49 protein-coding genes, 4 tRNA genes and 1 pseudogene (2 of these 54 cut by a window edge) are annotated in these 56,848 nt (G+C 59.5%); 16 read left to right on the top strand and 38 right to left on the bottom strand.

From position 1 onward, the window contains the following. Positions 1-348: the 5' portion of a 3'-5' exonuclease gene (locus RBR41_RS06925; RefSeq protein WP_320351848.1), read on the bottom strand. It extends 285 nt beyond the left edge of the window; only the first 348 of its 633 coding nucleotides appear in the window; the start codon lies at positions 346-348; its stop codon lies beyond the left edge, outside the window. Position 349: 1 nt separating this feature from the next. After that, complete coding sequence (locus RBR41_RS06920; protein WP_320351847.1) at positions 350-2,164, bottom strand: DUF294 nucleotidyltransferase-like domain-containing protein; 1,815 nt, start codon at positions 2,162-2,164, stop codon at positions 350-352. A 781-nt stretch (positions 2,165-2,945) separates the two neighbouring features. Here RBR41_RS06920 and RBR41_RS06915 point away from each other — a divergent pair. Further along, positions 2,946-3,365 carry a tyrosine-type recombinase/integrase gene (locus tag RBR41_RS06915; RefSeq protein ID WP_320351846.1) on the top strand — a complete coding sequence of 140 codons (420 nt, stop codon included), beginning with the start codon at positions 2,946-2,948 and terminating at the stop codon, positions 3,363-3,365. A 16-nt stretch (positions 3,366-3,381) separates the two neighbouring features. Here RBR41_RS06915 and RBR41_RS06910 read toward each other — a convergent pair. The 5 genes from RBR41_RS06910 to RBR41_RS06890 all read right to left on the bottom strand — a co-directional run bounded on the left by RBR41_RS06910 (position 3,382) and on the right by RBR41_RS06890 (position 5,631). Next, positions 3,382-3,456, bottom strand: a tRNA-Gly gene (locus RBR41_RS06910). A gap of 5 nt (positions 3,457-3,461) precedes the next feature. Next, positions 3,462-3,536: transfer RNA gene (locus RBR41_RS06905), tRNA-Gly, on the bottom strand. A gap of 36 nt (positions 3,537-3,572) precedes the next feature. Beyond that, a tRNA-Cys gene (locus tag RBR41_RS06900) sits at positions 3,573-3,646 on the bottom strand. Positions 3,647-3,657: 11 nt separating this feature from the next. Continuing rightward, positions 3,658-3,732, bottom strand: a tRNA-Gly gene (locus RBR41_RS06895). Positions 3,733-4,326: 594 nt separating this feature from the next. Then, positions 4,327-5,631, bottom strand: coding sequence for a phenylacetate--CoA ligase (locus RBR41_RS06890; protein ID WP_320351845.1), 1,305 nt, complete (start codon positions 5,629-5,631; stop codon positions 4,327-4,329). A gap of 332 nt (positions 5,632-5,963) precedes the next feature. Here RBR41_RS06890 and rsfS point away from each other — a divergent pair, with 332 nt between their 5' ends. The 4 genes from rsfS to RBR41_RS06870 all read left to right on the top strand — a co-directional run bounded on the left by rsfS (position 5,964) and on the right by RBR41_RS06870 (position 9,998). Next, positions 5,964-6,389 carry a ribosome silencing factor gene (rsfS, locus tag RBR41_RS06885; protein WP_320351844.1) on the top strand — a complete coding sequence of 142 codons (426 nt, stop codon included), beginning with the start codon at positions 5,964-5,966 and terminating at the stop codon, positions 6,387-6,389. A gap of 3 nt (positions 6,390-6,392) precedes the next feature. Further along, entirely contained in the window at positions 6,393-7,961 is a 1,569-nt protein-coding gene (gpmI, locus tag RBR41_RS06880; RefSeq protein ID WP_320351843.1) for a 2,3-bisphosphoglycerate-independent phosphoglycerate mutase, read from the top strand. After that, entirely contained in the window at positions 7,954-8,196 is a 243-nt protein-coding gene (locus RBR41_RS06875) for a hypothetical protein (RefSeq protein ID WP_320351842.1), read from the top strand. Before gpmI ends, RBR41_RS06875 begins: the two co-directional genes overlap by 8 nt. A gap of 266 nt (positions 8,197-8,462) precedes the next feature. Further along, positions 8,463-9,998 carry an outer membrane homotrimeric porin gene (locus tag RBR41_RS06870; RefSeq protein WP_320351841.1) on the top strand — a complete coding sequence of 512 codons (1,536 nt, stop codon included), beginning with the start codon at positions 8,463-8,465 and terminating at the stop codon, positions 9,996-9,998. Between the two features lie 143 nt (positions 9,999-10,141). Here RBR41_RS06870 and RBR41_RS06865 read toward each other — a convergent pair whose 3' ends face one another. The 4 genes from RBR41_RS06865 to RBR41_RS06850 all read right to left on the bottom strand — a co-directional run bounded on the left by RBR41_RS06865 (position 10,142) and on the right by RBR41_RS06850 (position 16,219). Continuing rightward, positions 10,142-12,502 carry a glycosyltransferase gene (locus RBR41_RS06865; protein WP_320351840.1) on the bottom strand — a complete coding sequence of 787 codons (2,361 nt, stop codon included), beginning with the start codon at positions 12,500-12,502 and terminating at the stop codon, positions 10,142-10,144. A 528-nt stretch (positions 12,503-13,030) separates the two neighbouring features. Continuing rightward, positions 13,031-13,849 (bottom strand): phosphate ABC transporter permease PstA, encoded by an 819-nt coding sequence (gene pstA / locus RBR41_RS06860; protein ID WP_320351868.1) that lies wholly within the window; start codon positions 13,847-13,849, stop codon positions 13,031-13,033. Between the two features lie 365 nt (positions 13,850-14,214). Beyond that, complete coding sequence (pstC, locus tag RBR41_RS06855; RefSeq protein WP_320351839.1) at positions 14,215-15,105, bottom strand: phosphate ABC transporter permease subunit PstC; 891 nt, start codon at positions 15,103-15,105, stop codon at positions 14,215-14,217. Between the two features lie 265 nt (positions 15,106-15,370). Next, positions 15,371-16,219 carry a PstS family phosphate ABC transporter substrate-binding protein gene (locus tag RBR41_RS06850; protein WP_320351838.1) on the bottom strand — a complete coding sequence of 283 codons (849 nt, stop codon included), beginning with the start codon at positions 16,217-16,219 and terminating at the stop codon, positions 15,371-15,373. 259 nt (positions 16,220-16,478) lie between these two features. On the opposite strand from RBR41_RS06850, the gene RBR41_RS06845 reads away from it, so the two are divergent. The 6 genes from RBR41_RS06845 (at position 16,479) to RBR41_RS06820 (ending at position 23,047) form a co-directional block, all read left to right on the top strand. Further along, entirely contained in the window at positions 16,479-17,156 is a 678-nt protein-coding gene (locus RBR41_RS06845) for a response regulator (RefSeq protein WP_179980920.1), read from the top strand. A 71-nt stretch (positions 17,157-17,227) separates the two neighbouring features. After that, positions 17,228-19,279 (top strand): ATP-binding protein, encoded by a 2,052-nt coding sequence (locus tag RBR41_RS06840; RefSeq protein WP_320351837.1) that lies wholly within the window; start codon positions 17,228-17,230, stop codon positions 19,277-19,279. Positions 19,280-19,281: 2 nt separating this feature from the next. Continuing rightward, positions 19,282-20,037 (top strand): phosphate ABC transporter ATP-binding protein PstB, encoded by a 756-nt coding sequence (gene pstB / locus RBR41_RS06835; protein ID WP_320351836.1) that lies wholly within the window; start codon positions 19,282-19,284, stop codon positions 20,035-20,037. A gap of 110 nt (positions 20,038-20,147) precedes the next feature. Next, the gene (gene phoU / locus RBR41_RS06830; RefSeq protein ID WP_320351835.1) at positions 20,148-21,056 is read left to right on the top strand and encodes a phosphate signaling complex protein PhoU; all 909 of its coding nucleotides are present in this window, start codon (positions 20,148-20,150) and stop codon (positions 21,054-21,056) included. 24 nt (positions 21,057-21,080) lie between these two features. Then, complete coding sequence (locus RBR41_RS06825) at positions 21,081-21,707, top strand: YkgJ family cysteine cluster protein (protein ID WP_320351834.1); 627 nt, start codon at positions 21,081-21,083, stop codon at positions 21,705-21,707. A 272-nt stretch (positions 21,708-21,979) separates the two neighbouring features. Further along, positions 21,980-23,047 (top strand): hypothetical protein, encoded by a 1,068-nt coding sequence (locus RBR41_RS06820; RefSeq protein ID WP_320351833.1) that lies wholly within the window; start codon positions 21,980-21,982, stop codon positions 23,045-23,047. Positions 23,048-23,315: 268 nt separating this feature from the next. Here the strand turns inward: RBR41_RS06820 and clpB are convergent, their stop codons facing one another. The 9 genes from clpB to thiD form a co-directional block, all read right to left on the bottom strand. After that, positions 23,316-25,925, bottom strand: a complete 2,610-nt coding sequence (gene clpB, locus RBR41_RS06815) for an ATP-dependent chaperone ClpB (RefSeq protein WP_320351832.1) — start codon at positions 25,923-25,925, stop codon at positions 23,316-23,318. A 239-nt stretch (positions 25,926-26,164) separates the two neighbouring features. Then, positions 26,165-26,479, bottom strand: coding sequence for a chaperone modulator CbpM (locus RBR41_RS06810; protein WP_320351831.1), 315 nt, complete (start codon positions 26,477-26,479; stop codon positions 26,165-26,167). A gap of 21 nt (positions 26,480-26,500) precedes the next feature. Then, complete coding sequence (locus tag RBR41_RS06805; protein WP_320351830.1) at positions 26,501-27,493, bottom strand: J domain-containing protein; 993 nt, start codon at positions 27,491-27,493, stop codon at positions 26,501-26,503. A gap of 518 nt (positions 27,494-28,011) precedes the next feature. Further along, positions 28,012-30,192, bottom strand: a complete 2,181-nt coding sequence (gene uvrC / locus RBR41_RS06800) for an excinuclease ABC subunit UvrC (protein ID WP_320351867.1) — start codon at positions 30,190-30,192, stop codon at positions 28,012-28,014. 496 nt (positions 30,193-30,688) lie between these two features. Further along, positions 30,689-32,242 carry an outer membrane homotrimeric porin gene (locus RBR41_RS06795; protein WP_320351829.1) on the bottom strand — a complete coding sequence of 518 codons (1,554 nt, stop codon included), beginning with the start codon at positions 32,240-32,242 and terminating at the stop codon, positions 30,689-30,691. 602 nt (positions 32,243-32,844) lie between these two features. Further along, on the bottom strand, positions 32,845-33,627 hold the full coding sequence (gene truA, locus RBR41_RS06790) for a tRNA pseudouridine(38-40) synthase TruA (protein WP_320351828.1): 783 nt from the start codon (positions 33,625-33,627) through the stop codon (positions 32,845-32,847). After that, positions 33,627-35,042, bottom strand: coding sequence for a hypothetical protein (locus RBR41_RS06785; RefSeq protein ID WP_320351827.1), 1,416 nt, complete (start codon positions 35,040-35,042; stop codon positions 33,627-33,629). Before RBR41_RS06785 ends, truA begins: the two co-directional genes overlap by 1 nt. Then, on the bottom strand, positions 34,999-35,442 hold the full coding sequence (gene fliJ, locus RBR41_RS06780; RefSeq protein WP_320351866.1) for a flagellar export protein FliJ: 444 nt from the start codon (positions 35,440-35,442) through the stop codon (positions 34,999-35,001). Before fliJ ends, RBR41_RS06785 begins: the two co-directional genes overlap by 44 nt. A gap of 594 nt (positions 35,443-36,036) precedes the next feature. Continuing rightward, positions 36,037-36,837 (bottom strand): bifunctional hydroxymethylpyrimidine kinase/phosphomethylpyrimidine kinase, encoded by an 801-nt coding sequence (gene thiD, locus RBR41_RS06775; protein WP_320351826.1) that lies wholly within the window; start codon positions 36,835-36,837, stop codon positions 36,037-36,039. Between the two features lie 284 nt (positions 36,838-37,121). Here thiD and RBR41_RS06770 point away from each other — a divergent pair, with 284 nt between their 5' ends. The 5 genes from RBR41_RS06770 (at position 37,122) to RBR41_RS06750 (ending at position 41,295) form a co-directional block, all read left to right on the top strand. Continuing rightward, positions 37,122-38,669, top strand: coding sequence for a hypothetical protein (locus tag RBR41_RS06770; protein ID WP_320351825.1), 1,548 nt, complete (start codon positions 37,122-37,124; stop codon positions 38,667-38,669). Beyond that, entirely contained in the window at positions 38,666-39,379 is a 714-nt protein-coding gene (locus RBR41_RS06765; protein ID WP_320351824.1) for a bifunctional adenosylcobinamide kinase/adenosylcobinamide-phosphate guanylyltransferase, read from the top strand. Before RBR41_RS06770 ends, RBR41_RS06765 begins: the two co-directional genes overlap by 4 nt. Beyond that, positions 39,373-40,065 carry a hypothetical protein gene (locus tag RBR41_RS06760; protein ID WP_320351823.1) on the top strand — a complete coding sequence of 231 codons (693 nt, stop codon included), beginning with the start codon at positions 39,373-39,375 and terminating at the stop codon, positions 40,063-40,065. Before RBR41_RS06765 ends, RBR41_RS06760 begins: the two co-directional genes overlap by 7 nt. A gap of 166 nt (positions 40,066-40,231) precedes the next feature. Further along, the gene (locus RBR41_RS06755) at positions 40,232-40,672 is read left to right on the top strand and encodes a hypothetical protein (protein WP_320351822.1); all 441 of its coding nucleotides are present in this window, start codon (positions 40,232-40,234) and stop codon (positions 40,670-40,672) included. Between the two features lie 179 nt (positions 40,673-40,851). Continuing rightward, positions 40,852-41,295 (top strand): hypothetical protein, encoded by a 444-nt coding sequence (locus tag RBR41_RS06750; protein WP_320351821.1) that lies wholly within the window; start codon positions 40,852-40,854, stop codon positions 41,293-41,295. 45 nt (positions 41,296-41,340) lie between these two features. Here the strand turns inward: RBR41_RS06750 and RBR41_RS06745 are convergent, their stop codons facing one another. The 18 genes and pseudogenes from RBR41_RS06745 to RBR41_RS06660 form a co-directional block, all read right to left on the bottom strand. Then, positions 41,341-41,697 (bottom strand): hypothetical protein, encoded by a 357-nt coding sequence (locus tag RBR41_RS06745; RefSeq protein WP_320351820.1) that lies wholly within the window; start codon positions 41,695-41,697, stop codon positions 41,341-41,343. Next, a pseudogene (locus RBR41_RS06740) lies at positions 41,697-41,933 on the bottom strand (DUF4417 domain-containing protein); the annotation flags it as partial. The gene RBR41_RS06745 and the pseudogene RBR41_RS06740, both read right to left, overlap by 1 nt. Before the next feature lie 160 nt (positions 41,934-42,093). Next, a complete protein-coding gene (locus tag RBR41_RS06735; RefSeq protein ID WP_320351819.1) occupies positions 42,094-42,669 on the bottom strand; it encodes a hypothetical protein in 576 nt (191 codons plus the stop codon). Further along, entirely contained in the window at positions 42,669-43,127 is a 459-nt protein-coding gene (locus RBR41_RS06730) for a GNAT family N-acetyltransferase (RefSeq protein ID WP_320351818.1), read from the bottom strand. Before RBR41_RS06730 ends, RBR41_RS06735 begins: the two co-directional genes overlap by 1 nt. A 249-nt stretch (positions 43,128-43,376) precedes the next feature. After that, a complete protein-coding gene (locus RBR41_RS06725; protein WP_320351817.1) occupies positions 43,377-45,494 on the bottom strand; it encodes a hypothetical protein in 2,118 nt (705 codons plus the stop codon). A 12-nt stretch (positions 45,495-45,506) separates the two neighbouring features. Further along, positions 45,507-46,025: a tail fiber assembly protein gene (locus RBR41_RS06720; protein WP_320351816.1), complete on the bottom strand. Its 519-nt coding sequence runs from the start codon at positions 46,023-46,025 to the stop codon at positions 45,507-45,509. 9 nt (positions 46,026-46,034) lie between these two features. Continuing rightward, positions 46,035-47,468: a hypothetical protein gene (locus RBR41_RS06715; protein ID WP_320351815.1), complete on the bottom strand. Its 1,434-nt coding sequence runs from the start codon at positions 47,466-47,468 to the stop codon at positions 46,035-46,037. Between the two features lie 93 nt (positions 47,469-47,561). Beyond that, entirely contained in the window at positions 47,562-48,152 is a 591-nt protein-coding gene (locus tag RBR41_RS06710) for a hypothetical protein (RefSeq protein ID WP_320351814.1), read from the bottom strand. A 256-nt stretch (positions 48,153-48,408) separates the two neighbouring features. Continuing rightward, positions 48,409-48,852: a hypothetical protein gene (locus tag RBR41_RS06705; protein ID WP_320351813.1), complete on the bottom strand. Its 444-nt coding sequence runs from the start codon at positions 48,850-48,852 to the stop codon at positions 48,409-48,411. A 231-nt stretch (positions 48,853-49,083) separates the two neighbouring features. Beyond that, the gene (locus tag RBR41_RS06700; RefSeq protein ID WP_320351812.1) at positions 49,084-50,073 is read right to left on the bottom strand and encodes a major capsid protein; all 990 of its coding nucleotides are present in this window, start codon (positions 50,071-50,073) and stop codon (positions 49,084-49,086) included. Positions 50,074-50,458: 385 nt separating this feature from the next. Next, a complete protein-coding gene (locus tag RBR41_RS06695) occupies positions 50,459-51,184 on the bottom strand; it encodes a hypothetical protein (RefSeq protein ID WP_320351811.1) in 726 nt (241 codons plus the stop codon). Continuing rightward, complete coding sequence (locus RBR41_RS06690; RefSeq protein WP_320351810.1) at positions 51,174-51,518, bottom strand: hypothetical protein; 345 nt, start codon at positions 51,516-51,518, stop codon at positions 51,174-51,176. The genes RBR41_RS06695 and RBR41_RS06690 overlap by 11 nt, the downstream gene beginning before the upstream one ends. After that, on the bottom strand, positions 51,518-53,401 hold the full coding sequence (locus tag RBR41_RS06685) for a portal protein (protein ID WP_320351809.1): 1,884 nt from the start codon (positions 53,399-53,401) through the stop codon (positions 51,518-51,520). Before RBR41_RS06685 ends, RBR41_RS06690 begins: the two co-directional genes overlap by 1 nt. Before the next feature lie 2 nt (positions 53,402-53,403). Then, entirely contained in the window at positions 53,404-54,399 is a 996-nt protein-coding gene (locus tag RBR41_RS06680; protein ID WP_320351808.1) for an N-acetyltransferase, read from the bottom strand. Then, positions 54,399-55,787: a hypothetical protein gene (locus RBR41_RS06675; RefSeq protein ID WP_320351807.1), complete on the bottom strand. Its 1,389-nt coding sequence runs from the start codon at positions 55,785-55,787 to the stop codon at positions 54,399-54,401. The genes RBR41_RS06680 and RBR41_RS06675 overlap by 1 nt, the downstream gene beginning before the upstream one ends. A gap of 107 nt (positions 55,788-55,894) precedes the next feature. Then, entirely contained in the window at positions 55,895-56,179 is a 285-nt protein-coding gene (locus RBR41_RS06670; RefSeq protein ID WP_320351806.1) for a hypothetical protein, read from the bottom strand. Then, positions 56,179-56,598, bottom strand: coding sequence for a hypothetical protein (locus RBR41_RS06665; protein WP_320351805.1), 420 nt, complete (start codon positions 56,596-56,598; stop codon positions 56,179-56,181). Before RBR41_RS06665 ends, RBR41_RS06670 begins: the two co-directional genes overlap by 1 nt. Before the next feature lie 66 nt (positions 56,599-56,664). After that, positions 56,665-56,848: the 3' portion of a hypothetical protein gene (locus RBR41_RS06660; RefSeq protein ID WP_320351804.1), read on the bottom strand. 128 nt of this gene lie beyond the right edge of the window; the window shows 184 of its 312 coding nt (coding positions 129-312); its start codon lies off the right edge, out of view; its stop codon occupies positions 56,665-56,667.

Below are 56,848 nucleotides of genomic sequence, written 5' to 3'. Positions count from 1 at the left end.
CAGTGTTCTGCCTCTGACAAACTGAAGAAAAGCCGACAACACATCCTGAAGCGGCAGGCCAGTGCTGAAGTCGCACGGGCGCAGCCCGTGTACGCGCACATTCTGCCCATCAGGGGCATGCCGCGGCGTTATCAGCGCGTAAAAGGCGTCTCTGGTGCAAAGACGCCGGCCGTCTATGCAGACGGCGGCAAGGGACAACAACTCCGCTTCCTTCACATTGAGCGAGGTGGTTTCGCAATCAATGCTCACAAGCAGGCCGTCGTCCTGATCCAGCAGGGAACGGTAGGGTTCCCGCAGCCCGCGCATGCGCCAGCGGCGCGCCACGGACTGTAGCCACGGTTTTTGCATTTCAGAACCTGTCCAGCCCGTACCGCTGGCCGATCATGCGCTTGAAGCGTTTGACCACCTGCAGGGCGTCCTGCAACAGGTCTTTGTCCAGGGTGGACAGGGTGGCCGTGTCAATCTCGTTGCTCAGGGGGCTGCCCCCGCGCAGCATTTCAAGCCCCGCGTCCAGCCGCAGGCGCATCATAAATGCCAGGGATTCGGCCAGATCGTCCGCCAGCGATTTTTCCATGAAACTCCGTGATGTCAGGGCCTCCAGTCGGTCAAAGGTGTTGGTGGCGTCAATGCCCGCCTCCAGCGCGAGAACGCGGGCTCCGTGCACAATGGGGAAGATTCCCGCCTTCTTGATGTCGAGCAGGGCGTTTTTTTCGCGGTTCAGCAGTTGCCGCCAAAAGCCGCTTTCGCCCGTGCGGGTCGGGAACTGCTCGATGGGCAGGGCCATGCGCGCAAACCACGCCGCATCGTCGCGCAGGGCTGAGTGCAGGGCCTGCCTGCAGGCGGCAAGCCATGCGGCAGGGCCGGAGACCGTTTCCGCATCAAGAAAGATAGCCAGACGCATGAGCCCTTCGCCCTGCGCGGCATCCGCCCACTGGCGCAGCGTGCGCTCCCATCCGCGCACCGTGTGCCGCCAGAGGGGCTGGTTCACCATCATGTCCCCTGGGCAGGGCGGGTAGCCAAGGCTGAGCATGCGTTCCGTAAAGCTGTTTGCAGAGTGTTCCACCTCCTTTGCGTCCAGGCCTTCCGCAAGAATCAGCGCGTTGTCCTGGTCGGTTTTCAGTATCTGCTCGCCCCTCCCTTCGGAGCCAAGGGCCAGCAGGGCGCTTCCGGCAAATACGGCGGGCGTGGCCGTCAGCTGCCAGAGGCGGGCCATGAGCTGCGCGTTGAGCACCTGCACAAGGCGCGCGAGCTGCGGCGTTTTTATGCCCTGGGTAACGAGGGTTGTTACCAGGGTTTCCATATCCCGCATGGCGCTGTGCAGGTCGGCCAGAGTGACGGCCGCCTCAAGCTGCCGCGCGATGGACAGGGAATGGTTGGAAAAATAGGAAAGCAGGTCGATCATTGCCAGAACGCCCACGGGCCGCCCCTTGTCCGTAACCACAATGCGGTGGATGTTGTGGCGGGTCATGAGGAGCAGGGCGTTGAAAAGGTAGTCGTCCTTTTCGCAGCTCAACAAGGAAAACCGCGCGCAGGCCTTGAGCGGGGTCTGGTTGGAAACCGCGTTGGCCACGATGTCGCAAAAATCGCCCGTGGTGAAAATTCCCGTGCTGGAACCGTCGCGCACAAAGATGGATCGCCTCCGGCTTTCCTTCATGCGCTGCGCGGCATGGGCAATGGTGTCCGACGCTTCGGCAAATATGGGCGGGCGAAAACCAGCGTCGCTGATCTTGACCGCAAAAAGGCTCTGCCACTCGCGGCGGTCGCGGCTTTGGGCAAGCTGGCCCAGCTTGTCGGACACTGTTGCAAAAAAGTAGGCGCCGAAGAGCGAGTTTTTTTCCGTCAGGGCCAGCACCTCCCGCCCCGGAAACACGCAGAGCAGCACTTCTTCGTGCGCCACAAACCTGTGGCGCGTTCTGCCTGTGGCCAAAGCCCGGCAGTCAAAGGCCTCGTGCTCGCGGTACGCGCCCACAATTTCCTCGCCCGACATTTCACGTACAAGGCCCTTCATGACCAGATACAGGGCGTCAACTTCGCTCCCCGAGGCAAGAATCTCCTGATCGTTGCTGAAAAACAGCACGTCGGCAGTGGCCGAAAGGGCAGATGCCTCCGCCATGGTCAGCAGGTCAAAAGGTGGGTGCGTGAGGTCAAAGCGGGTGTTCGTCATACTCTGTCCCGAAGGCGTCCCTGTGATATGATTCAGTTTTTATTCTTATATGTTGTGCTGACGTTTCTGACCTGTTGTACGCATTGTGTTTACAGTATGTAAAAATTGTTCAACCAATGAGCGTATTGTTCTTGATGTAAAAGCGGCTGTTTGTATGCGCAATTATTGAATGTGAAATATTTCATTGATTGTTTATGCAGTTTAAAATGCAAATATTTAGTTTGTGTTGCAGTGTCGGAATCATAAACACACTACAATCAGTTTGCCTGAATATGCAATTAGTATTTTATGCAGTGAATGATATTTGATAAAAAAGAATGATAAATTATCTTTTTGCTGAAATGGATATTTCACTGCATACAAATAAATCGGACTGAGTGCTTATCAGTGATATTTATTTCTGGAACAGGCAGGTTCTGTACAAAAAATACGCATGCAACAATTTTCGCCGGGCGCGCCGGGCGCGTTCTTTCCACGCGGCAAGCAATGGGGGAATGTTTCGGCCCCTGGTTACTACGGCGCTGCGGGTTTGGCCCGGTTGCGACAGTCCGGTGGAATTGCATGGCAATGCAGTCTGGTATCACGGGGAATGGGGCGGGGGTAGGGGATGCGGCGCTTCTGGCTGCGGCGAGGCAGGATGTGGCTTTTCTGGGCACGGTTGCGGGCAATCTTGATACTGATGCTTGGGCAGACTTGCAGGGCGTGAGCCAACGTGCAGAATCTTTGAATCCAAAGGCGGGGGCTTCATCGCTGCAGCACTTGGCCGGCACTTCACGGCGCGATGAAAAATTTTGATGTTCCGTGGCGTGAAGTTCCGATCCGCGAAGACAACCTGTACTTTTTTGAAGAGTGGAAAAGGGATGATTCTCCAAAAGGCGTTAAATACGTTGTGCATTACAGGGGGAAGCCCGTGTCCAGCATAAAAACGGCGTGGAGGCTGACACTTGCCCGCTCTGGAATAACCAGACGCATCAGGCCATACGATCTTCGGTATGCATTCGCGACAGAGCTTTTGTCAGAAAATATTGACGTTGGAACGGTTGCGGAGCTTATGGGGCACAGTTCGCCGTCCCTGCTTTGGAAGCACTATCAGCACATAATGAACAAACAAAAAAAGGCCGCGATGCAGGCTCTACCAGTGCTGGAATATGTGCCCAATGATATGTGCCCAAAAAAGAAAGCCCCCACTGCCGTGCAGTAAGGGCTTGATTTTTCTCTGGAGCGGGAAACGGGATTTGAACCCGCAACCTTCAGCTTGGGAAGCTGACACTCTACCGTTGAGTTATTCCCGCAAAAGTGGAGCGGGAGACGGGATTTGAACCCGCGACTTCAACCTTGGCAAGGTTGCACTCTACCACTGAGTTACTCCCGCATGGTCTGCAAACGGCGAAGCGTGAAAATTACTTTTTGGAGGCGGCATCCAGATTTGAACTGGAGATGGAGGTTTTGCAGACCTCTGCCTTACCACTTGGCTATGCCGCCAGCAAAAAATTTGGAGCGGGAGACGGGATTTGAACCCGCGACTTCAACCTTGGCAAGGTTGCACTCTACCACTGAGTTACTCCCGCTCAGCGAGGTATGCTTTTACGTGGATCGCCCCTGAGTGTCAAGCATTGTTCCACAAATTTAGAAAACTTTTATTTTTTTCATGCTGTTGCCGTAGAAAAAGAGCTGATAAACCGCATGAAAAGCCGCAATGGCAAGAAAGGGCGAACCGTTATTGCCAGCGGTTCAGCCGGGCAGGCATCCTCTGGCTTCAGGCGGCCGTGCCAGGCCGTGCCAGGGCCATTATCACTGATGTGCGATGCCTGGAGGCTGCGCTTCGGGACGCCGCTTTAGATCAGAAAATTTGCCGCCGAGCTCAGAAAATTTGTTCCGAGGCGTAAATGCGGCAAGAGTTTTAGGGGGTGGGGGTGTAGGGGAGGCGACCCTTTTTTAGAGCATTTAAACTTTGAAAAAAGTTAAATGCTCTAAGCTGCACGAGAGTGCAGCACGCCACAACGTGGCGTGGATTCTGCCGAAAATCGCATTTTTGGCAGAATGACACCTTTGAAATGTGAAGCATTTCAAAGGTGATCTGGTCTAGGGAGGGTCCCTCCCCCGCAAAGCATTCACAGTTGCAGCCCAGAACTAATTCTTGCCGCAACTAACGTTTGCCGCAACTAGTCCTTGCCGCGCTGGTCCACGATGCGCTGGGCCTTGCCCTCGGAGCGCTGGATGGAGCGCGGCTCCATCAGGCGCACCTTGGCCGTGACGCCCAGGAATTCCTTGATGTTCTTTTGCAGGCGGTTTTCCAGCATCTGGAGTTTGCGGATTTCGTCGGCAAACAGGCTGTCGCTGACTTCCACGCGCACTTCCAGGGTGTCCAGATTGTTAACCGAGCCCACAATGATCTGGTAGTTGGGGGTGAGGCCGTCACTTTCCATAAGCAGGCCTTCGATCTGCTGCGGAAAGACGTTGACCCCGCGTATGATGAGCATGTCGTCGCTGCGGCCCTGCAGGCGCGAGATGCGCACGTGGGTGCGGCCGCAGCAGCAGGGCGTGTAGTTCAGGCTGGTGAGGTCGCGGGTGCGGTAGCGCAGCATGGGGATGCCCTCCTTGGTGAGGGTCGTCAGCACAAGCTCGCCCACCTGGCCGGGGGGAAGCTGTTCGCCGGTCACGGGATCAATGATTTCCGGCAGGATGTGATCTTCCCAAAGGTGCATGCCGCACTTGGCTTCCACGCATTCCATGGCGACGCCAGGCCCCATGATTTCAGAAAGGCCGTAAATGTTCAGGGCATCGATGTGCATTTTTTCTTCGATGTCACGGCGCATGGCTTCGGACCAGGGTTCGGCTCCGAAGATGCCTATGCGCAGCGCAAGTTCGCGAAAGTCCACGCCTGCTTCCTGCGCGGCTTCCCACAAATGCAGGGAGTAGGAAGGCGTGGCGCACAAGACTGTAGCGCCAAAATCGCGCATGAGGTGCGCCTGGCGGCGCGTGGCCCCGCCGGAAGCCGGAACAACCGTGGCCCCGATGCGTTCAGCGCCGTAGTGCGCCCCAAGCCCGCCCGTGAAGAGGCCGTAGCCATAGGCCACATGCACCACGTCGGAGCGGTTGACCCCTGCGGCGGACATGCTGCGGGCCATAAGCTCGGCCCAGTTTTCGAGGTCGCGGGCCGTATAGCCCACAACCACGGCCTTGCCCGTGGTGCCGCTGGAGGCGTGCAGCCGCACGATATGGTCGCGCGGCACGGCAAACAGGCCGAAGGGGTAGTAGTTGCGCAGGTCCTGCTTTTCGGTAAAGGGCAGAAGTTTCAGGTCGGCCAGGGATTTGATGTCGGCGGGGGTGACGCCCGCCTCGTCAAAACGTTTGCGATAGAAGGGCACGTTGGCGTAAACGCGGTCGCACAAGTCGCGCAGGCGGCGCAGTTGCAACGCTTCCAGTTCTTCGCGGGGCAGGGTTTCCTGTTTGATATTGAAAAGCACGACCCACTCCTTGTAGAAGAGATAGCTGGCATTTGACGGCTTGAGCCATCAGGAAAAGGAAAAACGGTTTCGCAGCGTGGAAACCCCTTTGGGTATGCCGCAATGTCCGCACCGGGTCAACAAAAACGGGGCATGGCGAGGTGGCTTTTTAGTCAGGCAACGCCGCCAAACGGAAAACATCCGCGTTTCCCTAAAGGCGCGCAGCACGGGCTGCTGCCGGGCCCCAGGCAGCGTATGCCGCGCTGGCGGTTGACGCCCGGCATGGCGGGCGTCGGGGGCGGCAACTGCGGCAAACCATTGCCCTTGACCCGGCTTTACGATATGTGCTTGCTATGGAAAATAATCATCTCAATACTCCCTCCGGGGGCCGCGCCCCCAAACAGTTTTCAGACGTCCCCGCAAGCCGCAAGGCGGCGGATCTGGTTCAATGGCTTGAAGAGCACAAGGCCTTGCGTGTGGTCAGCATTGATTTTGAAGGGCAGGGCGGTTTTGCCGATGCCCTGATCATTGCCAGCGCCGGTTCGGTGCGTCACGCCCAGAGTCTTGCTGACGGCGTAAGCCTGATGTGCCGTGAGAAAAACTACGAATTTCTGCGCACAGAAGGGTACGCCGCCGGACAGTGGATCCTGGTGGATATGAACGATGTTATCGTCAATATCTTTCAGGAACCCGTGCGCGAGCTTTACGCCCTTGAAGCCCTGTGGGGGCACGGCTCTGCTGCGGCCAAAACCGCTGGGCGCGAAGACCGCGGAGAATAATATATGACGCCGACGCTGTTGCTGATACTGGATGGCTGGGGCATTGCCCCGCCAGGGCCCGGCAATGCCCCGTACCTGGCGAAAACCCCCAATCTGGACGCCCTGACGGCCCGCTGCCCGCACGGGCAGCTCATCGCCTCAGGCCGTGATGTGGGTCTGCCCAAAGGGTATATGGGCAATTCGGAAGTCGGGCACCTGAACATCGGGGCGGGGCGCGTGGTCTATCAGGACATGACGCGCATCGACGTGGCTGTGGAGGACGGCTCCTTCGCGGCCAACCCTGTCATCAATGACGTGCTGGCAGCGGCCAGACGCGGCGGCGGCAAGCTGCACCTTGTGGGTCTGCTTTCCGGCGGCGGCGTTCACAGTCATATCCGTCATCTGGAGGCCTTGTGCGGCATGGCTGCCGGGCAGGGCATCCCCGTGCGCGTGCATGCCCTCATGGACGGCCGCGACTGCGAACCGCACAGCGGCATGGACTTTATCCGCGAGCTTGAAGCCAGCATCAAGGATCAGCCCCAGACGCGCATATCCAGCCTTGTGGGCCGCTTTTACGCCATGGACCGCGACAAGCACTGGGAGCGGGTCAGCCAGGCATGGGACGTGATAGTACACGGTCAGGCGCCCACGGCGGCCAATCCCGAAGCAGCGGTGCAGGCTTCCTACGATGCGGGTGTTACCGACGAATTCATGAAGCCCGTGCGCTTTGACACGGGTGACGCCGCCCCCGGCATGGCCGACGGCGACGCGGTATTTTTTTTCAACTTCCGGGCCGACCGCATGCGCGAACTGACAGCGGCCTTCATTACGCCCGGTTTTGAAGGCTTTGACAGGGGCAAGATGCCCGAGCTGTCGGCCCTGGCGTCCATGACGAGCTATGAGGCCAGCTTTACCCTGCCGGTGGCCTTTCCCAAGGAGGCGGTGAGCCATGGCCTTGGTCAGGTCGTGTCCGAGCGGGGCATGCGTCAGCTGCGCCTGGCGGAAACGGAAAAGTACGCCCATGTGACCTATTTTTTCAATGGCGGCGTTGAAGAGCCGTTTACGGGCGAAGATCGCGTTCTTGTACCGTCGCCGCGCGATGTGACGACCTATGACCAGAAGCCAGCCATGAGCGCGCCTCTGGTGACGGATGAATTCGTCAAGGCCTGGAACTCCGGGCAGTATGATCTTGTGGTCTGCAACCTCGCCAATGGCGATATGGTGGGGCATACCGGCGTGGTTGAAGCCGCTGTTGCGGCCTGCGAAGTGGTGGACCAGTGCGTGGGCCGCATGGTGGAAGCCGTGGAAGCCCGCAAGGGCCGCATGCTCATCATTGCCGACCACGGCAACTGCGAAGTCATGCTCACGCCCGAAGGCCATCCGCAGACGGCCCATACCACCAACCCCGTGCCCTGCATCCTGCTGGAGCCTGACGGCGCGGTAAAAGCGCTGGCCGACGGCAGGCTGTGCGACGTTGCCCCCACGCTTCTGGCCCTGTGGGGAATCGAACCCTCATTGCCCATGACCGGGCGTAATCTGGCCCTGAACGGCGCTGATGCGGATATGGCACAAAAGGAGGCCGCCCGTGGCTGAGCGCAAAAAGCCCATTGAGCCCGTGGCCCCTGACGGCATGGAAATTCTCTTTTTCTACCAGTGCCCTGGCTGCGGTAAACACGTGCCGCAGGCCAGCCCCACCGAACCGCGCATGGTGCGCTGCCCGGGCTGCGGGCAGGGTTTTCCCATCATTCCGGTGGATGAGCACAGCCTGCACTATGTGCGCATCATGCTGGCCGAGGGCAAGGCGGCCGCTGATCCGGATTTTTTGTAGTACAAGAAACTGTCCTGCCTGAATTTCGCGCAGGCGGTTTTCGTGATGAAAACCATTTTGAAAACCCGGCTGCCACCTACGTGGCGGCTGGGTTTTTGCGTGTGTGTCATCCTCATGACAAAACGCCGACACGGTATGGCAATTTTGGTTAAAATTTTTTTACGAAAAGTCTTGCGTCTATACATAAACCCGTGTAAGAAAGGTTTCAACCTGAATGCAGGTTGCTTAGTGTTACCTGTGGGATGATTTAAACGAGAGGAAGGGCTATGAAACGCATCTGTACACTTCTTTTGGCTGCCGGCCTGCTGTTTGGCGCGGCCACTGGCGCCAGCGCCATTGATTTTAATGCTAAGGGCCAGTGGCTCATGGGCTTCGGCGTAGGCAACGCGAGCCCCATGGACACGTATCGTGCAAACGGAGTGAAGACCAAGGGCAACACTGAAGACGACTTCCAGGCCGCTCAGCGCCTTCGTCTGCAGTTGGATGCCGTGGCTTCCGAATCCCTGTCCGGCACTGTATACTTCGAAATCGGTACCACCCAGTGGGGCAAAAGCTCTTCCGGTGGCGCTCTTGGCGCTGACGCCAACAACGCCATCAAGCTGAAGCGCGCCTACATTGACTGGGCCGTGCCGCAGAGTGACGCCAAGGTGCGCATGGGCATCCAGGGCGTGGCCCTGCCCAACGTGGCCGGCGGCTCCGCCATCATGGATACCGACGTGGCTGGCATCACCGTCAACTACAAGTTCAACGACAACGTCGGCCTGACCGCTCTGTGGGCCCGTCCGCTGAACGACAACTATGTTGACAACAACAAGACCACGCAGAATAACTATCTGGACAACATGGATCTGTTCAGCCTGATGGTGCCCCTGACCTTTGACGGCGTGAAAGTGACCCCCTGGGCCATGTACGGCATGGTGGGCAAAAATGCCCTGAATCGCCAGTGGGACACCAAGAGCAGCGCGTATGACAGCGTGGGCACCAGCGATGGTAACCTGCCTTACTCCCTGCGTCCTTACCCCGGCATTGGTGCGACCAACTTCAAGATCGGCAAGACCGGCAACGACTACGGCACCGCTTTCTGGGCTGGCCTGCCTGTTGCCATCACCCTGTGGGATCCGCTGAACATCGAACTGGACATCAACTACGGTTACATGCAGGGCATGGGCCGCTTTGATGCACTCAAGAGCGACGGCACCACGAAGCGTTCCAGCACCGAGCGTCAGGGCTGGCTTGCCAAGGCCCTGGTGGAATACAAGCTTGACTGGGGCGTACCCGGCATCTTCGGCTGGTATGCTTCCGGCGACGACGGCAACCCGAAGAACGGTTCGCAGCGCATGCCTTCCATTGCTGCTTCCGGCAACTTCACCTCCTTCATCGGTGACGGCAACATGGGCTGGATCCGTCAGGACTACTCCCTGACCTATGACGGCACCTGGGGCATTGGCGCCCAGGTTCGTGACATCAGCTTCGTTGAAGACCTGAAGCACACCCTCCGCGTGGCTTACTGGGGCGGCACCAACAGCACCGGTATGGTCAAGTACATGAACAATGCTCACGCCTGGGCCGATGGCTGGGGCAACAACACCGGTCCTTACCTGACCACCAACGATGGTATGGTGGAATTCAACCTGGTGAACAGCTACAAGATTTACGAAAACCTCGAAATGAATCTTGAACTGGACTACGTTATCAACTGCATGGATAACAGCACCTGGAAGAAGGCCAACGACGGCAACGCCGGCAGCTTCAGCAAGCAGGATATGTGGAAGGCCCAGGTGGTCTTCGCGTACAGCTTCTAAGCTACGCGGCTCAGCCGAAAGGCAAGGATTACGACTTCAAGGGGAGGCTTCGGCCTCCCCTTTTTTCGTGTGTTGTATTGAGAATTTTTTTGCGCGGCGTTGCCTTTCAGGGGCAGCGCTCCTGGGGCCGCAGTTCACAATACCTATGCCACCTGCGACTGTGATTTCAATTTTTCAAAGAGCTGCCATTGAGCCATGAAGGCGCTTCGCAGGGGGCGAGACTCTGCCCAGGCACGGGCAGCGCGCTTCATGGCCTGCATGCGTTCCGGGGAGCAGGCCAGCGAGAGCATTGCCTGGGCATAGGCCTCTGCATTTTCGTGCTCGACCACAAGTCCGCTCTTGCCGGGAATGATATTTTCCTTGGGGCCGCCGACCCCGCTCACGATGGTGGCAAGCCCGGCGGCCTGCGCTTCCAGCACAACCCTGCTGTATGTGTCTGTGGCAGAAGGAAAAACAAAAATATCCGCATTTTCATATGCCTGAATAAGCGCTTTCCCTTCAAGGTAGCCTGTAAATACCACAGGCAGATCCCTGGCCATTTTTTGCAATTCCGCAAACTGTGGCCCATCACCAACCAGAGTCAGCACAGCATTGGGCACTTGCGGATAAACTCGCCGGAAGGCCTCCATCAGCAGATGGAGGCTTTTTTCTTTGGACAATCTGCCGACATAAAGAAATCTGATCTGCTGTTCTTTGGAAAAATCATCCCTTTGCCACGCAGGGGAATAAACTGAGGCATCAATGCCCCGCGGGTAGACGTGGATTTTTTGCGGCTGCAGCCCGCGTGCTATGAGATCCTGCCGGGTTGCCTCTGAAGGAGCAAATACGGCATCCATCTGGTTATAGTACCAGAATATGTAGCGCCATGTCGTTTCCTCCAGCGAGGGGTCATCCGTCAGCCTGTATACGTATTGCGGAAAGGACGTGTGGTAGGTTGCGTGGATGGGCAGGTTCAGCATCTTGGCCGCCAGCAGGGCGATAAGGCCCATGGGGCCGGGCGTTACGGAGTGTAGAAGCGTGTAGCCACGGTCAAAGCAGTGTTGGATGATTTTTAAGGCTGGCGGGTGGTGCAGTGAGAGTTCCGGATACTCGGGCATGGAAAAACTGCCTGTCGGCGTGAAATTTATGGGGGCAAGTTTGGGATCGTTCAGAAATGCATTGGCGACCTTGGGCATGCACGTGAGCATGTCCAGTTTTTTGCCGTGTGCTGCGGCAAGGGAAAGTGTTATCTGCAAGGATTTTGCGACCCCGTTCACCTCGCAGTAGGTGTCGGTAAAATAGGCAATGGCTGTTTCTTCAGCCATCTGGGGCCGCATGCGGTTGTGGATCCCGTAGTGCTGCAAGCAGTTTTCAGCGAATTTTCTGTCTTTGGAAAACAGGCTGTAGCCAATGCCGTAGGGAGCAAGCAGGGCATAGAGTGATCCTATGGAACCGATCAGTTTGAACACATTAAAAAAATTACCTTTAAGTATATCCTCAAGCACCGCATCCACACAAATGTGCTGTACCTTTTCTGTTACTTCCGAGATGAAATGGGTCAGCATTTCTTCTCGCTGGGGCAAATCCTTGAGCGCCTGGATTGTATTGGTCTCACTGGCGGCATGCTGTAATTGCGGAGACTGCGCAATCACCTGCTCCGCCGCTTCAAGCAGATTTGCCTGCATACTTTTTTCAGTAGTCCGCCTTCCCCGTCCAAAGCGGAGCAGAAATCCGGCCAGGGTCAGCATGCGCGTTTTGACAGACATGGGCTTGAGTTCCGGCGCGCCTGTCAGCATGTTTTCCGCAAATCGGAGTGCGCTGCTGTAGTGCATGTCCTGAGCCAGATCAGTGGAGTTTTTATAAAACTGGTAGCCGATGGCGTACAGATTGTGGGCAAAGCAGAGCGGCGTGGCCGGAACCGTATTCACAGTGGTATTGCCCTGCATCACGGCCTGCAAAAGCTGTGCGGCAGCGGGAAGCGTGTTGCCCTTGCCGCTGTCGCACACGGGGGTAATGCGTGTAAAACTTCTGGCTATGTTGCAGGAGGAATGATCGTCCGACCCGGCCATGAAATGCTTGTTCCAGGGCTGCGCGACCAGAGATGCACGATTGTATTTTTCTTCAAACCGTGTGGTCATTTCCGGGGTAAGCCCGGCCACGATAGAGCGCAAAACCTCATTCTGCACATCATTGCGCGCCCCGTTCAGTTCGAATACGGAAAACAGCAGAATCAGTTTTTCAACGTGCGGTATGGTCAGTTTGTCGTTGGCAGGGCACAAGGGATGGGCGCAGGCATGTGGAATATTCTGCTGGATGAGGTAAGGGACGAGGTCATAGATATTGCTTCTGAGGCGCTGTATGTCTTCGTGCTGTTTTTCAGTGATATTCCAGGCAAGTACATGGATTTCGCAGCGGTCATCAGGAAAAAATGCGGAAATTTCTTCGCTGATGAATACCTGCGGCAAATGAGCTATTTCCAACGCCCCCGCAATGGTATCATGGTCAGTAATCGTCACATAATCCATCCCTCTGGACCTGGCGATATCATATATTTTTGAGGGATGTGTATAGCTTTCGCTGCAGCCGATTTTCTGTAACGCCCATTGTGACGGATTTGTGGAGTGCCGCGAGTGAACATGCAGGTCCACATTGAATGAAGGTTGTGTTACCTTGTGCTGCAAAACATCAAATTGGGGCGTCTGTGGCATCTGATACTCCCTTGTGGGTATGTTTGCCTGCGGTGCTGCTCAAGCATTGAACGCGTGAAACGCTCCGTGCGGCAGGTAAAGCCTGCCTGTTCGCATTTCACGGCAAGGATTCCCGGATAATCCTTGCTGAGCAGTTAAGCCATTTCACTTGTATGCTGTGCTAAAATATATCTCTGAACTTTCTCTAAACGGTGCATATGGAAATATGATGATGGTTTTCATACTTTTTGACTTCATTTCCACAAAAGAACATCCGCCCGTCATCAATGGTGACGGGCGGATTATTGTGAAAAAGGCGTGAAGGGATCGTGAAAGGGGCGAAGTGAAAGAAAGGCTTCAGGCGGGTTAGCGTTTGCGTTGCAGATGGTCGCGCAAAAGGATGGCCAGCAGATTCATGCTCAAAACCAGCAGCAGGAGCACAAGGCCGGTTCCGTATTGCAGGGGCCGGGTTTTGGCAATTTCAGTTCCGGCTGTGGCCAGCACGTACATGTGGTAGGGCAGGGCCATGACGGAGCTGAAAATGGAATCCGGGCTTTTGGGCGTATAAAAAACCGCTGCCGTGAACATGATGGCCGCGGTTTCACCCGCCGCGCGGGCCACGCCCAAAATGGCTCCCGTGAGCATGCCGGGCAGGGCGCAGGGCAGCACCACGCGGCTGATGGTCTGCCACTTGGTTGCGCCAAGGGCCAGGGAGGCCTCGCGGTAGGTGTCCGGCACGTTGCGCAGGGCTTCTTCAGCGGTGCCGATGATGACGGGCAGTGTCAGCACGGCAAGCGTCAGTATGCCCGAGAGTATGCTGACCCCGAAGCCGCAAAAGGTCACAAAAAAGGACAGGCCAAAAAGGCCGAAGACCACGGAAGGCACGCCGGCAAGGTTGTTGACCCCAAGGCGCACGTAGCGGGCAAAGGCGTTGCGTTTGGCGTATTCGTGCAGGTAGATAGCCGAGGCCACACCCAGGGGAAAGGCCAGCAGCAGCGAACCCAGCGAAAGAATGGCCGTGCCTATGATGCAGGGCAGTATGCCGCCCTCTGTCATCATGTTGCGGGGGGACTGGCTGATGAACTCCCAGTTCAGCGCGGGCAGGCCGTTGTAGAACAAAAAGCCGCATACGCCCATCAGGGCCAAAACGTTGCAGGCGGCCACGCCGCGCAGAAAGAAGAACATGACGTTCTGTGCGCGGCCCCTGGCTCTGCCGCTGGAGGGCAGCATCACGCGGGTGGATGCGCCGGGCTGCGAATCGTGCTGTGTAGATGATGCCTGTGACATGTTTTCTCCGTTCTGTTCCTTATAGCATTTTCGCATTGAGAATATCCATTCTCGATGCTTCCAAGACGCCCGTTTCGGCGCGTCACAGCGCAAATAAATAGCGGGGCTGTCTTCATCCGTAAGCCCTGCGGGCAACGCTGAAGCTGCGCTTGCGCCTCAGCGGCGGGCGTCTGCTCACGCAGTCGCCGGAGCAATTTCAAGCGGCAGCCGTTAGGCGACGAAGAAGCCTTACGGATGGCGACAGCATCGCTAGTGAAATTGCTCTATAAGCTGGAGGATCCGGCCTGACGATGTTTTTCGGCAATATGCCCGGCGAACATATTGAAGGCCAGGGTCAGCAGAAAGAGCACAATGCCTATGGCAAAGAGCGCGTGATAATGCTCGCCTCTGAAGGGGGCCTCGGCCATTTCGGCGGCTATGGACGCGGGCATGGGCCGCACCGGGTCCAGCAGGGATGTGGGGATGATGGCCGCGCCGCCAGCCACCATAAGAACCACCATTGTTTCGCCGATGGCCCGCGACATGCCCAGCATGACGGCAGTGCCAATGCCGGAGAGCGCGGCGGGTATGACTACCCGAACCGTGGTCTGCCAGCGGGTAGCGCCCAGCGCCAGCGACGCTTCGCGCAGATCGCGCGGCACGCTGTACAGGGCGTCCTCGGATACGGAACAGATGGTGGGCACGCTCATGAAGGCCAGCACCAGGGAGGCGTTCAAAAGGTTAAGGCCCGTGGCCGCGTTCAGATAGTCCTGTAAGAAGGGGGCCAGCACCACCATGCCCAGAAAGCCCAGCACTACCGAGGGCAGCGCGGCCAGAAGTTCCACAAAGGGCTTGATGATGCGGCGAACGCCCGGATGGGCGATTTCCGTCAGGTATACTGCCGTAAGTACCCCAAGGGGCACTGCCAGCAGCGAGGAAAAAAACGTCACCGCCAGTGAGGCCACCAGCAGGGGAAAGATGCCGAAAAGCCCTGGCTCCTCTGTGGGATACCACAGATTGCCAAAAAGAAAATCAATGGGCGAGTAGTGCGCAAAGAGCGGCAGGCCTTCCATAAACAGAAATATGACAATGCCGGCCAGGGCCAGCAGGGAGCTGGCCGCCATGCCGGTGAGAATATAGTGAACCAGCTTTTCCTTCAGATCTCTGGAGCGCATGGGCCGTTCTCCTGACGCGCTAGCCGCGTCTTTGGCACTTGTGGCGCATATGCCGGGCAAGGGGGAATGTGGTTCCGCCCACCCCGCACCATGCGGGAATTGTTTGCAGGGCATATTGCGCCCTTAGCCATCCGGGAGTTCCCGTTCATCCGGGAGTTCTCGTCAATCCGGGAGTTCTCGTCAATCCGGAAAACTTTGTCACCACCCGAAATGGTTGCAAGGCGGAGTCATTGCACCGCCAGGCAACCATTTCGCAGAAGTGGTCTTACTTGCTCAGGGGCACGTAGCCCACTTCACGCACGTCCTTCTGGCCCTTGTCTGGGGCAAGGAGGTAGTCCACAAATTCTTTCACCACGCCCTTGGGAGCGCCGTTGGTGAAGATGTAAAGTTCGCGTGCAATGGGCCACTGCTTGGAAACGGCGGTTTCAGCATTGGCGTTCACGTTGTTCACCTTGAGGGGCTTGGTGGACTTGTCCACATAGCCGAGGCCCACGTAGCCAATGGAGTTCTTGTTCTTGGACACGGTCTGCACCACAGCGCCGTTGGAAGCCTGCATGAGGGCCTTGGGGCTGACGCGCTCCTTGTTCATGACCAGTTCTTCCCAGGACTCGAAAGTGCCGGAAGAGGTGTCGCGCGAGACGGCCACGATCTGGGCGTCTTCGCCGCCAAGGTCCTTCCAGTTGGTGATCTTGCCAGCGAAAATGTCGCGCAGCTGTTCAACGGTGAGCGCGGCCACCTTGTTGGCGGGGTTGACCACAGGCACGATGGCGTCAATGGCGATGGGCGTGCGCAGGGGGGTCACGCCGTTTTTGGCGGCGGCTTCCACTTCCTTATCCTTGATGTCGCGCGAGCTCATGGCAATGTCGCACTGCTTTTCGAGCAGGGCCTTGATGCCGTTGCCGGAACCGCCGCCGGAAATGCTGAGTTCCGTGCCGGGGTGGGAAGCCATGAACGCTTCACCGGCTTTCTGCACCACGGGCAACACCGTGGTGGAGCCGTTGATGACGACCTGCTGGGCGGCCATGGCCGGAGCGCCCAGGCAAAGGACGGTAAGGGCGGCGGCAAGCAGTTTGCCGCTGGAACGGGTCATGCGGGACTTGAAGTCGAAAGACATGGGTCTTCTCCTGTTGTTGATACTTTGTGACATTGGTCTACATTGGCGGTTTTCGCCCGCCGCGACTCTTTTCTGGCCTTGTTCTGTTACAGAATGATGACAGAACCACGAAGACTGCGTGAAGCCCGCAATTGCTTTTCAAACCCGCGTGGGGCATGGTTTTTTAAGTTTTACAGGTCGTCACGCAATTGTAACAAATCCACCATCACAATGGCGCAATGAGGCGGTGTACTCTGGCTGCGTCAGAGAGGTGTGAACTATGAGTCAACAAATACTGATAGTTGAAGATGAAGCCGACATCCGTGAACTTTTACGTTTCAATCTTGAGCGTGAAGGCTTCAGCGTGCTGGAGGCAGCCGACGGTAATGAAGGTCTCAAGCTGGCCCGGCAACATATGCCCGACCTGATGCTGCTGGACGTCATGCTGCCGGGTTTTGACGGATTTGAGGTCTGCCGCCGTCTGGGTGCGCAGTCAGAAACCGCCAATATTCCGGTTCTCATGCTGACAGCCAGGGGCGAAGAAATGGACAGGGTCGTGGGATTGAGCCTTGGGGCGGACGACTACGTGGTCAAGCCCTTCAGCGTGCGTGAACTCATGCTGCGCATTCGGGCGGTATTGCGGCGCGGGACGCGCAGCAGTGAAAGCCCTGTGCTCGAACGTCACGGCATTCGCCTGCGGCCCGAAGCCCATACGGCCGAGGTGCAGGGCGAAGAAATGCCGCTCACCGCCACGGAGTTTCGTCTGCTTGAAGACCTGCTCCGCCATGCGGGAGCAGTGCGCACGCGCGAGCAGCTGTTGAACAAGGTGTGGGGCTATTCTTTTGAAGGGTATGCCCGCACCGTGGATACCCATGTGCGGCGTTTGCGCGCCAAGCTCGGCGGCGCGGCCGCCATGCTGGAAACGGTACGCGGCGTCGGCTACAGAATCAAGGAGTAGAAAGGCCCGCGCGGGCTGCGCCCGTGGGGCCCATAGCAAAGCTGGCGGCAAGGCCGCATTGGCAGGGAACTATGTTTTCATTCAGAACCCGAATTTTTTACGGCATGCTGGCCGTGGCCCTGGTTTCCATAGCTGTGGCCGTGTTCTACGGCAAGGCCTGGTTTGAAAAGGCCCAGCTTGATTCCGCGCGTGAACGTCTTGTGCGTGAAACAGTGCTGGCCGGGGCCATACTGGACAGGCTTGGCGACCATACATCCGGGCTTCCTCAACTGGCGGCCATTCTTGATATGCCTGAAGAGCGCCTGTCTCTGCTGAACAGCAAGGGCAGCGTGCTGGGCGATACTGCCCCCGGAGCGCAGCCCGTCACCCGTCTGGACAATCATGCCGACAGGCCCGAAGTACGCGAGGCCATGGCCGGAAAGCCGGGCTTTACCATCCGGCCCAGCGGCACCCTGGGCACTGATCTGGCCTATGCGGCAGTGGCCCTGCAAAACGGCGACATTTTGCGCGTTTCCGTGCCGCTGGTCAGCCTCAGGCAGATTATAGACAGCCAGCTTGCCGTCTTCACGCGCATTGGCCTTATTACCGTGGCGCTTTCACTGGTGCTGGCCGGGCTGCTGTCCGGAGCGTTGCGGCGCTCGTTAAGCCAGATGGTGTCTGTGGTGGAGGCCATATCGCTGGGCAACTTTCAGCGTCGCCTGCGCCGCATTCCAGGGCGCGAGTTCGCGCCTCTGGCAGACGCCGTGAACCGCATGGCCGAAAATATCGAGGAGCACATCCGTGCGGCGGCCGAACAGACAGCCCAGCTTGAAAGCATCCTCGATACCATGAGCGACGGGGTGCTTGTGCTTGGCCCGCGCGGGCGCATCCGCCGCTGCAACAGGGCGCTGGCCAGGGAATTTCCCGATGCCGCGTCGGCTCTGGGCGCTCAGGTGGTTGAAGTCATCCCATCGCCGCCTTTGCAAAATGCTGTTGACGACCTCATGGCAGAGGCGGAAGCCCGTAACCATGCGCGCCAGCGGGCGCTGGCCCTTGCCGCCTCCGTGGCGCAGGACTACCCGGAACTTGTGCCGAAACTTGTGGCGGGCGAAAGGCCTGCGGGCCAGGGCGCGGCAGGTAGTGACGCAGCCAAGGCCCAGACAGCCGATGCCCAGACAGATGGTGCCCAGACAGATGGTGCCCAGAGAGGCGATGAATATCCGGTCGCGCCAGACCTTGAAGGCTTTGAGGATGGCGAGGCTGGCGAGGACGGCGAGGACGGCAGCAATGAAGGACTCGCCGCAGAAAGCGGCCGCATGCAGCGCTATCTGCATCTTGAGCTGCCTTCAGGTCAGGTCATGTCGGTCTGCATTTCGCTGCCCACATCCGCCGACACGGAAAAGGGCGGGCAGTTGGGCGCTGTGGCCGTGTTTCACGACATAACGGAGCTCATGCGGCTCGAGAGGGTACGCAGGGACTTCGTGGCCAACGTGTCGCACGAATTGCGCACGCCCCTTACGGCCATACAGGGTTATGCCGAAACCCTCGTCAGTCTGGACGGCCCGCCTGAATGCCGCCGCTTTGGCGAGATCATTCTCAAGCACGGGGCCTACCTTTCACGCATGGTGGAAGACCTGCTCACCCTGGCGCGCCTTGAAGGCAAGAGCGGCAGCCTTGAGCTTGGCCCGGTGGACCCCCGCGATGCTCTGGCGCAGGCCACGGGCATGTGCCGTGAAGTGCTGGAGCGCAGGCGCTGCAAGGTGGAGTCACAGATCCCGGCTGACTGCCGTGTCATGGCCAGTCCGCCACATCTGACCCAGATTTTTCGCAATCTGCTGGAAAACGCGGGCCGATACGCGCCAGAGGGCGGCAGCATCCGCGTGAGCGCGCGGCAGGTCGGCGACAGCGTCGTCTTTCGCGTAACCGACGACGGCCCGGGCATCCCCAAGCAGGACCTCGAGCGCATATTTGAGCGCTTCTATCAGGTCGAGCGGCACAGGGGACAGGCCAGCACCGGCCTTGGCCTTGCCATCTGCAAACACATCATTGAAAGGCACGGCGGCAGCATCCGGGCGGAGAGCCCGGCTTCTGACGGCAATACGGCCCTTGTTTTCACTCTTACTTCCGTTCACGGAGCAGCATAGTCATGAAGGAACATCTGCTGGCACGCAACGTCAGTGTCTATTATGGGCAGCACAAGGCCCTGCACGAAGTGTCTCTGGCCTTTGAGCCCTGCAAGGTGACGGCTCTCATCGGCCCGTCGGGCTGCGGCAAATCCACCTTTTTGCGCTGTCTGAACCGTATGAACGACCTCGTGCCCAGCGCGCGGGTGGAAGGAGAAATCCTGCTGGACGGCAAGGACGTGAACCGCCCGGATACGGATGTGGTTTCGCTGCGCTGCCGGGTGGGCATGGTTTTTCAGAAGCCCAACCCCTTTCCCAAGACCATTTACGAAAACGTGGCCTATGGCTTGCGGGTCAATGGCCTCAGGGATGAGAGCCTTATCGCTGAAAAAGTTGAGCTTTCTCTGCGCAGGGCCGCCATTTTCGATGAGGTGAAAGACCGCCTGCAAGCTCCGGCCATCGGCCTTTCCGGCGGGCAGCAGCAGCGTTTGTGCATTGCCCGCGCCCTGGCGGTGGAACCCGAAGTGCTGCTTATGGACGAACCCGCAAGCGCCCTGGACCCCATAGCCACGCAAAAGATTGAAGAAAGCATACGTGAGCTGCGCGAGTCCCTGTCCATCATTATCGTCACCCACAACATGCAGCAGGCCGCCCGCGTGTCCGACACGACGGCGTTTTTCTATATGGGCGAACTCATTGAGTATAATGCCACGGACATCATGTTTACTCGGCCTGCCAAAAAACAGACCGAAGACTATATCACCGGGCGTTTCGGCTAGGCGGCACTGGTTTTGTCTTTTGGCCCAGAGGCCTTTGTTCGCATTCAAAACCAAACCAGATATGGCCGCACTACGGCCAGAACATACAGCGCGATTTTCAGGAGACTGTCATGCAACAGGCCAATTATCTGCAACAACTGCTTGTGACCCTGCGTACCCGGCTTCTGGTCATGTGCGCCAGTGTGGGCATTGCGCTGGAAGAAGCGGGCAAGGCCCTTGTGTCCAACGATCCGGGCAGGGCCGCTGCCGTTATCGAAAGCGACGTGGCCATCGACGCCCTGGAAAATGAAATTGACGAAATGGCCCTGCGGCTGCTGGCCCGGTCGCAGCCTGTGGCCAGTGACCTGCGTTTTGTGGTCACATCCCTGCGCATGGTGGTGGATCTGGAGCGCATTGGCGACGAGGCCGTGAGCATGGCTGAACAGGCCACCCTCATGCAGGAAATGCCGGGCTTCAGCGTGATACCGCACGTGCGCGAGCTTTACGTGAGCGCGCGTGAAGCTTTTGAAAACGCGGTGCGGGTCTTTCGCGAGAACGACGCCCAGGGAGCGCTTATCATGAGCCGGGGCGATGACGAAGCCGTGCAGACGGAAGTGCGCATCATCCAGGGGCTTATGGAAGGGCTTTCTGACCCGCAGAATACCCTCAAACCCCACCAGGCCATGCACATAATTTTGGTGACGCGCTCGCTGACGCGCATCTGGCGGCGTTCTGTCAACATTGCCGAGCATGTGTACTTTATCAGCCGGGGTGAAAGCCTCAAGCACAAGGGCGAAAGCAGGGACGTCATGTTTTCCGCCCCTGCGACGCCACCCGCCGCTGGCGGGTTTACGCCTGCCGCCGTTGCCGGGTTCACGCCTGTCAATGGCGGGTTCACGCCTGCCGCCGCTTCGGGCGAAACCGTCAAGCCCCATGAGGCGGACGTCAATGAAAAAAATCCCTCGCGCCGTAACCGTGCCGAGAAAGGTACAGATTCTGCGGAAAAGGTCGCTGCAGAAAAGGGTACTGACAATGCGTGATCCCAGGCAGCTGGAACGCGGGCCATGCCGTTAGCGTGGCCTGCGGAGGCGCGGGCGTTCAGGTATACTGATCCGTCCCTTGAACGCCGCCACCCTGACCTTGGCCTTCTGTTTGACGCTTATGCTGTGGTGGATTTGGGCGTGAAGGTGGCCACAGGCCGGGACGGGCGTGTGCCTGCCTGTCACACGGGGTGTGCGCAATGCTGCAGACAGCCCATCCCTGTAACGCCGCTGGAAGTGCTGGCGCTGCATTGTTACGCCCGCCACAGGCTGCCGCAGGACAGCCTTGCCGGTCTGGTGCAAAGGCTGTCGGGCTATGAGGGGCAAAAGCGGGATATTGCCTCGCCCTGTCCCTTTCTTCATGACGGCGCTTGCCTGGTTTACCCCGTGCGGCCGGTGGCCTGCCGGCAGTACATGGTTTTCGGAACTCCCTGCGCACAGGGAGAAGACGCCAGCCGCAGCCGCCCGCAGGATGTGCTTGCGCCGTCCTATGACCATATGCTGGCCGCGCTGATGCGCACGCTGCCCTGGTACGCAGGGCACGAACCTGCCCCGCCGGAACATCCCACCGAAAAAAGCGCCCGCGCTTTTTTTCAATCCATCACTTCGGTTGTTCAGGCTGTGGCCTGGCACCGCTTTTTTCATGTCTGATTCCATCCGGATACAGCCTGATTTTACCTGCGCTTGTGTCAGATATGATATAAGCGATTTTATATTTTAATACGTATTTGTATTTCGGATAATTCATGCTTGCGAACAGCAAAATTTAAAAAACCTATTGACCTTCCCCTTTACAGGAATGTTATATTCGAAAGAATATAGCATTTTTTTGTTTGCACTATGACATTGTCGCGTAACTGTTGGTTTATGACGACTGTATGCACATCGTCATAAAGATTGTTAAACTTTTAAGGAGGTCTGTAATGCGAAAAATGTTCCTTGGGTCCATGGTTGGTTCAATGTTTGTTGTGCTCTTGATGGCTTCGGCATCCATTGCGGCGGCGGAATTAAAGCACTGGCCTGACCCTGCCAAAAAACAGCTGGATATGATTATCGAAAAGAATGCCAATCAGGGCAATTATGCTGTTTTTGACATGGACAACACGAGCTATCGCTATGATCTTGAAGAATCTCTGCTCGCTTATATGGAAATGAAGGGAGCGCTCACGCGCGAATCCCTGCCCCCGGAGCTGCGGCTCATTCCTTTCAAGGACACCAAGGGTTTCAAGGAAGGCCTGGTCAGCTACTACTACCGACTTTGCGAAGTGGACGATCTGATCTGTTACCCCTGGGTGGCGCAGGTCTTCTCGGGCTTTACCCTCAAGGAACTCAAGGGCCATGTGGACGGGCTCATGGAGTACGGCAAACCTCTCAAGGCCAGATACTACAGCGGGGACACCGTCAAGGAGGCCAGCATCAACCCGCCCAAGCCCTTTACCGGCATGCAGGAACTGTACGCCAGGCTTATGGAGAACGGCATTGATGTCTATGTCATGACCGCCGCCAGTGAAGAACTGGTGCGCATGGTGGCCAGCGATCCCAAATACGGTTACAACGTAAAGCCCGAAAACGTCATTGGCGTCACCATGCTGCTCAAGGACCCCGCCACAGGCGAACTGACCACTTCGCGCCTGCAGATTGAGAAGGGCAAGTATGACCAGAAGAAAAATCTCGATCTTCTGCTGACCTCCTACCTCATGAATCCCATGACCTGGTATGAGGGCAAGATGGGCACCATACTCGGCTATATTGACCAGTGGAAAAAACCTCTCATTGTGGGCGGCGACACGCCCATTTCCGACGGCTTCATGCTGCTGAACGGCGTGGACGTGGAAAAGGGCGGGGCGCGCGTTTGGGTCAATCGCAAAGACAGCGCCATGAAAAAAATGGAAGGCATGTGGAAGAAGGCCGCCGCACGGCAGAAGGAGCTGGGTCAGCCCGTCACGGCCGACAAGAACTGGATTGTGGTAAAGCCTGAAGACATCCAGTAGACATTCGGCAACGCAGGAGGCGGCCGTGAAACGTCTGCCGTTGGGCGGCCATTTCCGGCCTGCCGCGTGGCGAGGTGCATATCGGCTTTGACGGCAGCATCTTCCGGTCACAGTGGTTTGAGATTGGGTTGCCTCAAAGGGAATGGTGAAGCTATCAACGCCGATGCTGCGTGCGTTCGCAATACCCGTAAAAAACAGGCCCCGTGCGGAAAACCGCACGGGGCCCTAACAATTCCCGGCCTGGCAACAGCCGGGTACTATGGATATTTTACTGGTTGGCCGTGAAGGTGAGCTGTTCGTCCTTCACGTCCACGGTCACGGTCTGACCGTCGCGGATCTTGCCGCCCACCAGCAGACGGGCCAGCGGGGTTTCGACCGCCTGCTGCACGTAGCGCTTGAGGGGCCGTGCGCCGTAGATGGGGTCGTACCCGGCCTCACTGATGAAGCTCTTGGCCGCGTCGGTCATGCTCAGCCTGATCTTGCGGTCTTCAAGGCGTTTGCGCAGGCGGGCCATCTGCAATTCGACAATGCGGCTGATCTGGTCGCGCCGCAGCGGCAGAAAGACCACGGTTTCATCAACACGGTTGAGGAACTCCGGCCTGAAGTGCGCGCGCAGGTCTTCCATAACCCTTTCGCGTGCGCCTTCTTTCAGGGTTCCGTCCGCCTCGATGCCGTCCAGCAAATGCATGGAGCCGATGTTGGACGTCATGATGACGATGCAGTTGCGAAAATCCACCGTGCGTCCCTGGCTGTCGGTAAGGCGGCCATCGTCCAGCAGTTGCAGCAGGGTATTGAAGACGTCGGGGTGGGCTTTTTCTATTTCGTCAAAAAGAATGACGGAATAGGGTTTGCGCCGCACGGCCTCGGTAAGCTGGCCGCCTTCGTCATAGCCCACATATCCTGGAGGCGCGCCGATGAGGCGGGATACGGAATGCTTTTCCATATACTCGCTCATGTCGAGACGCACCATGTTGTCTTCAGTGTCAAAGAGCGCTTCGGCCAATGCCTTGGAAAGCTCGGTCTTGCCCACGCCCGTGGGGCCAAGGAAGATGAACGAACCTGTGGGCCTGTCAGGGTCGGAAAGACCGGCCCTGGCGCGCAGCACGGCGTCGGACACGGCAGTGACGGCCTCGTCCTGACCAACCACGCGCTCATGCAACTGGTCGGGCAGACGCAGCAGCTTTTCGCGTTCCGATTCCAGCAGCCGGGTAACGGGTATACCCGTCCATTTGCCGACAATTTCGGCCACGTCGTCGGGCCGCACTTCTTCCTTGAGCAGGCGCGCGCCATTGGCGTCGCTGCTTCCCGCCACTTCCGCGTCAGCCAGCTTTTTCTCAAGTTCAAGCAGTTTCGAATACTTGAGTTCGGCGGCCTTGTTGAGGTCGTAGGCGCGCTCGGCCTGCTCGATGGCCAGCTTGGTCTGTTCGATCTGCTCCTTGATCTCGCGCACCTGATTGATGGAGCCTTTTTCGCTTTCCCACTGCTTGCGCAGTTCGGCCTGATCGGAGCGCAGATCGGCCAGTTCGTTTTCAAGCTTTTCAAGGCGGTCGCGTGAAGCCGCATCGGTTTCACGGCGCAGGGCCTCGCGCTCGATTTCAAGCTGCATGACCTTGCGGTTCACTTCGTCCAGATCCGCGGGCAGGGAGTCTATTTCTGTGCGGATGAGGGCCGCGGCCTCGTCAATAAGGTCAATGGCCTTGTCGGGCAACTGGCGGTCCGTGATGTAGCGGTGCGAGAGCACCACGGCTTCCACAATGGCCGAGTCGCTTATGCGCACGCCGTGGTGCACCTCAAAGCGTTCCTTGAGCCCGCGCAGGATGGAAATGGTGTCTTCCACCGTGGGCTCGTCCACCATGACAGGCTGAAAGCGCCGTTCCAGGGCCGGGTCTTTTTCAATATACTTGCGGTACTCGTCCACGGTGGTGGCGCCGATGCAGTGCAGTTCGCCGCGCGCCAGCATGGGCTTGAGCAGGTTGCCCGCATCCATGGCGCCTTCGGTTTTGCCCGCGCCCACGATGGTGTGCAGTTCGTCAATGAAAAGAATGGTATGGCCTTCGCTTTTCTCCACTTCATTAAGAACGGCCTTGAGGCGCTCTTCAAATTCGCCGCGATACTTCGCGCCGGCGATGAGCGCGCCCATATCCAGGGCGAAGAGCTTGCGGCCCTTGAGGCCCTCGGGCACGTCGCCCTTGACGATGCGGAAGGCCAGGCCTTCAACGATGGCGGTCTTGCCAACGCCAGCCTCACCAATAAGAACAGGGTTGTTCTTGGTGCGGCGCGAAAGAATGCGGATAACGCGGCGTATCTCTGCATCGCGGCCGATGACCGGATCCATCTTGCCCTGACGGGCTGCTTCCACCAGATCGCGCGCGTACTTGTTCAGGGCTTCAAAGGTGTCTTCCGGGTTGGCGCTGGTCACGCGCGCGCCGCCGCGCAGTTCTTCCATGGCGGCCACAAAGGCGCTGCGGGTGATCTTGTACTCTTTGAACACCTCGCCCAGAGATGTGGAAGAGGGCACTTCGGTCAAAGCCGCGAACAGGTGGTCAACGCTGACGTATTCGTCCTTCATGCGTTTGGCTTCGTTCTGGGCGTCGCCCAGAACCTTGGCCAGACGCTGCGTGATCATGATCTTGGTGGGGTCCATGCCGCCGCCAGACACGGAGGGGCGCTTGCGCAGCGCGCCTTCAACGGCCACAGCAAAGGCACGGGGCTGCACGCCCATCTGATCCAGAATGCGCGGCACGATGCCGTTTTCCTGTTGGGTAAGGGCCAGGGCCAGGTGCTCGACGTCCGTTTCCTGATGGCCCATGCCTGCGGCGAGGCTTTGGGCTTCGCTGACGGCTTCACGCGCTTTTTCAGTGAATTTGTTAATATCCATATGGATTCCTCCGACAATGCCGCGCCGTTAGGGGCGGCAAAATATATTTTTTGGTTCTGCTATAGCAAAACTCTGCATCAGTTCCTAAGGAAACGCTGATTAAAGAGCCTCCTGGAAACGCTCAGTTATTCCGTTTGGCAAGGCGCGATCTTTTTTTGAAGCAGGAGTGGACTCTTCCGTCCTCGACTGTTTCAAAAAAAGTGAAGCAACGCCGCCAAACGGAATAAATCAGCGTTTCCCTAATCTTCAAAATTCTTGAGGCTGTTCACCGCACGCTCCAGGGCATCAATACGCTCAAGCAGGTCCACGATAATGGTGCCGCCAAGAACGGGCAGCTCAAAATCGCAGCAGATACGCTCAAGCTTGCGCACGCGGTAAATGTCCGCATCGCGGAAAAGGTGCTGCCGTTCGGCCGCGCCGCGCGTTTCAAGCCAGCCCAGAGCGAGCAGTTCGTGAAGACGCTCGGGGTCTATGCCAGTAACCTGAACAAATTCTTCCCATACCATGACCGTGGTCGGCGCGGGCAGGGTGGGATTTTTGGGTGTCATGCTCATGCTAAAACCCTCCACCAGGCGTTATGCGCGGGCCTTGAAGGCCGACGTATCCGCCAGTTTCTGCCAGAGTTCGCGTTCGGCGTCGGACAGTTGCGCTGGCGTTTTAATCATGACTCTGGCCAGCAGGTCGCCACGTTTGTCGACCGCGCCCAGGCCCTTGCCGCGCAGACGGAATTTGCGGCCGGAACTGGAGCCAGCGGGAATCTGCATTTCCACATGCCCCTCCAGCGTGGGCACTTCAACCCTCGCGCCGAGTGCGGCCTCCCAGGGGGCCAGGGCCAGGTCGCATTGCAGATTTTCGCCGTCCACCTTGAAGGTGTTGTGCGGCAGATAGCGCACCCGTAAAAAAAGATCGCCGGGGGTGCCGCCAGGCGCGGGGTCGCCCTGTCCGGCCAGCCGCAGTTTGGCCCCTTCGCGTATGCCCGAGGGCACGTTGACTTCCAGCGTCTTGGGGCCCTGCGGGCCCTGGATCGACACGGTACGGCTGCCGCCTTTCTGCACTTCTTCAAGCGTCAGGGGCAACTCGGCCTCCACATCCCGGCCACGCCTGGGACGGGCGGAAAAGCCGCCAAAGGGGTCTGGGCCGAATTGCGCGCCACGGCCGCCGGGCTGTCTTGCGGACTGCCCGCCGAAAGAACCCCCAAAGGGGTTGCCGGACTGGCCGCCAGCCGCTCCGCCGAAAAGGGTTTCAAAAAAGTCTGAAAACCCTGATCCGTCAAAGCTTTTGCCGCCAAAGGTAAAGTGTACGTTTTCAAAACCCGGCTCGCCCTGGAACTGCTGGCCATGCTGCCAGTTGGGGCCAAGCTGGTCGTACAGCTTGCGCTTTTCCGGGTCTTTAAGAACCTCGTGCGCCTCGTTGATTTCTTTAAATTTGTCCTCAGCCTGCTTGTCGCCGGGATTCAGGTCGGGGTGGTATTTGCGCGCCAGCTTTTTATAGGCCTTGGAAATGTCCTCGGTCTTGGCCGTGCGCTCTACTCCCAGCAGTTTGTAATAATCCTTGTAAGATACTGACATTCTGTGCTCCCCCGTGCGAATCGTGCTCCCGCTCGCGCCGCCCTTTTGGGACTCGTGTTCGGGCTGTACCGGCCGTATTGTGCGTGGCCGCGTCTCAATATGCAAGAATAAGGCCGTGATACCTGAGGTCAATGCCTGCCTGAGAAAAACAATAAACATTTTTACGCAAAAACCAAAATCTTAATGGGATTTTTAGAATTTTAACGCTGGGGGCTTTTTAATCGTGCCCGGAACGGGCTTATGGCGTGATTTTCAGGCGGCTGCGCGAGTTGGGCGGGAGTATGGGGCAGGCAGGTGGGCCTGGGAGCAGGCGGGCGGAAACGCAGCGTCTTTGGTCTGTCACGCGCCGCAGCGGGGCTGTGGCTCTTGATCTGCATTGTGCTGATAACCCCTGGAATACGCTAGAATACAGTAAAGATTTTAGGGGGTGGGGGTGTGGGGGAGGAGACCCTTTTGCAAAAGGGTCCCTCCCCCACAGAGCATTTCAAAAATATTCTCCCCTGGCAGCAATGGGATTGTTACGCATGCCGAAGGCCGGAAAGTTTTTGCAGCAGCAGCGCGGCCTTGGCGGGGCCGATGCCGGGCAGGTCGCACAGATCTTGCTGTGTGGCCGCGCACATGGCTTCCACACTGCCGAAGCGATCCCACAAAAGACGCGCCGTGGCCGGCCCTATGCCGGGCAGGCGCATGAGTTCGCCAGAAAGGGCCGCGCCGCGCTTGGCCTTGCGGTGACGTCCAATGGCAAAGCGGTGGGTGCTGTCGCGCACATTTTGCAGAAAAAGCAGTTCAGGCCCGCCTTCCCGCAGGGGCAGGGCATTGACCCTGTCGGGCACAAAAATACGGTCGGCCACATTGCCGGCGCGTCGATCCGCGTGGCCTTGCTCGTCCCTGGCCTTGGCAATGGCGGCCAGGGCGAAAAGATCCGGCTGCCCTGCCTCCTGCAGCGCGCGCTGGATGGTGCGCAGCTGGCCGCGCCCGCCGTCAATAAGCAGCAGGTCGGGCCAGGGGGGGCCGCTTTCAAGCCTGCGCGCCACCCAGGCGTACAATGTGGCATAGTCGTCGCCGCTGTCGGGCATGGCATAGGCGCGGTACTGTGAACGTGCGGGCTGGCCTTCTTCAAAAACCACCAGTCCCACACGGGTCTGTTGCCCTCCTGTATGGGAAACGTCCACGCATTCGATGCGGTGCGGCGGCCCCGCAAGGTGCAGGGAGCGGGCCAGCCGGTCCAGAATGCCCAGTTCGTTTTTCTGTTCCTGACGACGCGCCTCTTCACGGGCATTGGACTGGGCCATGTCCACAAGCTGGTTATCCCCGGCATGCTGTGGCGGCACTATGCGCACGGCGCCATTTCTGCGGTCGGACAGGGCCTGTTCCAGCAGTTCGCGGGCAGTGGAAGCGGCAGGAGGGGGGGATGGCGCTGCGGTGTCGCCTTTAGGGGCAGCCTGCCCGGCAGGGGGGAGCGCGTCCGTACCGGAAGTTTCTTTGGCAGATGTGTTCGACCCCGAAGCTAGCGGCCCCGAGGATTCTGGCCCCAAGGATTCTGGCCCCAAGGATTCCGAGCCCGATGTTTCTGGCCCCGATGTTTCTGGCCCCGAGATTTCTGGCCCCGAGATTTCTGGCCCCGAGATTTCTGGCCCGGAAGGCATGGGGGCCGCATCCGGGTTCGCGCAAGAAGGAGCAGTCAAAGCGGGAGCCAGATCTTGGGCGAGCGGGATTACGGCACTATCCTCGTGCTCCATATCCTCGGCGTCAGGCGGCAGCCAGGGCAGGAGGATGCGAGGGGGTGGCGTGACCTGGCTGTAATACTGGCTCACAAAGCTCCAGAGCAGCTCCGGGGCGTCCTCAAAGCCCAGGCCCGGCCAGTAGAAGGCTCGTCCATCCGTCACAGCGCCGCCCCGTACAAAGACAATGCCCAGGGCAAGGCCCCTGTCAGCCGGAAAGAGGCCCACGGCATCCATGTCGCCGCCACCGGGCAGTACGGCGGCCTGACGCTCCACCGTGCGCTCCACGGCGCGAATCTGATCACGCAAAATGGCGGCTTTTTCAAATTCCAGATCTTCCGAGGCCCTGTCCATAGCCGCGCGCAGGCTGTCCATCAGAGGCGCGGCGCGTCCCTGCAAAAGATCACAGACCTTGCGGACGTTTTCATTGTATTCCTGCGGCGTCACCATGTTCATGCAGGGCGCGGGGCACTGTGCCATAAAATGGTACAGGCACGCGCGCACGCGGTTTTTCATGGCCTTGTCGGAGCAGCGGCGCAGGGCAAAAGCGCGGTGGATGATCTTCCACGTTTCACGCGCTGCCAGCGCCGAGGTAAACGGCCCGAAATAGCGTGCGCCGTCACGCCTGGCCTGACGAACAATTTCAAGCCGGGGAAAGTCGTGTTTGGTGTTCAGCCGAAAGAGCACGTACTGCTTGTCGTCACGCAGCACGATGTTATAGCGCGGCCTGTGCTTTTTGATGAGGCTGGCCTCAAGGAGCAGCGCTTCTTTTTCCGTGGTGGTGGTGAGGTATTCTATGCTTGCGGCATGGGAAAGCATGGCCTTGGTCTTGGCGGGCAGCCCGTCAGGCCTGAAATAGGAAAGCACGCGCCGCCGCAGCACACGCGCCTTGCCAACGTAGATGATGCGGCCCCGTTCATCCTTGTAGAGGTAAACGCCGGACGAAAGGGGGATGGTTGAGGATTCCGGTTTCTGCATGGCATCCATATAACCACCCTTGGGCAACTTGCCAACAGAAAGAAGCAAAGGAAACGCTGATCTCTTCCGTTTGGGGACTTGCTTCACCTTTTTTGAAACAGCCGAGGACGGAAGAGTCCACTCCTGCTTGAAAAAAGTTTGCGCCTTGCCAAACGAAACACCTGCGCGTTTTCAGGAGGCTCTTTAGAGCAGATTAACTTTGAGAATATACATTCTCAAAGTTAAAGACACGCTCACTTCGGCGTTTAATCGCGCAGATAAACTGCGCTTACACCTCCGTAGCGAACGTCTGCTCACGCAGCCGTCAGAGCAATTTAAAAGTTACATTGCTCTAATCCGTGTTTTCCAAAGTGCAAGTGGGATGCCTCACGTGAGGGATTTTGCGCAGTGAGTGGACGTATGCCCCTGCCGCGCAGGCGCGCTCAACTGGCTAAAGGCAATAGAAAAAGGGGAGCCTTGCGGCTCCCCTTTATAGCGAAACTTGAGTTCTGTTCTCTTAGAAAGAGTACACGAAGCTCACGTTGACGTTCCAGGGATCACGCACTTCGTCGGACTTGCCGTTCAACTTGCTGTTGCCCCACACGGACTTGGACTGGTCAAGCCAGGTAGCCAGGTAGGCGGCGTCGAGCATGATGGTGAAGTTGTCATACATCTTGTAGGTGTTGGTCAGGCCAACTTCCAAGGCGTAGTCCTGCGAGGTCATGTACAGGGGGTCCATGCCAGCGGTACCGTCGACGCCACCGGCGTTAGGCGCCAGGCTGAGGCCGTTGCGGTTCAACTTCTTGACCAGGTTCGGGTCGTTGGTGCCACCGATGAGGTTCACGCGAAGGGTGTGCTTCAGGTTTTCCACGAAGCTCATGTCCTTCAAGCGAGCGCCCACGCCCCAGGTGCCAGACATGCTGTAGCCAAGGGTGGCTTCACGAGCGATGTAGGGGTTGCCGTTGAAGGCAAAGTTGGAGAAGGCGTTGTTGATGTTGTTCACGCTCAGGCTGGGCATGCGCTCGGAGCCGTTGGCAGGATTGTCGTCGTCGCCGGAACCGTACCAGCCGTAGATGCCGGGGATGGCCCAGTCAAGCTTGTATTCGGCGAGCAGAGAAGCCAGCCAGCCGGAACGGTTGAGGCGGCTCTGGTCGTAGCTGGCGGAACCGTAGTTGACATCCCACGCGATGCGGATGGGGTCAAACATGGTCACTTCGCCGGTCAGGCCAGCCCAGATGGTGTTGCCGTATTCGTTCAGCTTGTAGCCGGTAACAGGGGTGCCGTCCTTGTGGAGAGCGCCACCAAGGGGAATCATGCCAGCCTTGGGGAACTTGGCGGAGGTGCCGGCGAAGTTGTTGAAGTAACCGTCGGCGCCACTCTTATCATTGCCGCGGAAAGCATTGGGGCCGATGGCAGCGTACATGACCCAGGGGGTCACTTTCACGCCGTCAAAGGTCAGGGGCACGAGCAGGGCGGCAACGTCAACGTTGTCCATGTAGTTGCTCTGCGTGGTCCTGGTGTTGTTCACATAGTTGTCGTTGAAGGGACGGGCCCACAGGGCGGTCACGCCAACGTTTTCGTTGAACTGGTAGGAGGCGGTGATGCCGGCCACGTCGTCGTTGAAGACCTGGCTTTCAGTGGTGAAGCTGGGCAGGGCCATGCCCTGGATGCCCATGCGGATCTTCAGGTCGGTCTGGGGAACGAGCCAGTCAATGTAGGCGTTCTTCAGCTTGATGGAGTTGTTGTCGTCAGCGCCAAGGGCGCCACCGGAAGGAGCGGTGTTGCTGCCAGCCTTGCCCCAGGTGGACTTGCCGATTTCAAAGAACACGGTACCGGACAGGGATTCGGAGGCAACGGCGTCCAACTGCAGGCGCACGCGCTGGTTGGCTTCGAACTCGTCTTCACTCTTGTTGTAGCCGGTGCGGCCGTTGCCGCCGGTGAAGTTGCCGTTCTGGCCGTAGTCAAAGCTCATGATCCACTGGCCCTTGGCCTTGAAGTCAATGGCGCTGGCGCCTGTAGCAGCGCCGAACACCAGACCGGCCGCCAACAGAAGAGTCGCGATCTTTTTCATGGTTAACCTTCCTTTATTTTGCCCAGTCAGGGCACGTTGTTTCTGTACACGCCTGTGGAGCGGATGTCCGCTTCGGGCCAACTATAGGAAAGGCTCGAACACATTGCAAGCATTATCGTGCAAAAATTTTAACCCTCTTTGGATTAAAAAAAAAGAAAAATTAAAAAACCACATGAAATCATAATGTTAAAGTTTTTTTACACGGTAATTTTTTTTTGAGAGTCAGTTTTTTTTTGTCCGCAGGCGAGAAAAAAAATTAAGTGGGCTATAAATTCAGTATGTTACATATATGTTACCGCCGGTATAATTTTTTTGCGCTTGCCGAAAAAAAAGGAGCTGGATTTGCAGGCAGGGCGTGGCGTGGATCCACAAATGGAAGTGTGAAGCATTTCAAAGGTAATCTAGTCTGGAGCAAGTTTTCTTTAAAACTGTTCTGGCGGATGCGGGAGCAGACGCCCGCCGCGGAGGCGTAAGCGCAGCTTCAGGCGTTGTGACACAGGGCTGTCCTGCCCCGTAAGGCGATTGCCGCCAACGGTGCAGGCAAGCTCGCAGGAGAGGGCAACGGCTACCGCGAGAATAGATATTCTCAATGCGAAAATGCTTTAGGTCTGCAGAGCGTACTCCACGCAGGCGAGTGCCAGCCCTTCAGGAGGGGCCGTCACCGAGGGCAGCGCCCGTCGGTCATGCGCTGCCAGCAGCGCGGGTATCTGTTCTGGCTGCATCTTGCCCTGGCCGCAGGCGGCCAGAAGACCGGCCATGTTGCGCACCATCTGCTTTAAAAAGCCGTCGGCCGTGACGGCAAGGCGTAGCATGGGGGCGTGGGGCGGATAAAATTCGCAGGGGGGCAGCTCTATCAGACGGGCGGCCAGCAGGGTGCGTTCGGTATTTTCTACATCCGTGCCCGCATTGCGCAGCCCCGCAAAATCGTGCGTGCCCAGCAGGTACGGAATGGCGTCGCGCATGGCATTTTGATCCAGCGGGCCGCAGTTCCACACAAAGGGGCGGAGATGGGGCGGTATAAAACGCCTGTCCTGCCAGAACTGATAGACATAGGTTTTGCGCAGTGCGTCCTTGCGGGCGTGAAAATCCGGTGCCGCCCGTACCGCTTCCAGAACGCGGATATCGCGCGGAAGCACCGCATTGAGGCTGTGCCGCCAGTCCATCCCCGCACGGGCGTCAGGCACGTCGCAATGCGCCACCTGACCATGCGCGTGCACGCCGGAGTCCGTGCGGCCAGAGCCATGCACACGCACGTGCTGCCCCGAGATCTGGAGCAGGGCGGCTTCAAGCGCGCCCTGAACCGTTGGCGGGGGCTTGGGCTTTTCCTGTATCTGCCAGCCGCTGTAGCCAGTGCCCACGTAGGAGATGAGTAGTTTGAGGCGCATTATTCCGGCAGCTTCATGCGGGTGATGATTTCCGTCAGTTTGGCTGTCTTGGCCGGATTGACGTAGGTGAGGATGTCCCCCGACTGCTTGGGCGACATGCCTGTAAGAATGCGTACCGCTACACGTTCATCCATACTTTCCAGCGCCTTGGCGGCGGCCTTGGGTTTCATCTGGGTATAGGTGAGCACGAGTCGGCGGATTTTTTCATCCTCAATGCCGCGCGCTTCGCGGATCATGCCCTTCATCTTTTCTTCGGCGCTCTGCATGTCCTTGAGGCGCTGATCCATCTGCTGGCGCAGCATGAGGATGTCCTGCTGCTGGCGGGCCAGTTCCTGCGCCTTGATATTGGGATCAGTGGGCGTTTGCGACGGGCGCACGGTAGGCGTCGGGGGTGCGGGCACGCCTGTCTGGCTGCTCATGGGCAGGGAGGGGACGCTGCCCGCGCTTGAATCGCCAAAGCCCGAAGCGCCGCGTGGCGGCAGGGGCGCGCCGTCCGTACTCTGGCCGCGCGGGATGTTGGACGGAATATCCGGGGCTCCGGGCAGGGAATAGGGCGCGGTCTGCGCGGCGGGCGCAAAGGGCGTTGTCTGGCCCATGGGCGGGGTTTGCGGCACGGGCATGTCCTGGGCGGCCGCGTGGGCGGCTTGCACGCTGCCAAGGGCCGGGATGGGCAAACGGCCCAGGGCGTCCAGCCAGCTGTGCTCGGCAGAATTTTTTGACGCGGCAGTGGTGGCGTCAGGGCTGGCATGCGCTGGCGCACTGACGCCCGGCTGGGCCAGGGGCGCAGGCAGGGGCGCGGGCTGGCTGATGTCGGGCGGGGTGAAAAGTTGCTGCTCGGCGGCATGACTGATGGGAGCTACGCCCGCTGGCATCATGGGCGAGGGCAGGGCGTTCGCATCCAGCACCCGTCCCCCTGCAGCAGCGCCACGGGGTTGCGCGGCGGCCGCCATTTTTGCTGCGGCAGAGCCCTGCGGCGCATGGGCCTGATCCTTGGCAAGCCGATCAGCGGGCGAATTTTGGGGTGCATGACCTGCGCCAGGGGCCGCGCCCAGCTCTGCGCCAGGGGCCGCGCCCTGTTCCGCGGAAGGGGCCGTGCCAGGGGCCGCGTGCGCAAGGGATGCGCCAGCGGCGCGCTGCGGCGTTGCGGGCAGATCCACGGGTTCGGCGCTTTTGTCGTTTCCCTGACGGCTGGCCGCCACAAGCGCGGTGAGCTTGTCCATAACAGCGGCCTCGGAAAGCGGGTCCGCCGGAGGCACAAAGGCCGTTTGCGACGGCGCGCCGCCAAGCCATGAAGGCAGGGGCACATCAAGAAGCAGCATGCACAGCATGGAGAGCTTGATAAAGCAAAGCACCGCCAGCCAGCGGAACAGCTTAGAGAGTCGGAGCTTTGTAGCGGAGTGTGGCTGTTTCGTCATTGGTGCGTTGCTCCTTCAATTGTTCCTCACGGGCATAGTGCTGCTTTTGCCTTTCCTTGAGCTTTTCCAGCAGCTTTTTGTCGATGGCGCGTTCGGCCAGCAGTTGGCGGGCCTCTTCAGCCAGTTGTTCCAGCATGCGTACCTGCAGGGCTTCGTGCGCGGCGTCGGCCCGCAGGCCTTTAACGTATTGCTCAAGCACCCAGCGTTCGGCGGCATCCATAAGAACTGCGCCCACAAGGCGGTCTTCGGCCTGGCGCAGCTCGGACTTGATTTTGTCCAGGCGATCCTGTGCTTCGGCCAGCCGGGCACGCTGGATGGCCAGGTTGACCTTGGCTTCTTCTTCCAGTTGTTCCCGGTAATCCAGCACTTTTTGCATCTTGAAACGGAAGGGCACGCGCATACCGCCTTTTTTTTGACACCTGCGGGGCATCCGTTTTCATTATCTGCAAACAGCGGGCCAAGCTTCGGGGCAAGCTTCGAGCCAAGCGAAGAAACGATTTGGCGCTTGCGGCGTCTGCGCGAGTACTCTGCGCGGGCAACTTACGCGGGCAACCTGCGCGGGCAAGCTGCGCGGGAGCCTGTTCGCGCATGACTATCCCCCTGTTTTGCGCGGCGCACCTGAAAGACCGTCTGCCGCAAAATTGCGAACCGTGGCGGAAAGCCTTTACGCCACGCGCGGCCGTAACGGCAACCAAACTGGTGCAACCACAAGGGGCGGGCATAGGGGCTGTTGTCGGCAAAGTGCCGCTCCATCATCGCGCTGCCTGCTATATATAATGATAGGAGAAAGCGCGTGATGGGGCAGGTGGAGAAATAGCCGACACGCCAGCAGGGGCAAAAATCCAGCCCGCGTTGCGGGTTTTGTACAACCAGAGCAGCTTACGAATGAAATGGCTTGCCTGCTCTGCAGGGATTTTTTTGAAAAGTCCTTGCCAGGAAATGCGGGCAGGCAGGCTTTTGCCTGCCGTGCGCGGGCATTTCAAGTTTAAATGCTCTAGACGTTGAGGGCCGCCGCATGGTTGACAGGCCCGGCTCCTTTGCCGGGGGTGTAGCTGCGGCGCAGGGCAAGGTTAAGGTACTCCTGTGCCCGCGTCACGGCCACCTGCAGGGGCAGCCCCTTGCCAAGGCCCACCGCAATGGCCGCAGAAAGCGTGCAGCCCGTGCCGTGGTTGTTTGTGGTGTCCACCTTGGCCTGCGGCAATGCCTTGGGGGCCTCTCCATTGATGCACAGGCAGTCCGTAACCACAACGCTGCTTTCCATATGACCGCCCTTGATAAGCACGGCTCGTGCGCCCATTTGCAGCAGTTTTTCGCCAGCGGCTGCAGCGTCTTCAAACGTGTCTATGGTGGTGTTGGTCAGCATTTCGGCTTCGGGCCTGTTGGGCGTCAGCAGATCGCAGCCGGGAATAATGTCGTTGATGAGGGCGCTGACGGCGTCTTCATGCAAAAGATTGCTGCCGCTCTGACTTACGGAAACCGGGTCCACGACAAGCGGAAAGCTGCGCTGGAGCAGTATGGGAGCTATGGCCCTGATGATGGGGGCGGAAAAAAGCATGCCTGTCTTGGCGGCCGCGATGGAAAAACCGTCAAGCACAGTGTGCAGTTGCAGAGCCACAAAGTCGGGATCAGGGGCGTGTATGCCCGTGACGCCCAGGCCGTTTTGGGCGGTAAGAGCCGTGATGACGCTCATGCCGTAGCCGCCCATGGCCATAATGGTTTTCAGGTCTGCCTGTATGCCCGCACCGCCGCCGGAGTCGGACCCGGCGATAGTGAGAATGTTAGGGGGATTCAGCATGCGCGCCTCTTGGGTAGTAGGTAGATGACAGTAAGAGCGAACAGACCCGCACTATAGCCCTCCCCGTTGCCGGGTGCAATGTGCTGCTGTTGCCACCGTTCCGCCACCGTTTTGGCCCCGGAGAGTCTAGAAAATATCTTCACAGCCCCGAAAAGCAATGCTAGCATCAGCAAAGCGGTAAGAGCCCGCATACGGGTATCCTGCGGGGCCGAAAACGTCCTGTGCGGGGTTTTGCGCCTCGGTGTGATCAGATTTTTCGCACGCCGCTGTTGAAGGAGTAGCGCATGAAACTGGATAAAAAGGAACCCGGAGTACCGGGTATTGTCAATCTTCCCGATCCTGCTCCGGGCAGGGGAGGGCGCAAGGTTGTGGTTCTGGCCCTGCTGGCGGTGCTGTTGGTGGGCGGAGCCGCCTATTGGCTCACCCGTGATAAGGACACGCGCGATCACTGGCGCGATCAGGCTGCCGCCGTTATCGACAATGCCACCAGCGGCACGCCCCTGGCTGGTGTGGGCGACGTGCTGCGTGACGCGCCTCCGCCGCCTCCACCTTCGGTGGTGAGTCCCTATACGGCGCCAGGCACCCTGGCCGGACAGAATGTGCAGGGAACGGTGAACAGCCCCGCAGATGCGACCATGCCCGGAAACGGGACTGCCGCCGCGCCGGACGGCGTCGTGCCCCCCACAGGTCTGACCCCGCGCGTGACTGAAGACAGCCGCGTGCGCCCGCAATTTGTGGAAAACCTGGCGGCATATCTGGTTTCGCGCTTCAAGCCCGGCCCGCGTGTAGGCACGCTCAATACTTCGGTGCAGAGCGTCAACCAGCGTTTCGGTTCCAAGCTCACCGGCCTTGGCGATGGCGATGCGGGGGCCAGGGTCGCCCTTTTGCGCTATGCGTTTCATCCGACCATGCTGCAAGGGCTGTACAGCCTGTATGTGGACCGCTTCATGGAAGATATCGCCCGTGAAGCCAAGGCCAGGGATTTGAACGCCGAGCAGACGCAGCAGTTGTATATGGCTTTGGCTGGCAAGTTTGTAATGCTCGCCGGAGCGCTTGAAGGCGTTGCCGCCACGCCTGACCTTGACGCGCGCCTGCGCCAGATGGACGCGGCGGCGCAAAACACGGTGGGCATTAACAGTCAGATGGCCGAGGCGACATTTGAATACGACCAGTTGCGCGAAGCCAAGGCTTCACAGGCCCAGCTCAACACGGCCCAACTGCGCGTGGACGGCCTTGGGGCACGGTTTCGCCGTTCCCTTGAAGAGCAGGCCGTGGCGCAACGGGCACTGGTGAACGCCGTCCGGCGCGGGGCCGGACAGACTATGGACGACGACGAGCTTATTTTTGTGGCCCGCTGGGCTGACCGCCGCCTCAAGCAGGACCCTCAGGCTCTGGCATCGGTGCAGGCATCGGCGGGCATATTGCGTGATCTTTCCCGCCGTTGCGCACAGGCCGCCACGGGTGCGCCAGTGCAACGCAACGGTTCTTCCGCTCCGCACAACGTTTCGCCTGCGCCGCATAACGGCGCGCCCGCTTCCTACCCAGGGGCGGCGCAGCAGCCCGCGTATTCCGGCCCAACGGCCGGGCAGGGAGCAGCACCCGGCGCGGCGCAGGGGCTGACACCGCCCGCAGGCAATGGAGCGTTGTCAGCGCCTGCTCCTGCTTCAGTACTGGCCCCGACCTCGACCCCGACGCAAGTTCCGTCCCAGGGGATGGCCCCGGCTGTTCCCGCCGCGCCTTCCACGCCGCATGCAAGCCCGGCCCTCACGCTGCCCGCAGCGCGCCCGGAGTCCGTTGGATCTCCGGCTCAGGTGGGCGGGCAGGAACGTTGAGCGCACGTTGCGTCCTTTTTGTGGGCGGCACGCGCAGCGGCAAAAGCGGCATGGCCCAGCGCTGGGCCGAAGCCGTGGCTCCGCAACGGCTGTATCTGGCGACCTGTTGGGCCGAGGACGAGGAAATGGCGCGCCGTGTGGCGCGGCATCAGGATATGCGCGGCGCTGGCTGGCAATGTATTGAGGAACCTCTGAATCCCGCCGCCGCCCTTGACCGTCTTTTTGCAGCGGCAACCCAGGCTGACGGCGTGCGCGCTTCGCAGACGCCATCGGCAGCGGGCGGCCCGCCAGTGCCGGAAGGGCCAGGCGGGCCAGACGTGCCAGACGCGCCAGACGAGCTGGCAAGGCCTGAAAGGCCAGAAATGCCGGAAGGGTCAGGCGGGCTGGAAAGAGCCGTGCCGGGCGTCATTTTGCTGGACTGCATAAGCTTGTGGATTGCCAACCTTCTTGCCCGCGAGCAGGACGAGGAGGCAATTTTGCGTAAGGTTTCGGCCCTTGGGGAGCGCCTGGCCGCGCCCCCTGTGCCCGTGGCCGTGGTCAGCGCCGAAACGGGCCTGGGCCTTGTGCCCATGTCGCCCCTGGGGCGAGCTTTTAATGACGTGCTGGGCCTGGCCAATCAGGAACTGGCCCGGGCCTGTCACCATGTGGTTTTTGTCAGTTGCGGCCTGCCCCTGGCTCTCAAGGGGGCGCTGCCGGAGGAACTATGCTGAACTGTTCGCGCCAATGCAGCGGCACGGCCCATAGAAGGGCCATGTCGCTGGTTTTGTTGTGTCTTTTTTTAATGACCCTGTGTTTGGGATTTGCCGCGCCGTCACTGGCGGCAGGCACGGCAGCCGCCGCGCGGCAGTGTGTTGTGCAGGCTGGCAAAGCCGTGGAAAGCGCCGATACGGCGGCTTTTGAAAAGCTTGTGGATATGGACGGCATTCTTGCTGCCGCTCTGGATATTTTTGTGCGGCGGGCCAAACAGCCGCAGGTAGCGGCCGAGTTGCCGCCCATGCTGGCCATACTGTTTTCGCAGGCCGCATCGGGCGAGCAGGGCAGCGCCACGGTGCGCGCCCTTCTGCTCAATGAATCACGCGCCTTTATCGTCAATGGCATCAGTTCCGGCGCGTTTGCCGGGCGCAAGGTGGAGGGGCGTGCCGCTCAGGGCGTGCTGGCCCCCCTGTTCGCCGACGCTTCCATTGGTCGCAAGGAAATACGACAGGTGGGCGAGGCTCGCGCCAAAAATGGCGACTGGCTGGTGCCTTTTACGGTCTATGATCACGGCAATGGCGAAAGTTACCGGGTGAACGGAAAAGTGAATTTTGACAGCGGCAGCACCGGGCGGCTGGTTGCTGTTGAAAACCTTGAAGCCCTTATGGGACAGGTTGCCGAAGAAAGCCGCAGCGTGCAGTGAGGTCTGATGCGTTCAGTGGCTAGGGACTGTTTCTAAATAATTCTTTTGTCCAATTGGCTGCGACAAAAGGCCCTTTTTTCTTGCCCTTGGCGCAAAATCATTAATTTAAAAACAGCCCCTAGAGTAGCGATGATCTTTTGCAATAACAGGCCAGCGCGAGGCTTGGATGCGTATATCTGTTGATAATCGCCATAGAATAGTGCTCTTGCTCTTTGTTGTGCTTGATCACCTGGTGTGGCTGTATGCCGGGCATTGGGAGCAGGCGTCTTTTGCGTATGTGGTCATGACGGAATGTATACGTGTTTTTGTGGGCATTGCCCTTGTGGCAAGTTTTTTTCGCCCCAAGATTCTGGAAGGCAGCGTTAAGTTTGTGCTGGCGTATTGCCTGGCCATGTTTGTGCTAAATATTTTTGGAAGTACGGAGAAAGCAAGGAATTCTGATATACCAGGCTCAATGGTCAATGTTTTTTGGTTCAAAAAAGATCGTTTTGTTCCTATTGAGTACGGATTTTTGGCAGTAGCCTTTTATGCATATTTCATATTGAGTGCATACTTTTTCTCTGGAAAGTATATTGACCCAGAAATTATTGCAAAAAAACATAAATAAATCATGTAAAAATATTATTAATTCTTGCTAACGTAATATTTAAAAAGTGTAGCTAGCTATTATTAAGCCGTAATGGAGCTGGAGTAGGCACTAAGCGTATCTTGTGTTGAATCTTAATGCGATCATTGCAATTGTTTCGATGATTTTTTGTAAAGACAGACAGTCTGAGGTTGTTAACTATGCGTATATCTATTGATAATCGCCATAGAATCGTACTACTTGCCTTTATTATTGTTGACCACTTTATATGGCTGTATGGCGGACATTGGGAGCAGGCATCTTTTGCTTATGTAGTAATGACGGAATGCATACGTGTTTTTGTGGGCATTGCCCTTGTGGCAAGCTTTTTTCGCCCCAAAATTCTGGAGGGCAGCGTTAATTTTATATTGTCATATTGCGCCATTATGATGTTGCTCAGTTTTATTGGATCTTCAAGTGATGGAATATCACTTACGACACAACCTGGTGCTACACCCAATATTCTTTTTTTTAAAAAAGATCGCCTTGTTCCTATTGATCACGGATTTCTAGCGTCAGTAATTTATTTATACTTTATATTAAGCGCATATTTCTTTTCTGGAAAATATATTAATAAATATACTGTTACAAAACCAAAGCAATAGCTTGTTTACTGCTATTGCTTTGGTTTTTTATTCGCTCATAGTGTGTTATTTATTTTTCATTCTGCTCTGCCTGCGATTGGTAATTAATTCTTTTAAAAATATGACACCATTTTTCATTATGTAATTCTGCGCATCAGGATGGTTTATAAAACCGCTTCCCATTTTTTCCGCTCCAGATTTCACAAGTCCCTGTAGCAGCTTAATGTTTTTTGTTTTTTCCGGATGCCCATACGGGTAAGACCACCACGGGCGCAAAGCATCAAGTATCCCGCCGGAGCCGCCGCCAGCGTCCGTAGCCGTGTTCTGAGCAGCCGCCGCAACTAGCGTTCCCCTGGCAAAAGCCTCTGACGCGCGCCAGCCGTCTGTTCCGGCAAAAAATCCACCACCACGTCCACCACCCATTACGCGGCCTCCTTGCGAGCAGAAAATGCGTAGTATGGTATTTCAATCAGTTCTGGCCCGTTATTACGGTAAGGCCCGAAAATATCGTCCGGCATCCGGCTGTAGTTGACGATGGTTTGCGGCTGAAGCGTTTCAATCATAAGGGTCAGACCCTGTTTGAAATATTCTCTGTCCAGCCTGTTGCGCAGCAGACCATTGGTGCTGACGGCCACGGTTCCCTTTTCAAGAGCCGTAAAACAGGAATAAAAGTTTTAGGGGGTGGGGGCGTGGGGGAGGAGACCCTTTTTCAAAAGGGTCCCTCCCCCACAAAAGCATTTTGGCCCGACAACCGAGATTGCGGGGCTCAAGGGGCTGACGTCCCTCCCCCACAAAAGCATTTCCTCCTTCCCCCCGTGCTCAGGGCAACAGCGGGCCGCGCGTGCCGAGGGTGTAGAAGTTGCGCCCCATGCGGGAAGCGCCGTTGAGCAGGGTGGAGGTCAGGCCCAGATAGTCGGTCTGCGCGTGACTGCCGAGATTTTCGGCATTCAGGGCGGCCCCTGTGGCCTGATTGCGCAGGTTCCAGGCGCGCACCTGCTGGTTGTACGCGGCGGCATTGCCTTGCTGCTCCTGGGCCAGGGCGTCCAGTTCGCCTTTTTCCGCAGTATCAAGGTTCAGGTCAAGCTGACTTCCCGCGTCAACCTGCGCGCCGGATGTCGATGCCTGCGCTCTTTGCCCGCCGATGATGCGGGCGGCCTCCTGCCGTTTTTTTACCGCGGCTTCATACCCGGCCTGTTTTTCCTGCCGGGCGGCATCATCCGCCAGGGTGGCGCTCTGTTCCGCCTGCTGCGCGCTGCGTTCAGCCAGTTTGGACTGGTATTCGGCCTGCTGGCGGCGGCTTTCGGCCTGCTGGATGGAACTGACCGTGCCTACGGCGGCTCCGGCCAGAGCCACGGCCGCACTTATGGCAGCGGCTGTACTGGTTGCAATGGCCATCAGCAAAGCTCCTTGTGCCAGATGGTTTCGGTATGGTGCGCGCCCAGGCGGCGGTACAGGGCGTCACAGGGGCGCGAGGCTGGGGAACTGTATTGCACAAGACCCGCGCCGCGTTGCCGGAGTTCGGCCTCGGCATGGCGCAGCAGGCCAAGGGCCGTGAAGCCGCCCCGCGCCTGCGGGGCCAGATACAGGCCGTCCAGAGCCGCCAGCAGCATGCCCTGACGGTGCGGGCAGGGAACAAGGGTAAAGGCCGCATAGCCCGCCAGAGCACCGTCGGGCGTGCGGGCCGTGCTGACGTGCAGCATGCCCAGGCTCTCAAGGCGGGCGTAGCGTGCCGCGTCCAGACCATAGGGCGCGTCTCCGTGCAGGGGGGCCTCCACTTCGCTCCAGTGCGCGGCGGTGAGGGGCCGGGCCTCGGCCTCCAGTTGGGTGAAGGGTTCGGTGGCAAATGCCAGCATGGTGTTCTCCTTTGTTGATTCAGGGAGATGCCGTAAACAGGCGAATATGACAGGTTGGTTGTAGGGCTGCACCATGGCGGAAGGTGTGGTTTCTGGCAGCCGCGTTCAGGTCGATATGAACATGGTTCAATGAAATGATAATTTTTTTGGGGAGGCCGCCGGGGAGGATGCCCTTTTGCGCAAGGGTTCCTCCCCACCAAGGTGTTTCAAGGCATTGCGGGATCAAGCAGGGAAGGCGTGTCGGCTGCTTCAGGAAAAGCTCACTTCAAGCACGAGGGAAAGCAGGCGGAAGGGCAGGGGCCTGTCCTGAACCAGCCAGAGATTGTCTGAGGCAGCCCAGGTGCCGCCGGGGGCAAAGGACACGTCGCCGGAATAGGGCAGTACCGCCTGCCCCCAGTATTCCGGCAAAAAGGGCAGGTCATAGAGTTCCTGTCTGCCTGGGCCGTATTTGCCGCCAACGCTGCGGTACAGGCGGGCGGTACACGTGCCGTGGGCGCGCTGGCGGCCCAGCGTTGTGCCGGAAGAGGCTTCCAGTTCTATGGGCAGGGTGGCGAGGGTTGAAACATAGGGCAGCCCCGCCTGCACCACACTGGCCGCATAGGGTAGCTCTATGCTGCCCTGGCGCACCACGCAGCCTTCCACCGGGCTGCCGTTAGCCAGTATGGCCAGTTCGCACCCTTCAAGGTGATTGAGGCCGTTCAGGCTGGCTTCGGGCTGCTGCGGGCGCAGGGTCAGGCCGCAGTCCACAAAAAAGGCTTCTTCAATGGCTTCGTGATCCTGCCACTGCGGGGCGAGACGTTCGAGAAAGATGTGCTCCTGCCCGTTTATGCGGCGCTCCACCACCAGCATGATGGTATCGCCCTTATCGCCGGATATGGCAGCCACCGAAAGCACCCTTCCGGCGGTGACCTGCCGCGACCAGCCCCAGATGTCGTGCTCCTTCATATAGGTGAAGGCCAGCAGCAGGCCGTCGTCGCGCAGGCACCAGATGGTTGAGCCGGGCGTCTGCTGATAGGCCCACTGCAAAATGGTGTGGCCTTCAAAAAGGTGCGGGGCCATGATGGAAAGGTCGTTGCCCGCGTAGCCGTCTTTTTCAAGCGAATAGAAGAGGTCGCGCACGCGTGCGCCGTGGCGCTGCACGTGCAGGATGGAGTTGCCGATGATTATGGGCGCAAGGCCCGCGCTGCCCCAGTAGCTTTGGGCCGTAATGCTGATATTGCCCGGCGTGATGGCTGCGCCGTCGCCCCCGGTGGCCTTGTATTCGCTGCCCGAGGTGCCAAGCAGCAGATCGCCGAAGCTGGCGGCCCAGGTGACGGCATCTATGGCCCCGGAGGCTATGAGGTATTCCACCGGGTCATCATTCTGCAAGGGGCGGGATTTGCGAAAGTTCTCAAAATCTCCCACGCGCGACATATAGAATGCCTGCGGATTTTTGGGCGTGGCAGCCAGCACCATACGCTGCTGGTGAAAGGTCACCACGCCGGGGTAATTGCCGTCGGCAAAGGGGTTCCAGTCTTCCTTCGGGGTGTCGGAGGTATTGGCCTCATAGTTCTGGTCGCTGAAGCTGAGGTCGGTGGAAACGCCGATAAAGCCAAAGTAGCCTGCTTCTTCCCTGTAGATATTGTATTCCACAGCGTCCGTAACGGCGGGCCAGGATATGGACGCGCTGTTGCCCTGCACCCAGTCGGACGGATGGCGGCCCGTGGCGCATTGCCCGGCGGGCGAAGCAAGGGATTCGCGCCCGTTGGCGTCAACGGCCGACACCTTGTAGCGCAGAGTGTAGCTGCCCGCCGTGCCGGAAAATGTCACCGAGGGCGTGGACGGCGGCTTGAGGGACGTATTGAGCGCCACGGTCTCCAGATGCCAGGCGTATGCGGATTGCGCCTCAGTGGAACCTGAACTCCCGGCGTCTGAGCCAGAACCGGAACTGGAGCCAGAACTGGAGCCAGAACCGCTGTCCGCATCCCGACGTACTACCTTGTGCAGCGGGTGATTGCTGTGGGCGAGGTACACGATGTCCCCCACCTGGGCGTAGGAGATGTCCAGCAGTTCATCGGGGCTGTAAGGTGTCGTGATGGATGCAATGTCCTCAAGCCCCTGTTCGCTGGCGATGCGCAGGCTGTGGTCGCCCAGAACCAGCACGAAATTCTGGCTGGCCAGGGCGCTGAAGCTGAAAGGAATAAGCACGGCATACCCGTCAAGGTCAGCCACAAAGCGGGTGCCGGGGCGACGGGCCGCGTCGCCGTGCAGACCGGGGAGCATGTTTTCCATGCAGGATAGGCAGTTGCGATACCGCGCCAGATCATAGCGCGCTGAAAGGGTGGGCGCTATTTCGCCGCCGGTGAAGTTTTGCAGGGCTGTGCGCATGGCGTGCTCCGTTTACAGTTGCGGAATGGCGGGCCAGGGAGTTTCATCGCCGCCGCCGTCAAAAGGCGCGCCTTCCTGCGCGGGCAGATCGCGCAGCGCCTGACGGTATGTACGGATATTTCCAAGCTCTTCAGTGCTGATGGGGTAGTCTGCCAGCAGGTACTTGTCTGTGGCGGCAAGGCGGGCGTCACGCTCTGTGCGCAGGCGTATGGCTCTGGCGGCTGCGCTGTTATACTCGGCCAGACGCGCCGCTTCGGCTTCGGCTTCTTCGGTTGCCCGGGCGGCGGCCTCTTGGTCAATCCGCTCTTTTTCAGCCTGCCATAAGGCCACGTACGGGGCCACTTCGTCCTCGTAGGCTGTGGCGTCATCCGTGGAAAGCGGCCAGTTGTAGTCATCCTCCCACTCAATGTGCCCTTGCTGCCCGTCCCATTGCAGGGCGTGTAAATTTTGCGGAGCGGGAAAGTCAAAGACGAGGGGGGCTCCGTCTACGGAAATAAACGTATCCCCAGGAACTATTGTAACTGCAGTCATTGTGTTCTCCTATGCGACCTTCATCACAAAGTTTATTGCGCAGTAAGGCATATAGCTTGCCGTAGCCGAGCTTGTGGCGCTAAAAGAATGTGTGTGGCCCGTATTGCCGCCTTGTGCATCTGTTGTTGCGCCAGTTACGCCGTTGTTAATGTATACTGCATCACCCCAACTACCTATAGAATTTTGATTTTTTGTGCTTGTATAATAGTGCCCGTGGCTTGGCATCTGCGCCGTCGATATAGTGGTCGAGTCCACACTTCCGCTGACGGTGTGTGAATGACTGGCGCTTCCACCGAGCGTTCCGGCGCTATGAGAAGTGTCTACGCCCAAAAGCACTCGGCCTTGCAGGCCTGGCATACTTCCACTTTTTCCGTCACTACCGCCGTCGCACAGTATCCAGTCTTCTCGTGCTGATGTTTCACCGGGCATGATGGCCCGCCGCCCGTCGCTCCCCCCAAATTTCACGCCCCAGACAGGAATGGGGACATATGGCGGAAAAGCATCCCAGTATGAGACACTCAGCTTTCCTTCACCTGTGATGGTTGTACCTGTCCCCGGTTTGACAATGCCTGCCTTTTCGGGGGTCGCAACGTCTATGGGTGTGACAGAAATTGTCCCTTCTTCCGTCACGGCAATACCTTTGCCGATTTTAACAAAGCCAAGTTTATCAGCGTCCGCCGGGCCAACATCGGCCAGGCTTTGCGCCCGGTTGGCTTCCATTTGGGCGCGGTCGGCCTCCGATTGTGCTCTGTCTGCCTCGCTCGAGGCCTTGCCGATTTCTGCGGCAACGGCCTGCCGCGCATCATCCGCCGCTGCCCCGGCTGCCGCTTCTGCGGCGTTTGCCGCGCTCTGCGCCCTGTCGGCCTGCGCCGTTGCGGCAGTAACTGCGGTTGCTGTCGCTGCTGCAATGGCAGCCGAGGCTCCCGCAGCGCTGGCCGCTGCCTGAGCGGCGCTCTGTCCTGCCGCTGTCTTGGCGGCCTGAGCGGCACTGCCGGCGCTTTGCGCCTCATCACGGGCGGCATACAGGTCCAGCACCATATCCTGCGGCGATTTGTCGCTGGTGGCTGGCAAAATGACGGAGCGGCGCATCATCTCCAGAGTCTGCTGGCGTTCCGCCGCGGCCTGATCCAGAGCATCCTCAATGACCTGCGGGTCAAAACGGGAGGCGCTGACGAGGTTCACCTCCTGCGTAAAGGGCATGTTGCGGGTGACGGCCAGCTTCCAACCAGAGGGAAGGGGCGCGGCCTCATGCAGGTAGACAATTTCGCCGCCGGACGCGCCGATATCCGCTGTCCAGCCGGATGCCTCGGTGGTCGCCCCGTCAGGGGACGTGAGCGTGACCACAAGCTGTGAGGCGTCCCACACCTTGAAGCTGAAGGGAAAGCGCGTGGCCGCGTCATTACCTTCATAGACGGCCCGGCTGGGACTATAGGGCATGGTCATAAATATATCCTCGCTGTTATGTGTGCGGCCAGCCAGGCAGTTACCCAATGGATTGAGTTAACTGCCCTGGAGAAAGTTCACTTTGAAAATGCCCTAGCGGGTGGCAAGCCAGGAATCCTCCGCCGGTTTTTCGCTGCGCTCCGAGGCCGCTGCCTCGCGCGCCGGGGGAAGACTGGCGGCATAAAGCTGTTCCAGTTCTGCGGCCTTTTGGCCATTGCCCTTGAGCAGAGGCACGGCCACAAGGGCCGCCAGTTTGCGGGCCAGCATATGGGCGAAAAGATCGTCAAACAGACGGCTGTTGCGCACGTCTTCAGTGTACAAGAGCAGGGCGCGCGAAGCGTTTGTCAAAAGCAGGGAGCCGTCGCCAGCCGTATTCAGGGCAAGGCAGAAGGGCCTGTTTGAGATGCCTTCGTGGCGCACCGCATGTACCTTGAGGCAGTTTTCAGGCAGGGCGTAGGCAAAGCGGTATTCCGGCGCGTAGCCCTGCGGCAGGGCCTGCAAGGCCAGCCATGCCCTGCGCTGGGCGAAACTCCAGGGAAAATCGCGCAATACCTGACGCCGGGCCGAATCCCAATACAAACGGCATTGCAGGACTTCGGGCGTGCTTTCGCGCTCGGATGCCACGCTGCGCGCGCCCAGAAAACCGAGAGCGCGGTTCCAGATGTCTATCTGACTGATGGTCATAGCGCCTCCTGTGGGGTGAGGAATGGAAAAAGCCTCCGGCGGCCAGGCCAGCCGGAGGCGTGGAATGTTGTGGAATGTTATTGTTACCGTGAGATGCCTTGTGGGGGAGGGACCCTTTTGGAAAAGGGTCGCCTCCCCCACGCCCCCACCCCCTAAAACTTTTAGTGTGTTTTTGCGTTAGATGAGAGCATGTTCTTGTTGAAGTGGGGGGAGATAGAAGCAGCGCCTCCAAGGCATCATGCGATCTTTGAGGGGACTAGCCAGCCATGAGCGCCTTTTCGTATGGCAAATCTTCCTCGCGCAGCAGAGCGGCGAAGATACTGCCCTGAGTGACGCTCTTGCCGCTCACGGGAGTGAGCGTGAACGTCAGGCGCAGCCAGCCCTTGCGCACACCCTGCGGCAAAAAGCGCTGATAGGGGCGTGCTCCGGCGGCCAGGGCCGGGTTTTCCGACGAATGGGGCACGCTGACCGTGGCTCCGGCCACGCTTGTCCAGGGGCCGCTGGCGGTATCGGCCTCTTCAAGCCCGATGGTCAGGGACTGCACCTCCTCGGGCTTGAAGCCCTGCGTAACGGACAGGCGCAAGGGCATGGGCTCCATACGGCCCGGCAGCTTGAGAGCGTTGAGGGCCACGGCGGGGCCAGTGCCGCTGGCAGTGAGGGGGCCTTCAAACAGAATGGAATTGCGGTCAATAATAGCCATGGTGGCTCCTTGTTTGATTAATGCGTGGCGGTTGCAGCGTGGCGGTTGCAGCGTGGTACTTGCCCGTGGTGATTGCAGTGTGGCGATTGTCCGTGCTGATTGATGCGTGCTGATTGATGCGTGCTGATTGCAGCGTGCGGATGGGCAGAGGCTTCAGCCGCCGTGTCCGCAACCATGTGTCATACGGGATACTTCGTTAGTGCGGGGTTTCCTTCATCGGTACAAGATTGGCTACACGATGCTTTCGCTGGCCAGCACGGCATCGCACTGACGCACGGGGCGGCCGTGCAGCACGGGAACAGCCTTGGAGTCAAAGAATTCGCCGTACTGCAGCTGCACGTTGCCCGCATCGGAATTTTGCAGTTCCAGCGCCGTGAGCACATCGGAATTGGCGTACCACACGGCTTTCTGGCGCAGGTGCTGGGGCATGCGGTTTTTGGCCTCGATGGTCAGCTTTTGCAGATCCACAAAACCGCTCTGGCCTTTGCGCTTGCCAAGGGTGCTCAGGGGCAGGTTGGCCACGCGCACCACGGCGCGCCAGTCGCGCACGGCCAGGCCGCAGCGCCAGTTGTACTTGTCGCCCACCACCTGATACTTGCGGCCGTCGGGGTCCTGGGCCATGTAGGTATTGAGGTCTTCGTGCGAAAGGCCGCCGGTGCTGCCCTTGGGGTAGATGCCGTGTACGGCCTGCGCGCCCCAGGAAATGAGCCAGAGCGAGGTGCAGCCGCCCTCGTCGCGGCCGCCTGCGTCCAGCACGTTTTTGGCGTCCTGCGCGGGATAGCGCATGGACAGGCCGTTGAATTCATCGGGGTTGAGGTTGCTGTTGCCGTAAAAAAGCGTGGCGGCCACTTTCTGGCGCATGGCCTCGGCAAAGGACACGCCCTCGCTCATGCGGAAGGCCTTGTCGCGGCTGCCGTAGAGGCGCAGCTCTTCCACGTCCAGTTCCATGATGGCCTCAAGAATGCCGCAGCCCTCCTTGACCTGCCCCCACTGGGACTTGGAGGGCGGCGTGCCCTGATAGAGCCTGCGCCAGTAGACTTCGGGCAGACCCGTGCGGATGCGCGTGAGATGCCCGTCGCTCTGGTTGGATTCCATCCAGAGTACGTCGTCCATGATGTCATTGGTCTTGTTCATCAGTTCGATGATCTGACCGGCCTTGTCGCCACGGTAAAACTGTTCCATTTCCGCCAGAGAAACCACAAGACCTGCAGAGTTGGACATGATTGCCTCGTATGTAGAAAGGTGAATGGACACTTGAGGAAACGCTGATTTATTCCGTTTGGCGGACTTGCTTCGCTTTTTTTGAAACAGTCGAGGACGGAAGAGTCCACTCCTGCTTGAAAAAAGATCACGTCTTGCCAAACGAAATACCAGCGCGTTTCCAGAAGGCTCTTTAATCAGGGCTTCCTTAAGAAGGTAAGCCGCGTACAGGAAACAGTTGTGGAGCGTCTGCTGAAACCGTGAGTGTGCAGTAAAAAGATTTCTGCCCGGAGCAGGATTTGGATGTTGTTTGCCCGTCCAGTGGCCGAACCGCCCATGGCGGGCTGATGGTGGGGCGGGGAAATTCCGTGTACAGCAGCAGTGGGTTCAGGCGGGGCAGGCCGGACTACTTGCGTGAACTCCAGCCAGCGTACATGCGCTCCTCAAGCGGCGGCATGCCGCCGCCCGGCTCGCCGCGCACCAGGCTGTCTTCCATAAGCGCGTCAGCTACCCTGTTGAAAAAGCGCAGAACTTCCGGGTGGTTGCCGTAGCCACTTTCTTCAAGCAGCTTGCCGATATGCCTGCCCTGGTCAAAGCGATCCAGAGCCAGCTGGGCGCGGGCCACATTGGCGGCCATATGAACGCCGCCAAGCTGCGGGTCCTGCGCCACTTCTTCGCGCCACTGGCTGACCTGCTTTTGCCACTGCTCGTGCCGGGCGGCCTCCTGCTGGCGCATGTGCTGCTCTATCTGGCGGTTAAGCAGTTCCTGCCCTGTGGCGTCATTGCTGTTCTGGGCCGAATTCTGGCCTGCATTATGGTCCGGGTTCTGGCCGGAATTGGGGCCGGAACTGGTACTGGAATTCTGCTTGTCGGCCGCGCCTGCCGCGCTCGGCGAGATGCCAGCGGGCGAGGATCCGGCGGGCATGGCCCCCGCAGCGGCTCCATTGCCGTTGCCGGGCATTCCACTTCGACCACCAGAGCCGCGCTGGCCGCCGTATCCGTCAATGTTTGCCGTCCCGCCGGGATTGCCTGATGCGCCAAGCCAGGTGTTTGCCCCTGTGACGACGTTTGCCGATGCAGCGCCGTGGGCGCTGTCCTGTGCGGGTGCGGAGGTAAAAGCGTCATACGTCATGTTCGTCCTCTCTGTTCTCAAGCAGTTTCGGCAAGTTGCCGGGGTCGGAGCGTTGCACAAGGTGCAGCAGGGTCATGCCCACATAGCGGCGGCCCTCGACAAAGGCCAGACGCGTGGCATCGTTTGCGCCCGATGCGCCGCAGTCCCCATTGGCAAGGTTCTGGGCGCTGAAGCACTGGCACTGGTGGACAAGCCAGCGCAGAAACAGCCGCCCCTGCCGCTGGGCCATGAGGCTGTTGGCGGCGTCGCGCAACTGGCGCTCGGCCTCCTCCATCCGCTGGCGGGCTTGCCCTTCCTGCCTGTGCGCCTGTTCGTACGGGGCAAAGATGTCCATCAGGGCTTCTCCTGCGGCGTGTCACGCCGGGCTTTTTCCATACTGTGCGCGGTCGGGGGCGGGTTTGCTGCCGCCTGACCGCCAATTGCGCCAATCCCGCCAGCTTGCGCCTGGGCCGCACGCCCCAGCAGGTTCACAATGCCGTCAAGTACCGTACCCTGCCTGCCCTGCGGGTCTGTGAGCGGGCTTTGGGCAAGCTGCTTCACAAGGTCTGCCCCCTGCTTCAGGGTGTCGGTCAGGGCAGCGGCGCGCAGGGCTTCGGCTCTGGCGGCGCGCAACTGCTCACGTTCCTCAAGGGAGCGGGTGAGGCTCACGGGCAGGCCGAGGCTGTCGGCGTAATTGTCAAGCAGGTGATCCACGTTGAGGGTGTCCAGAGCCTCGGGCCAGGCCGAAGAAGCCCTGAGGGTCAGGGCCAGATACTGATCCGCCGCGCTGACGCCCACCAGCTTTTGCGCCTGCGCCAGCAGGGAGACGAATTCCACCTTGAGGCGTCGTCCGGCCAGTTCGGGCGGGCAGGGGGGCAGCATGTCCAGCTCGCGCATGCATTCAAACGTTCTGTCCATAAGCGGGATAAAGAGTTCGTCGTGCAGGCGTTCCAGCACCGGGCCGATGAGAACCAGTTTTTCCTCCTCGCGGGCGGCGATTTCGCTGGCGGTCACGCCGCTGCGGCCCTCCAGAATGAGTTTGAAAAGGTCGTTGTAGAGCCCTGATCTGATCTGGTTTTGCACGGATTCCATGGCCCGGCGGGCTGTGGACAGGTCGGGGTTGACCTGCAGCAGGGGCGTCGCCGCCTGCGGGCTCTGGCCCGGGGCGCTGTCCACATAGTTGATGCCGCCGGGGGTCAGATCCAGCCCCACGGAGCGCAAGCCCGCCGACACGCTCATGGGCGGGTCCACAGCCTTGTGGATGGCCTTGAGCGTGGTGATGCCCATTTGCTGCAGCATGCGGCAGTCGGGCAGGGCATCCATGGCGGGCGAGCGCCCGTAAACGTCATTGCCCGCCACATCCCAGCGCGGGCCGAAACCGGGAAAATGCCTGAAACCCGATTCACGCAGGGGATGTTCGCCGCCGTCGCGTCCCTCAAGCCAGTAGACCGAAGCCACGGGCATGTGCATGGCCGCGAGCATGCCGGGCTGACAGTCCACACGCGGATACACGGCCTGAATGACGCTGCGCCGCTCGTCCGCGTTGCGGCTGGCCGCCTCGCGCAGGGATTCGGGCAGGGCGGAAAGGCCGAAGGTCTGCACGATCTGGCGCAGGGTCATGTTTGAGCGGCGAAAAACCGTGTCCACCTTGCGGGCTGCGTCGCAGTCCAGCACATATTCTCCGGCGCAGAGCGGCATAAAGCGGAAGCCCTGCGTGGGGTCGGCCAGTTCAAAGGTAAAGGCCGTGCCAAAGGTCGCCAGTTCCGCATACAGCGTGTGCATGGCATTGTAGAAGTTGCAGCGGTGGAAAACGGCGCGCATGCGCGTGGCCACCTCGTCCAGCCACGCCTGACCGGGGCGGCTGCGGGCCAGATCCGCATCGTCCAGCCCCAGGCGGAACCAGGGCCGGGCCGGGCTGGTCAGGCCGCCCTGAAGTCCGGCGGCCAGCGTACGCATGGCCAGAATGCCCGTGGCGTCCACAAGGCCGCTGTTGAGCATGGGGCCTTCCTGATCCTCCTGCCCCTGTTGCCGCAATCGGCAGCGCGTGGGCAGAAAGTGGTCGGCCAGGCTCTGCCATGCCGTGTCCCAGGGGGAACGACGGCGCAAAAGGGCCTGATACCTGCGGGCCAGGGCTGGCACGTCCGCACGCACCAGCGGATAATCCCGCTCGCCGTCCGCGTTTTCAGCGACGGCCCCGGACGGCGGCGGCAGTGTCGTACTGTAAGATGACCGCAACACGGCTATTGCCCCAACAGCGTTTTTTGCGTGGCGTCTGCCCGGTTGAGCGGGCTTGTGTACACCGAGGCGTTGATGCCGGCGGCCTTGCTGGCCTTGTCCTTTTGCGCCTGACGGGCGGCGGTGGCCGCCTCTGTGACAGGCTTTTGCACCTCCTGTTTGGGAACGGGGGTAACTTCAGGAACACTGGGGGAACTGTAGCCTCCGCCAAAACCCATAACGGCCTCCTTGGCTGTTGTACGTTCTGCAAGATCGCGCGGCGTGCAGAGCACCAGCACGCCGTCCACATGACATTGTTTACGGGCGTGCCAGCAGGCTTGCGGCAGACGGCCCATGACGCGGAAACCGCAGGCTTCGGCCAGCCGCCATGCGTGACGGTTGGGCGCGGGGCACAATCCGGCGATGGCGGCACAGTCCAGATGGGCGAATGCCCAGGTGAGGCCGCCGTGCGCCATGCGCACGGCCAGCCGTGCGGCAGTGCGGAATGTGGTAAAGTCAAATTCCCACACCTTGCCCCGGCGGGGCGTGAACAGGGCGCAGCCCAGCATGGACGCCGTGTCGGGGGCCGGGCTGGCCGTCGGGCCGTCGCCGGGTTGCGCCGCAGGCCCGCTTTTGCCTGGAGCAATTTCACTAGCGATGCTGTCGCCATCCGTAAGGCTTCTTCGTCGCCTAACGGCTGCCGCTTGAAGTTGCTCTGCTGACGCGAAGGCGGCAGCCGCCACAACGTGGCGTGGATTCTGGCGAAAACCACGTTTTTCGCCAGAATGATGCGTTGAAACAGGGACTGTTTCAAAAGCAAAATGCTCTAGGGATTCGCCTCCTTCAGCAGCGTGGCAGCAGAGCAGCAGCCCCCGCCGGGGAGAGGTGATGCGCCGCCAGTCCGCCAGTGTGGGCGCGGCAAGCGCGCTCATGGCGCAGGTGAGCAGTCCTTCGGCCTGCATGCGTAAAAAAATGGCGTCCCGCTGGGCCTGGCTGACGCTTGGCGCGTAGGTAAAAAGCATCAGGAGCCTCCAAAGACATCGTAATGGGTTTTGGCGCGGCGCTGGCCGCCATGCGCGTCCTGTGGCGGACGAAATCCCGTGGCAGCGTAGCGCAGGGCGTCCGCCGCGTGGCTCGTCCAGTCGTGCAGGGGGCCGGAACCCGCCGTCTGCTGCCCTGGCCGCCATTGCCGCCTGTATGCCCGCAGGGCCTTGACGCCCCCGGCGCAAAATGTGGCGTCAAACCAGCAGCGCGGCAGGCGGCGGCGCACGGCGTCAATACCGTCGGCCAGGCTCAGGGACGGAGCCAGGGTAAAGCGTATGCCAAGCTGGGCCGCGCTTTCCCATCGGCTTTGGCCTGTGCCCAGTTCGCGCACGCGGATATCGTGCGGGGCCAGATGCGTGCCGTAGGTAAAGCCCCGGCCCACCATGCCGGACTGGCCGTCCAGTGACGGCTGACCGGCCGGGCGTGCTTTTTGGGCCAGCACGCCCGCGTAGTGGGCAAGGCCTTCGCCCGATGCTTCGTAGTAGTCCACAAAGCGCCACTGGCCCGAAGGCTCCACCTGAAAAAACCAGATGGCCGTGGCGTCATCCATGCCGAGGTCCCAGGCCGTGTGTACGGGCAGTTCCGGCGCGAAGGGCAGCGGGATGATGCGGCCCTCGCGGTCGGCGGCGTCCATCAGGGGCGCGTAGTAGGCCCCGCGCACGGCGGCGGCAAAGGAGCATTCAAATTCCTGCATGTATTCGGCTTCGTCCATGCTGCGCCGCGCGGCCGCCAGTTCTGCCTGGGGCAAATAGCCTGTCAGCGAGGCCGGGAACCGGAAGCGCGACCACAGCCCTTCCGTGTCGGCCCCGGCCTGCTGCCAGACATCGTAAAGCAGGTTGTCCGTGCCCTGCGGCGTGCCGCAGAACAGCGCCCGGCCCAGACGGTCTGCCAGCATGGGCCGGAAAATCTGCGTCCAGACCTGACGCGGCATGTCGGCTGGTTCGTCCAGCACAAGATCATCCAGATACAAACCGCGCAGGGCCGGGGCGTTCTCGGTGCCGAGCAAGCGTATGCGGCCCCCTGTGGGCAAAACGCAGACGAGCTCGCTTTCCAGAAAGCGCGAACCGGGTATGGCTCCGGCAAAGCGCTTGCAGTAATCCCAGGCCACGGCCTTGGCCTGCCCCTGAAAGGGCGCGGCATAGGCCGCCCGCCAGTCTTCACGGCCTGAGACAAGAGCCTGCCGGATGAGATCATTGACCGCCGCCACTGTTTTGCCGAAGCGCCTGTGGCAGAGCAGTACGCAGAAGCGCTTGCGCTCCTCGTGAAACTGCCACTGCAGGGGGCGCGGACTGTAGGGAATGACGTGCGGCATGAGCGTTGCAGCCTCCTGTGTGGTCTGGATCAGACTGGCGTTCAAAGGGTTCACGTTTCAATCCGGGCCTGCCCGTAGAGGGGCCGCCTGCCGGGGGGGCCGCCTGCGGGGAGTCGCCTGTTAGAAGGCAGCCTGCCGGGGGCCGCCTGCGGAGCCGCCTGTCAGGAAGCCGCGCTGGCTTCAGGCGCACTGCCCTTGCCGGACGATGAACTGGGCGGGCCGCCCCACACCACCACGACCTTGGGCGGCGCATCGGGCGCGTCCTCTTCGCGCAATGAGCGCAAAATGGCGTGCAGTTCCTTTATTTCCTTGACGATATCAATGCTTTTTCCGGCAATTTCAGCCTCGCCCAGTGTGCGCGTGAGCAGATCCAGGCGTTGCTCCAGACTGTCCAGCAGGCGCGAGCTTTTCCGCGTTTTTCTGGCGCGGGGGCTTGCGGCGGGCATCAGTGGTTTTCTCCGTCCGCGCCATTGACGGACTTGCGCGCAAAAACGTTTTGCCGGACGGGCGGAATGAGGTGCAGGCGATCCTCCTGCCGTTCCAGACTGTGTTCCAGCCGTTCCAGAAGGCGATCCAGACCGGAAATGCGAACGTTCAGGGCCTGTATCTCGCCGCGCAGGGTTGAAAGTTCGTTGTGCAGGCCAGCCAGATCGGTATTGTCCGGCGTGAGGCGCAGGGTTTCTTCCAGAGCGCTGATGCGGCGACAGGCGGCGGCCTCGCGCCGGGCGTCGCGCTGCAGGTGCAGCAGATAATCGTCCTGCCGCACAAAGGCGCGGCGCAGGCTCCAGAGCGCCCAGGCAAAAAGCCCCTGGACGCCAAGCACCAGCAGGGATGCGCCGGATGAGGAAAAAATGTCCATGCTCATGATGATCTCCAATGTGCTGCGTTTGCGTGTGCGGCGGCCTTATGGGCAGCGCCGCGCCGCCCGCTGTCAGAATCCCAACCCCAGCATGCCCAGAAGCAGGGCCATGACCTGATCCAGGGCCGAGGGCGGCAGTTTGTCGCCCCATTTGGCGAAAAACAGCGGCACTATGACCAGCCGCCCCACGACCTCCCAACAGAACAGCAGGGCCAGCACCCAGCCGAGAAAGGAGCGCCACAGGCGCATGCGGCTG

It is taken from the genome of Desulfovibrio sp. (assembly GCF_034006445.1).
In the GTDB taxonomy this organism is placed as follows: Bacteria; Desulfobacterota; Desulfovibrionia; order Desulfovibrionales; family Desulfovibrionaceae; genus Desulfovibrio.
The sequence above is the reverse complement of the archived record's forward strand: the minus strand, read 5'-3'. Positions and strand labels throughout refer to the sequence as shown.

Excerpts from the sequence above, each read along its gene's own strand:
- RBR41_RS06920 (WP_320351847.1), bottom strand. The coding sequence starts at position 2,164 with ATGACGAACACCCGCTTTGACCTCACGCACCCACCTTTTGACCTGCTG.
- RBR41_RS06915 (WP_320351846.1), top strand. The coding sequence starts at position 2,946 with ATGAAAAATTTTGATGTTCCGTGGCGTGAAGTTCCGATCCGCGAAGAC.
- rsfS (WP_320351844.1), top strand. The coding sequence starts at position 5,964 with ATGGAAAATAATCATCTCAATACTCCCTCCGGGGGCCGCGCCCCCAAA.
- gpmI (WP_320351843.1), top strand. The coding sequence starts at position 6,393 with ATGACGCCGACGCTGTTGCTGATACTGGATGGCTGGGGCATTGCCCCG.
- RBR41_RS06870 (WP_320351841.1), top strand. The coding sequence starts at position 8,463 with ATGAAACGCATCTGTACACTTCTTTTGGCTGCCGGCCTGCTGTTTGGC.
- RBR41_RS06865 (WP_320351840.1), bottom strand. The coding sequence starts at position 12,502 with ATGGATTATGTGACGATTACTGACCATGATACCATTGCGGGGGCGTTG.
- pstA (WP_320351868.1), bottom strand. The coding sequence starts at position 13,849 with ATGTTCTTCTTTCTGCGCGGCGTGGCCGCCTGCAACGTTTTGGCCCTG.
- pstC (WP_320351839.1), bottom strand. The coding sequence starts at position 15,105 with ATGCGCTCCAGAGATCTGAAGGAAAAGCTGGTTCACTATATTCTCACC.
- RBR41_RS06850 (WP_320351838.1), bottom strand. The coding sequence starts at position 16,219 with ATGTCTTTCGACTTCAAGTCCCGCATGACCCGTTCCAGCGGCAAACTG.
- RBR41_RS06845 (WP_179980920.1), top strand. The coding sequence starts at position 16,479 with ATGAGTCAACAAATACTGATAGTTGAAGATGAAGCCGACATCCGTGAA.
- RBR41_RS06840 (WP_320351837.1), top strand. The coding sequence starts at position 17,228 with ATGTTTTCATTCAGAACCCGAATTTTTTACGGCATGCTGGCCGTGGCC.
- pstB (WP_320351836.1), top strand. The coding sequence starts at position 19,282 with ATGAAGGAACATCTGCTGGCACGCAACGTCAGTGTCTATTATGGGCAG.
- phoU (WP_320351835.1), top strand. The coding sequence starts at position 20,148 with ATGCAACAGGCCAATTATCTGCAACAACTGCTTGTGACCCTGCGTACC.
- RBR41_RS06825 (WP_320351834.1), top strand. The coding sequence starts at position 21,081 with ATGCCGTTAGCGTGGCCTGCGGAGGCGCGGGCGTTCAGGTATACTGAT.
- RBR41_RS06820 (WP_320351833.1), top strand. The coding sequence starts at position 21,980 with ATGCGAAAAATGTTCCTTGGGTCCATGGTTGGTTCAATGTTTGTTGTG.
- clpB (WP_320351832.1), bottom strand. The coding sequence starts at position 25,925 with ATGGATATTAACAAATTCACTGAAAAAGCGCGTGAAGCCGTCAGCGAA.
- RBR41_RS06810 (WP_320351831.1), bottom strand. The coding sequence starts at position 26,479 with ATGAGCATGACACCCAAAAATCCCACCCTGCCCGCGCCGACCACGGTC.
- RBR41_RS06805 (WP_320351830.1), bottom strand. The coding sequence starts at position 27,493 with ATGTCAGTATCTTACAAGGATTATTACAAACTGCTGGGAGTAGAGCGC.
- uvrC (WP_320351867.1), bottom strand. The coding sequence starts at position 30,192 with ATGCAGAAACCGGAATCCTCAACCATCCCCCTTTCGTCCGGCGTTTAC.
- RBR41_RS06795 (WP_320351829.1), bottom strand. The coding sequence starts at position 32,242 with ATGAAAAAGATCGCGACTCTTCTGTTGGCGGCCGGTCTGGTGTTCGGC.
- truA (WP_320351828.1), bottom strand. The coding sequence starts at position 33,627 with ATGCGCCTCAAACTACTCATCTCCTACGTGGGCACTGGCTACAGCGGC.
- RBR41_RS06785 (WP_320351827.1), bottom strand. The coding sequence starts at position 35,042 with ATGACGAAACAGCCACACTCCGCTACAAAGCTCCGACTCTCTAAGCTG.
- fliJ (WP_320351866.1), bottom strand. The coding sequence starts at position 35,442 with ATGCGCGTGCCCTTCCGTTTCAAGATGCAAAAAGTGCTGGATTACCGG.
- thiD (WP_320351826.1), bottom strand. The coding sequence starts at position 36,837 with ATGCTGAATCCCCCTAACATTCTCACTATCGCCGGGTCCGACTCCGGC.
- RBR41_RS06770 (WP_320351825.1), top strand. The coding sequence starts at position 37,122 with ATGAAACTGGATAAAAAGGAACCCGGAGTACCGGGTATTGTCAATCTT.
- RBR41_RS06760 (WP_320351823.1), top strand. The coding sequence starts at position 39,373 with ATGCTGAACTGTTCGCGCCAATGCAGCGGCACGGCCCATAGAAGGGCC.
- RBR41_RS06755 (WP_320351822.1), top strand. The coding sequence starts at position 40,232 with ATGCGTATATCTGTTGATAATCGCCATAGAATAGTGCTCTTGCTCTTT.
- RBR41_RS06750 (WP_320351821.1), top strand. The coding sequence starts at position 40,852 with ATGCGTATATCTATTGATAATCGCCATAGAATCGTACTACTTGCCTTT.
- RBR41_RS06745 (WP_320351820.1), bottom strand. The coding sequence starts at position 41,697 with ATGGGTGGTGGACGTGGTGGTGGATTTTTTGCCGGAACAGACGGCTGG.
- RBR41_RS06735 (WP_320351819.1), bottom strand. The coding sequence starts at position 42,669 with ATGGCCATTGCAACCAGTACAGCCGCTGCCATAAGTGCGGCCGTGGCT.
- RBR41_RS06730 (WP_320351818.1), bottom strand. The coding sequence starts at position 43,127 with ATGCTGGCATTTGCCACCGAACCCTTCACCCAACTGGAGGCCGAGGCC.
- RBR41_RS06725 (WP_320351817.1), bottom strand. The coding sequence starts at position 45,494 with ATGCGCACAGCCCTGCAAAACTTCACCGGCGGCGAAATAGCGCCCACC.
- RBR41_RS06720 (WP_320351816.1), bottom strand. The coding sequence starts at position 46,025 with ATGACTGCAGTTACAATAGTTCCTGGGGATACGTTTATTTCCGTAGAC.
- RBR41_RS06715 (WP_320351815.1), bottom strand. The coding sequence starts at position 47,468 with ATGACCATGCCCTATAGTCCCAGCCGGGCCGTCTATGAAGGTAATGAC.
- RBR41_RS06710 (WP_320351814.1), bottom strand. The coding sequence starts at position 48,152 with ATGACCATCAGTCAGATAGACATCTGGAACCGCGCTCTCGGTTTTCTG.
- RBR41_RS06705 (WP_320351813.1), bottom strand. The coding sequence starts at position 48,852 with ATGGCTATTATTGACCGCAATTCCATTCTGTTTGAAGGCCCCCTCACT.
- RBR41_RS06700 (WP_320351812.1), bottom strand. The coding sequence starts at position 50,073 with ATGTCCAACTCTGCAGGTCTTGTGGTTTCTCTGGCGGAAATGGAACAG.
- RBR41_RS06695 (WP_320351811.1), bottom strand. The coding sequence starts at position 51,184 with ATGACGTATGACGCTTTTACCTCCGCACCCGCACAGGACAGCGCCCAC.
- RBR41_RS06690 (WP_320351810.1), bottom strand. The coding sequence starts at position 51,518 with ATGGACATCTTTGCCCCGTACGAACAGGCGCACAGGCAGGAAGGGCAA.
- RBR41_RS06680 (WP_320351808.1), bottom strand. The coding sequence starts at position 54,399 with ATGCTTTTTACCTACGCGCCAAGCGTCAGCCAGGCCCAGCGGGACGCC.
- RBR41_RS06670 (WP_320351806.1), bottom strand. The coding sequence starts at position 56,179 with ATGCCCGCCGCAAGCCCCCGCGCCAGAAAAACGCGGAAAAGCTCGCGC.
- RBR41_RS06665 (WP_320351805.1), bottom strand. The coding sequence starts at position 56,598 with ATGAGCATGGACATTTTTTCCTCATCCGGCGCATCCCTGCTGGTGCTT.